Source organism: Geothermobacter hydrogeniphilus (assembly GCF_002898515.1).
GTDB lineage: Bacteria > Desulfobacterota > Desulfuromonadia > Desulfuromonadales > Geothermobacteraceae > Geothermobacter_A.
The window spans coordinates 1-57671 of sequence record NZ_PPFX01000017.1; the positions used below are offsets into that span (position 1 = coordinate 1).

53 protein-coding genes, 1 tRNA gene and 1 other RNA gene are annotated in these 57671 nt (G+C 59.4%); 19 read left to right on the forward strand and 36 right to left on the reverse strand.

Going from position 1 to position 57671, the window contains the following annotated elements:
* Positions 1-258: 258 nt before the first annotated feature.
* The 6 genes from C2E25_RS08660 to C2E25_RS08685 all read right to left on the reverse strand — a co-directional run bounded on the left by C2E25_RS08660 (position 259) and on the right by C2E25_RS08685 (position 4616).
* Entirely contained in the window at positions 259-477 is a 219-nt protein-coding gene (locus C2E25_RS08660; protein ID WP_085010322.1) for a hypothetical protein, read from the reverse strand.
* A 175-nt stretch (positions 478-652) separates the two neighbouring features.
* Positions 653-1450, reverse strand: coding sequence for a peptidoglycan editing factor PgeF (gene pgeF, locus C2E25_RS08665; RefSeq protein ID WP_332882152.1), 798 nt, complete (start codon positions 1448-1450; stop codon positions 653-655).
* 3 nt (positions 1451-1453) lie between these two features.
* Positions 1454-2467: an RluA family pseudouridine synthase gene (locus tag C2E25_RS08670; RefSeq protein WP_103115364.1), complete on the reverse strand. Its 1014-nt coding sequence runs from the start codon at positions 2465-2467 to the stop codon at positions 1454-1456.
* Positions 2468-2737, reverse strand: coding sequence for a hypothetical protein (locus C2E25_RS08675; RefSeq protein ID WP_085010320.1), 270 nt, complete (start codon positions 2735-2737; stop codon positions 2468-2470).
* Positions 2738-2940: 203 nt separating this feature from the next.
* Positions 2941-3675 (reverse strand): HAD family hydrolase, encoded by a 735-nt coding sequence (locus tag C2E25_RS08680; protein ID WP_103115365.1) that lies wholly within the window; start codon positions 3673-3675, stop codon positions 2941-2943.
* On the reverse strand, positions 3672-4616 hold the full coding sequence (locus tag C2E25_RS08685; protein WP_158247200.1) for a DMT family transporter: 945 nt from the start codon (positions 4614-4616) through the stop codon (positions 3672-3674). Before C2E25_RS08685 ends, C2E25_RS08680 begins: the two co-directional genes overlap by 4 nt.
* 181 nt (positions 4617-4797) lie before the next feature.
* Between C2E25_RS08685 and C2E25_RS08690 the strand changes: the two genes are divergently transcribed.
* The 15 genes from C2E25_RS08690 (at position 4798) to C2E25_RS08760 (ending at position 20976) form a co-directional block, all read left to right on the forward strand.
* The gene (locus C2E25_RS08690; RefSeq protein WP_158247201.1) at positions 4798-5298 is read left to right on the forward strand and encodes a DUF2059 domain-containing protein; all 501 of its coding nucleotides are present in this window, start codon (positions 4798-4800) and stop codon (positions 5296-5298) included.
* A 95-nt stretch (positions 5299-5393) separates the two neighbouring features.
* Positions 5394-5990 carry a helix-turn-helix domain-containing protein gene (locus tag C2E25_RS08695; protein ID WP_103115367.1) on the forward strand — a complete coding sequence of 199 codons (597 nt, stop codon included), beginning with the start codon at positions 5394-5396 and terminating at the stop codon, positions 5988-5990.
* 134 nt (positions 5991-6124) lie between these two features.
* The gene (gene elbB / locus C2E25_RS08700; RefSeq protein ID WP_103115368.1) at positions 6125-6787 is read left to right on the forward strand and encodes an isoprenoid biosynthesis glyoxalase ElbB; all 663 of its coding nucleotides are present in this window, start codon (positions 6125-6127) and stop codon (positions 6785-6787) included.
* A 43-nt stretch (positions 6788-6830) separates the two neighbouring features.
* Complete coding sequence (gene rd / locus C2E25_RS08705) at positions 6831-6989, forward strand: rubredoxin (protein WP_103115369.1); 159 nt, start codon at positions 6831-6833, stop codon at positions 6987-6989.
* Between the two features lie 157 nt (positions 6990-7146).
* On the forward strand, positions 7147-8022 hold the full coding sequence (lipA, locus tag C2E25_RS08710; RefSeq protein ID WP_103115370.1) for a lipoyl synthase: 876 nt from the start codon (positions 7147-7149) through the stop codon (positions 8020-8022).
* Positions 8009-8956, forward strand: a complete 948-nt coding sequence (gene trxB / locus C2E25_RS08715; protein ID WP_103115371.1) for a thioredoxin-disulfide reductase — start codon at positions 8009-8011, stop codon at positions 8954-8956. Before lipA ends, trxB begins: the two co-directional genes overlap by 14 nt.
* Complete coding sequence (locus C2E25_RS08720) at positions 8938-9267, forward strand: hypothetical protein (protein ID WP_103115372.1); 330 nt, start codon at positions 8938-8940, stop codon at positions 9265-9267. The genes trxB and C2E25_RS08720 overlap by 19 nt, the downstream gene beginning before the upstream one ends.
* 212 nt (positions 9268-9479) lie before the next feature.
* Positions 9480-11741 (forward strand): N-6 DNA methylase, encoded by a 2262-nt coding sequence (locus tag C2E25_RS08725; protein ID WP_199177391.1) that lies wholly within the window; start codon positions 9480-9482, stop codon positions 11739-11741.
* Positions 11731-13137, forward strand: coding sequence for a restriction endonuclease subunit S (locus C2E25_RS08730; RefSeq protein WP_103115373.1), 1407 nt, complete (start codon positions 11731-11733; stop codon positions 13135-13137). The genes C2E25_RS08725 and C2E25_RS08730 overlap by 11 nt, the downstream gene beginning before the upstream one ends.
* Positions 13138-13387: 250 nt before the next feature.
* Positions 13388-14029 carry a hypothetical protein gene (locus C2E25_RS08735; RefSeq protein WP_103115374.1) on the forward strand — a complete coding sequence of 214 codons (642 nt, stop codon included), beginning with the start codon at positions 13388-13390 and terminating at the stop codon, positions 14027-14029.
* Between the two features lie 222 nt (positions 14030-14251).
* Positions 14252-14863, forward strand: coding sequence for a DUF6088 family protein (locus C2E25_RS08740; RefSeq protein ID WP_103115375.1), 612 nt, complete (start codon positions 14252-14254; stop codon positions 14861-14863).
* 67 nt (positions 14864-14930) lie between these two features.
* The gene (locus C2E25_RS08745; RefSeq protein WP_103115376.1) at positions 14931-15881 is read left to right on the forward strand and encodes an Abi family protein; all 951 of its coding nucleotides are present in this window, start codon (positions 14931-14933) and stop codon (positions 15879-15881) included.
* Positions 15882-16099: 218 nt separating this feature from the next.
* A complete protein-coding gene (locus tag C2E25_RS08750) occupies positions 16100-16678 on the forward strand; it encodes a DUF6933 domain-containing protein (RefSeq protein WP_103115377.1) in 579 nt (192 codons plus the stop codon).
* On the forward strand, positions 16671-17696 hold the full coding sequence (locus tag C2E25_RS08755; protein ID WP_103115378.1) for a virulence RhuM family protein: 1026 nt from the start codon (positions 16671-16673) through the stop codon (positions 17694-17696). Before C2E25_RS08750 ends, C2E25_RS08755 begins: the two co-directional genes overlap by 8 nt.
* A 100-nt stretch (positions 17697-17796) precedes the next feature.
* The gene (locus tag C2E25_RS08760; protein WP_420094624.1) at positions 17797-20976 is read left to right on the forward strand and encodes a type I restriction endonuclease subunit R; all 3180 of its coding nucleotides are present in this window, start codon (positions 17797-17799) and stop codon (positions 20974-20976) included.
* Between the two features lie 197 nt (positions 20977-21173).
* Here the strand turns inward: C2E25_RS08760 and C2E25_RS08765 are convergent, their stop codons facing one another.
* Positions 21174-21563: a hypothetical protein gene (locus C2E25_RS08765; RefSeq protein WP_103115380.1), complete on the reverse strand. Its 390-nt coding sequence runs from the start codon at positions 21561-21563 to the stop codon at positions 21174-21176.
* Between the two features lie 72 nt (positions 21564-21635).
* Complete coding sequence (locus C2E25_RS08770; RefSeq protein ID WP_146032934.1) at positions 21636-21926, reverse strand: hypothetical protein; 291 nt, start codon at positions 21924-21926, stop codon at positions 21636-21638.
* Positions 21927-22169: 243 nt separating this feature from the next.
* Here C2E25_RS08770 and C2E25_RS08775 point away from each other — a divergent pair, with 243 nt between their 5' ends.
* Both C2E25_RS08775 and sucB read left to right on the forward strand, forming a co-directional pair.
* On the forward strand, positions 22170-24851 hold the full coding sequence (locus tag C2E25_RS08775; RefSeq protein WP_103115382.1) for a 2-oxoglutarate dehydrogenase E1 component: 2682 nt from the start codon (positions 22170-22172) through the stop codon (positions 24849-24851).
* Between the two features lie 23 nt (positions 24852-24874).
* Positions 24875-25987 (forward strand): dihydrolipoyllysine-residue succinyltransferase, encoded by a 1113-nt coding sequence (gene sucB / locus C2E25_RS08780; protein WP_103115383.1) that lies wholly within the window; start codon positions 24875-24877, stop codon positions 25985-25987.
* A gap of 162 nt (positions 25988-26149) precedes the next feature.
* Here the strand turns inward: sucB and C2E25_RS08785 are convergent, their stop codons facing one another.
* Both C2E25_RS08785 and C2E25_RS08790 read right to left on the reverse strand, forming a co-directional pair.
* Positions 26150-26995, reverse strand: coding sequence for a DsbA family protein (locus tag C2E25_RS08785; protein ID WP_103115384.1), 846 nt, complete (start codon positions 26993-26995; stop codon positions 26150-26152).
* Between the two features lie 203 nt (positions 26996-27198).
* The gene (locus C2E25_RS08790) at positions 27199-28320 is read right to left on the reverse strand and encodes a putative metal-binding motif-containing protein (protein ID WP_103115385.1); all 1122 of its coding nucleotides are present in this window, start codon (positions 28318-28320) and stop codon (positions 27199-27201) included.
* Between the two features lie 539 nt (positions 28321-28859).
* Between C2E25_RS08790 and C2E25_RS08795 the strand changes: the two genes are divergently transcribed.
* Together C2E25_RS08795 and C2E25_RS08800 are read left to right on the forward strand one after the other, a co-directional pair.
* A complete protein-coding gene (locus tag C2E25_RS08795; protein ID WP_103115386.1) occupies positions 28860-29507 on the forward strand; it encodes a GntR family transcriptional regulator in 648 nt (215 codons plus the stop codon).
* A gap of 11 nt (positions 29508-29518) precedes the next feature.
* Complete coding sequence (locus C2E25_RS08800) at positions 29519-30808, forward strand: pyridoxal phosphate-dependent aminotransferase (RefSeq protein WP_103115387.1); 1290 nt, start codon at positions 29519-29521, stop codon at positions 30806-30808.
* Positions 30809-31356: 548 nt separating this feature from the next.
* Here the strand turns inward: C2E25_RS08800 and C2E25_RS08805 are convergent.
* The 26 genes from C2E25_RS08805 to prfA form a co-directional block, all read right to left on the reverse strand.
* Positions 31357-31842 carry a universal stress protein gene (locus C2E25_RS08805; RefSeq protein WP_103115388.1) on the reverse strand — a complete coding sequence of 162 codons (486 nt, stop codon included), beginning with the start codon at positions 31840-31842 and terminating at the stop codon, positions 31357-31359.
* A 13-nt stretch (positions 31843-31855) separates the two neighbouring features.
* Positions 31856-33925 (reverse strand): TRAP transporter permease, encoded by a 2070-nt coding sequence (locus tag C2E25_RS08810; protein ID WP_103115389.1) that lies wholly within the window; start codon positions 33923-33925, stop codon positions 31856-31858.
* A gap of 99 nt (positions 33926-34024) precedes the next feature.
* Complete coding sequence (locus C2E25_RS08815) at positions 34025-35005, reverse strand: TAXI family TRAP transporter solute-binding subunit (protein WP_103115390.1); 981 nt, start codon at positions 35003-35005, stop codon at positions 34025-34027.
* A gap of 137 nt (positions 35006-35142) precedes the next feature.
* Positions 35143-36174 carry an LOG family protein gene (locus C2E25_RS08820; protein ID WP_103115391.1) on the reverse strand — a complete coding sequence of 344 codons (1032 nt, stop codon included), beginning with the start codon at positions 36172-36174 and terminating at the stop codon, positions 35143-35145.
* Between the two features lie 227 nt (positions 36175-36401).
* Positions 36402-36944, reverse strand: a complete 543-nt coding sequence (locus C2E25_RS08825; protein ID WP_103115392.1) for a hypothetical protein — start codon at positions 36942-36944, stop codon at positions 36402-36404.
* Between the two features lie 535 nt (positions 36945-37479).
* Positions 37480-37870: RNase P RNA component class A (gene rnpB, locus C2E25_RS08830), an RNA gene on the reverse strand.
* A 19-nt stretch (positions 37871-37889) separates the two neighbouring features.
* Positions 37890-38603 carry a zinc ribbon domain-containing protein gene (locus C2E25_RS08835; protein WP_146032935.1) on the reverse strand — a complete coding sequence of 238 codons (714 nt, stop codon included), beginning with the start codon at positions 38601-38603 and terminating at the stop codon, positions 37890-37892.
* A gap of 120 nt (positions 38604-38723) precedes the next feature.
* The gene (locus C2E25_RS08840; protein ID WP_103115394.1) at positions 38724-39854 is read right to left on the reverse strand and encodes a Nif3-like dinuclear metal center hexameric protein; all 1131 of its coding nucleotides are present in this window, start codon (positions 39852-39854) and stop codon (positions 38724-38726) included.
* Positions 39855-39949: 95 nt separating this feature from the next.
* Positions 39950-40025, reverse strand: a tRNA-Ile gene (locus tag C2E25_RS08845).
* A gap of 82 nt (positions 40026-40107) precedes the next feature.
* The gene (gene rpoD, locus C2E25_RS08850) at positions 40108-41868 is read right to left on the reverse strand and encodes an RNA polymerase sigma factor RpoD (RefSeq protein WP_103115395.1); all 1761 of its coding nucleotides are present in this window, start codon (positions 41866-41868) and stop codon (positions 40108-40110) included.
* Between the two features lie 49 nt (positions 41869-41917).
* The gene (dnaG, locus tag C2E25_RS08855; protein ID WP_103115396.1) at positions 41918-43759 is read right to left on the reverse strand and encodes a DNA primase; all 1842 of its coding nucleotides are present in this window, start codon (positions 43757-43759) and stop codon (positions 41918-41920) included.
* A complete protein-coding gene (locus tag C2E25_RS08860) occupies positions 43759-46113 on the reverse strand; it encodes an endonuclease MutS2 (protein WP_103115397.1) in 2355 nt (784 codons plus the stop codon). The genes dnaG and C2E25_RS08860 overlap by 1 nt, the downstream gene beginning before the upstream one ends.
* Positions 46114-46605: a CvpA family protein gene (locus C2E25_RS08865; RefSeq protein ID WP_103115398.1), complete on the reverse strand. Its 492-nt coding sequence runs from the start codon at positions 46603-46605 to the stop codon at positions 46114-46116.
* Between the two features lie 15 nt (positions 46606-46620).
* Positions 46621-47067 carry a GatB/YqeY domain-containing protein gene (locus C2E25_RS08870; RefSeq protein ID WP_103115399.1) on the reverse strand — a complete coding sequence of 149 codons (447 nt, stop codon included), beginning with the start codon at positions 47065-47067 and terminating at the stop codon, positions 46621-46623.
* A gap of 147 nt (positions 47068-47214) precedes the next feature.
* A complete protein-coding gene (hisIE, locus tag C2E25_RS08875) occupies positions 47215-47907 on the reverse strand; it encodes a bifunctional phosphoribosyl-AMP cyclohydrolase/phosphoribosyl-ATP diphosphatase HisIE (protein ID WP_103115400.1) in 693 nt (230 codons plus the stop codon).
* 243 nt (positions 47908-48150) lie between these two features.
* Entirely contained in the window at positions 48151-48918 is a 768-nt protein-coding gene (hisF, locus tag C2E25_RS08880; RefSeq protein WP_103115401.1) for an imidazole glycerol phosphate synthase subunit HisF, read from the reverse strand.
* 165 nt (positions 48919-49083) lie between these two features.
* A complete protein-coding gene (locus C2E25_RS08885) occupies positions 49084-49398 on the reverse strand; it encodes a type II toxin-antitoxin system RelE/ParE family toxin (protein ID WP_103115402.1) in 315 nt (104 codons plus the stop codon).
* Entirely contained in the window at positions 49386-49643 is a 258-nt protein-coding gene (locus tag C2E25_RS08890; protein ID WP_103115403.1) for a type II toxin-antitoxin system Phd/YefM family antitoxin, read from the reverse strand. Before C2E25_RS08890 ends, C2E25_RS08885 begins: the two co-directional genes overlap by 13 nt.
* A 128-nt stretch (positions 49644-49771) precedes the next feature.
* Entirely contained in the window at positions 49772-50500 is a 729-nt protein-coding gene (hisA, locus tag C2E25_RS08895) for a 1-(5-phosphoribosyl)-5-[(5-phosphoribosylamino)methylideneamino]imidazole-4-carboxamide isomerase (protein ID WP_103115404.1), read from the reverse strand.
* Between the two features lie 133 nt (positions 50501-50633).
* Positions 50634-51257 (reverse strand): imidazole glycerol phosphate synthase subunit HisH, encoded by a 624-nt coding sequence (hisH, locus tag C2E25_RS08900; protein WP_103115405.1) that lies wholly within the window; start codon positions 51255-51257, stop codon positions 50634-50636.
* Positions 51258-51409: 152 nt separating this feature from the next.
* Positions 51410-51997, reverse strand: a complete 588-nt coding sequence (gene hisB / locus C2E25_RS08905) for an imidazoleglycerol-phosphate dehydratase HisB (protein WP_103115406.1) — start codon at positions 51995-51997, stop codon at positions 51410-51412.
* A 222-nt stretch (positions 51998-52219) separates the two neighbouring features.
* Complete coding sequence (gene hisD, locus C2E25_RS08910) at positions 52220-53515, reverse strand: histidinol dehydrogenase (RefSeq protein ID WP_199177392.1); 1296 nt, start codon at positions 53513-53515, stop codon at positions 52220-52222.
* Positions 53516-53561: 46 nt separating this feature from the next.
* Positions 53562-54227: an ATP phosphoribosyltransferase gene (gene hisG, locus C2E25_RS08915; protein WP_103115408.1), complete on the reverse strand. Its 666-nt coding sequence runs from the start codon at positions 54225-54227 to the stop codon at positions 53562-53564.
* An 86-nt stretch (positions 54228-54313) separates the two neighbouring features.
* The gene (gene murA, locus C2E25_RS08920) at positions 54314-55570 is read right to left on the reverse strand and encodes a UDP-N-acetylglucosamine 1-carboxyvinyltransferase (RefSeq protein ID WP_103115409.1); all 1257 of its coding nucleotides are present in this window, start codon (positions 55568-55570) and stop codon (positions 54314-54316) included.
* Between the two features lie 63 nt (positions 55571-55633).
* The gene (gene prmC, locus C2E25_RS08925) at positions 55634-56497 is read right to left on the reverse strand and encodes a peptide chain release factor N(5)-glutamine methyltransferase (RefSeq protein ID WP_103115410.1); all 864 of its coding nucleotides are present in this window, start codon (positions 56495-56497) and stop codon (positions 55634-55636) included.
* Positions 56498-57565, reverse strand: a complete 1068-nt coding sequence (gene prfA / locus C2E25_RS08930; protein ID WP_103115426.1) for a peptide chain release factor 1 — start codon at positions 57563-57565, stop codon at positions 56498-56500.
* Positions 57566-57671 lie beyond the last annotated feature (106 nt).

Here is a 57671-nt window from a genome sequence, read left to right on the forward strand (position 1 = left end):
CACAACGACCGGAACAGCGCCAGTCAAGGCGCTACGCGCCATGCCTGGCGCACCATTGGAAAGCCCCACCTTCGATTGAAGATGGGGCCCCCCCTCCGGACTTCAAGAGCAACAAGAAAGAGATGTCGGGGTTCAAGATCCCTCCTTACCTCAACCCCCCTGTCTGCGTCATGCGATCCTGGACCACAACCCTCCCGCAAGCAGTTCGCTATACACTATAGCGCCGGCATCTCAAAAAAATCTCACATTCAGTTTTTTTCAAAGCAACATTTTGAAGGGACCGGGAACATTTTTTCCGTTCGGCATCATCTCGTCGCTGAACCCGACCGTCTCCATGCTGTAGAGCTTGTTCCGTTCACAATGGCCAACCAGGCCCCCCTTGCAGTAGGAATCGAAGAGTCCGCGCCAGGCGGCACTGTTCTTGGCCGCGAAGCGCTGGTAGAAACCACATTTACCGATATAGGGACAACTCTCCATGAGACCTCCGATCCGGCGATCCATTGGTGCCGGAGTTTGCATCCTTGATGCAACCTTTATACTCACGGGATCTCAAATTTTTCTTATATTTGAATGACGGACGACAAAAAAATAAAAAAATGACCGCCCCAAATCGGAGCGGTCATCTGAAAAATCATTTTGCCGGCTGTCGGCATCAGGGCAGTGAAATGAAACCGAGCTGGCGACCGGTCCTGCCGTTATCCCGTCGATGGGAAAAGAGCAGTTCCTTGTGGCAGCAGGTACATTCCTCGGCCAGATCGATATGCGTCCTGACAACCCCCGCCGTCAGCAACTGGCGACGGCAGGTCTCGCGCAGATCAAGCTTCCAGTGTCCCAGACGTGACTCCTCCGCCACCCCGGACCAGGGCAGACCGGCCTTGCGGAACTGGTCGCGAACCGGCCGGTCAACCTCATAGGCATGAGCCCCGATGCCGGGGCCGACAGCAGCCAAAAGGTCGTCAGGACGAACCCCGAACTGCTCCTGTAGAGCATCGACAGTGCGCTGAATGATCTGCGCGACAGCGCCGCGCCAACCGACATGAACCGCGGCTACCACGCCCTGAGCGGGGGCAGCCAGCAGCACCGGATAACAGTCGGCGACCAGCACCCCGATCATCATGCCGGGCTGGTTGCTGATGATCGCGTCACATTCAACCTGCTGAAAATGGCTCAGATCAGGATTGGGCTCGTCAACCACCAGGATGTTATTGCCATGGACCTGGCGCACAGTCAGCAACTGGTGAACCTCAAGACCGAAGGCCCGGACCAGGGTCGAACGGTTGCCCTCGACATTCGGGCGGGGATCCTCGGTGTTGAGCCCCAGGTTCAGCGAGTTGTAGGGGGCGCGGCTGATGCCGCCGTTGCGGGTGGTGAAGCCGGCCCGCAGGCTACCGGTGATCCACTCCGGTTCGAGATAACTGATTTTTCCGTTGCGTGCCATTTTCATCGGCATTCATCACTCCGCGTCGGCCGGGGTTCCCACCACCAGGCGCGACGGCTCCGAGAGTTGGTACTTCTCATCGAGATAATCAAGGATCTGCCCCAGATCCTCGGGCAGGGGACTGCGAAACTCCTGGTAATCACCGCTGGTCGGATGTTTGAAACCCAGCAGCCGGGCATGCAGCGCCTGGCGCTGCAGCCGCTGCAGCCGTTTGCGCAGTTCAAGATCGGCAACTGCGTTGGCACGGCGTTGCTGACCGTAAACCGGGTCGCCGACCAGGGGCAGGTTCAGCTCCGACATGTGGACCCGGATCTGGTGGGTGCGGCCGGTTTCAAGTGCCAGCTCAAGCCAGCTGAGTCGATCAAGATCGAAACGGCGCAGCACCTCCCAGCGGGTCACCGCCCGCCGCCCCTGGCGGCTACGGCTGCTCATCTTCTTGCGCTCGGTCGGATGACGACCAATCGCCTTGTCAACGATGCCTCGGGCCTGCTGAACCTGGCCATGGACCAGCGCCAGGTAACGGCGGCGGATACTGTGCTCCTTGAACTGTTCCGCCAGTGACTGATGGGCAAGGTCATTCTTGGTGGCGACCAGCACCCCCGAAGTGTCTTTGTCCAGACGATGAACGATGCCGGGCCGCAGTTCCCCGCCGATACCGGCCAGATCACGGCAATGATAGAGCAGGGCATTGACCAGGGTGCCGTCGGGGTGCCCGGGCGCCGGGTGTACCACCATGCCTGCCGGCTTGTCAATGACAATCAGATCGGAATCTTCGTAAAGAATGTTAAGTGGAATATCCTGTGGAATGGCGCTGATCGGTTCCGGTTTGAAGGGGGCCAGAAGTATTGTTTCACCACCCTTGAGACGGGTTCCGGCCTTGACCGGGATGCCGTCAAGCCGCACCCGCCCGTCATCGATCAGTTTTTTCAGCTGCGCCCGGGAATAATCCTCCAGCACCTCGGCAAGGAAGCGGTCCAGCCGCTGAGGCCCCTGCCCCGGAGCGACGTCCAGGCGGATAAGATCTGTCATTTACCAGATGGTGCTTTCGATTTTTCCGGCCTGGCGGATCATGACATCCACCATGGCCCGGTCGTAAAGATGGTCTCGTTCGGGCATATCGGCGGCAACGCGGCTGTGGAAATGCTCCCGCCCTTCCTGCAGTTCCTCTTCAAGCAGCTCGAAGATATTGTCGTTCTTGATCCCTTCCTTGACTTTCTCCTGGTTGTAAAGGGCGATATCCGAAATGATCGCCCGGGCCAGGCGAAACGCCAGATTGGGGTTATCTACCAAGCGAGCCATAGCACCTCCCGTAGCAGGTTGAAAAGGGGATTGCCGTACTGATCCGTATAAATTTTGGCATACTGACATTCTTCCCGGCGTGATGGAAATGCCGGAGCATGTCCACTGAAGCCCTGACCTATCCTGCAGATTACTTAAGCAACTGAAAAAAGTCAAAGTTTTCGGGTCCCCCCGAAACCGCCGGCTGGTTTGCGGGTCAAGGGTCAAACCATCTGCTGCAGGATTTCGATCAGTTGCTGATGATCTCCACGCCAGTCCGGGGCCGGCGCATCCTCTTTCCGGTCAATCAGCCAGGTGTCGACCAGCAGGGTGGCGATGCCGACCCTGCCGGCGGCAAGGTCATGACCGGTGTCATTGCCGATCATCAACGCCTGCTCCGGCCGCAGGTTGAAATGCCCCAGCAGATCCTCGAAATAGCCGGGGGCCGGTTTGCACAGGCACGAATTCTCCCAGTCACTGACCAGCGCGAAGGGATAATCATCCATCCCGCCCCAACGCAGCCGGGCGGCGACAATCTCCCGGGGGAACACCGGGTTGGTGGCGATCACCACCTCCCGCCCGGAGGCGAAGGCCGTGTCCAGCAGGGTGCGGATCTCCGGCAACGGCCTGACCAGCGGCCGCAGGCGTTCCAGGCCATCGTCACAGTAGGCTCCGAGAGCGCGTTCGAACTGTTGCGGACTGATGCCGCCGTGCGTTTCGAGCAGCCGCAGAAACTGCCGGCGATTGCTTCCGTCCCGCCGCCGCCGTTCCAGCAGCTGCAGAATGGCATTGCGGGCCAGCGCCCGGAAGGCGGGTAAATCGACCCGGTCTCCCAGATGGGCCGCCAGTCCGTCGAGATAGGTCGGGATGAACTGCCGCATCTCAACCTGCAGCAGGGTGCCGTCGAGGTCGAAAAAAAGGGCGCGAATCCGGTCCAGCCGGGAAACATCAAAGTTCATCGGGACGACCTCCCGGCCGATGGCGGCTGCCGATGAGCCTGAACCTGAAACAGGACCATGCCGACCGCCACCAGCAGCAGACCGACCAGGTGATAGGAATGCAGGCGTTCTCCAAGAAACAACATCGCCATGCCGGCGGCAAAAACCGGAATCAGGTTGATGAACAGACCGGCGCGGTTGGGCCCCAGCAGATCGATGCCACGGTTCCAGCAGAGATAGGCGGCGATCGAAGGGAACAGGGCGATATAGAGGATGCTGCCGACCACCGTCGGCGAAACAGCAGGCGCCGCCACCCGCCCTATCTCCCAGCAGAACAGCGGCACCAGCAACAGCGTCCCGAGACCGATGGTCACCGTCAGGTAGCTGAGCGGATGCACCTCGGGACGCCGCCGCAACAGTGCTGAATAGAGCGCATAACAGAAGACCGCGATCAGCATCAGCAGGTCACCGCGCAGCAGCTGCAGCCCCGCCAGCCGGGCAAGCTCGCCGTGCAGCACGATCCAGCCCGCACCGGCACTGCAGAGCAGCACCCCGCAGCCCTGCAGCAGTGAAATCCGTTCACCATAAAGCAGGAAGCAGCAAAGGATGATGGCGGCCGGCATGACGGTCTGCATCAGGGCGCAGTTGATGGCGGTGGTGGTCTGGGTGGCGGTGTAGAGCAGGGTGTTGAAGCTGGCGATGCCGAACAGCGAGGCCGGCAGCAGATGGCGCCAACCGGCCCGCAACGGCAGCCAGTCGCGGCGGACATGCTTCCAGGTAAAAGGGATCAGGAAAAGGAAGGCTCCGGACCAGCGCAGAAAGGCCATGGTGACCGGTGGAATCTGGTCGGCGACCCCACGCGCCAGCACCACGTTGCCGGCCCAGAAAAGCGGCGCCAGCACCAGCAGCAGGCAGGCCGTCAGGGAGAAAGGATGCGATCCGCGAGGCGGAGAAGATATCATCACAGATTCCATTCGGCTGTCTGCGGACAGCCGATACCGGCGCCGGCACCCGGTTGTGAACGGTGCGGCGTGAACAATTCGTTGAATCGGGTAAACTGTAAACAGAGAACCACAGCTTCTGCCTGCTGATATGCCGCATCCGGCGGATAATTGCAAGACTTTGGCACGAAAGGAACCGTCTATGCACCTCACCCGGACCCTGCTCCTCATACTGCTGTCCCTTGCCGTCGCCGGCCCGGTTTCCGCCGACCCGCTGACCCCGGCCAAGAGTGCCGGAATCCGCTACCTGATGCAGCTCACCGGCACCGACAACATGGAACCCGAACTGAGCGGACAGCTGAAAAGCCGGGCACGACAAGCCCTCAAAGCCGATGGCGACAAGATTTCCGAACGGGTCGAAGCCATCGTCGATTTCGAAGTCAGGCAACTGCTGGCGGAACGCCGTGACCTACTCGAAGACAAACTGATGCATATCTATGCCGACCACTTCAGCCATGATGAAATCAAGCAGCTCATCTCCTTCTACCGCAGTGACATCGGCAAAAAATCTCTTCGGGTCCTCCCTGCCATCAGGACCGAGAGTCGTGAAACCGGACGGCAGTGGGGAGAGACACTGGTCACGGAACTGGTCCGGAGAATCAATGCCAGAATGAGCGCCGGCGACCTCCGTCTGACCGAATAATGTTTGATTATTTGAAACATTAAACGAGGAAATTCTTGACTTGAATCCTTCCACAGGCTAAAAAACAGGTAAAACTTCAACAAGGTCGGTGAGTTATGAACAACATCCGGGAGGAAGTCAAGGAACTGCAGATCGGCCGCAAGGTCCGTCACCTGCGACAGCAGCGGCGCATGACCCTGCAGGACCTGGCGGATCAGACCGGCCTGTCCAAACCCCTGCTTTCACAGATCGAAAACGATCAGGTGATCCCCCCCCTGGCAACCCTGCTGCGCATTTCGAAAGCCTTCAAGGTCGGCATCGAGAATTTCTTTCAGGAAGAAGACAGCTGCGAAAAGTGCATCCTGGTGCGCTCAGGAGAAAGCCGCAAACTGATTCAGCGAGGGCTTTCCCGCGGCGGTTCGCCACCCTACATCTACCATTCCCTGGCCTACGGCAAACGTGATCGCAACATTGAACCGTTTCTGATGGAGTTCGAATCCCGCACCTGGAGCGACGATCTTCTGGTCCACCATGAAGGGCAGGAATTCCTCTACCTGCTTGAAGGCGAAGTCGAATTCCATTATGGCGACCGGGTCATAACCCTCGGCAGCGGGGATTCGATCTTTTATGATTCCAGCGAGCCGCACGGCTACGTGGCGCTCAGCGACGCCCCCCCGCGCGGCATCGTGGTTCTCTATTCGCGCGAATTCTGATGCACGGCAAATCCCGGTCGCCGACGCTTGACAAGAATGCGGCGTCATCTAGTCTTTCACGATAACAACACGCGATCGACCAACCATGGTCCGGTCGTCGTGAATCCCACCTGTCTGCAAAAGGAGGACCCATCATGGCTAAAGTCGGAGTTGTTCTATCCGGTTGCGGCGTCTATGACGGCAGCGAAATCCACGAAGCGGTCATCACCCTGCTGGCCCTCGACCGCCAGGGAGTCGAAGCGGTCTGCATGGCCCCCGACATCGACCAGATGCATGTCGTCAACCACCTGAGCGGCGAAGAAGCCGCCGGTGAAAGCCGCAATGTTCTGGTCGAGTCGGCCCGGATCGCCCGCGGCAATATCAGAGATATCGCCACCGTCAAGGCGGCCGACATCGACGCCCTGATTTTCCCCGGCGGATTCGGCGCGGCGAAAAATCTCTGTGACTTCGCCGTCAAGGGGGCTGACTGCGACGTCAACCCGGAAGTCGCCCGCCTGATCCGCGAAATCGTGGCGGCGAAAAAACCCCTCGCTGCGATCTGTATCGCCCCGGCCATGGTCGCCAAGGTGCTGGGCGGTGAACACCTCGCCACCCAACTGACCATCGGCAATGATGCCGATACCGCGGCGGCTGTCAACACCATGGGTGTCACCCATGTCGACTGTCCCTGCAGCAGTTTCGTCATCGACCGGGAAAACAAGATCGTCTCGACACCAGCCTACATGCTGGCCGGCGGTATTGCTGAAGCGGCCGAAGGGATCGAAAAAACCGTCAAGGCCCTGGTTGAGCTGCTCTGACAAAACTTGAATCCGGACATCCACTCGAACAGGAGATCCACCCATGGACAAGTACCGCTGCGTTATCTGTGATTACATCTACGATCCCGCCGAAGGCGACCCCGGCAACGGCATCGCTCCCGGCACCGCCTTTGAAGACCTTCCCGACGACTGGGTCTGCCCGCTGTGCGGCGCCGACAAGTCCAATTTCGAAAAGGTCTGATACCAGCAACCGACCCCGCGGGAGACATCTCCTTGCGCAATTCACGGTTCCGACTGTCCGCAAACGCCCCGCCCGACCCGGCGGGGCGTTTGCGGACAACAGCACCCTCCGGGTACAATAACCACAGACTCACCCCTCTCACTGACGGCAGGAACAGATGAACAAACCACCACGCAAACCGGACTGGCTCAAGGTCCGTCTGCCTTCCGGCCCCAACTACGTCCGCATCGACCGCTACCACCGCCAGCAGGGGCTACACTCGGTCTGCCGCAGCGCCGCTTGTCCCAACCAGGGAGAATGCTGGAACCAGGGGACCGCGACCTTCATGATTCTTGGCGATCACTGCACCCGCGGCTGCCGCTTCTGCAACGTCCAGGGGGGACAGCCGCTGCCGCTCAACCCCGAAGAACCGGCCAGGGTGGCAACCGCGATCGCCGAGCTGCAGCTGCGTCATGCCGTCATCACCTCGGTCACCCGGGACGACCTCGATGACGGTGGCGCCGCCCAGTTCGCCGAACTGACCGCGGAGATACGTAAACGGAGCCCCAACTGCATCATTGAGCTGCTGATTCCCGACCTCGGCGGCGACCCGGCAGCTCTGCAGACGATCCTCGACGCCGCGCCGGATATCCTCGGCCACAATATCGAAACGGTCCCACGCCTCTATCCGCTGGTCCGGGCCGAAGCCGATTACCAACGTTCCCTGCAGCTGCTGCGGGACAGTGCCTGCCTGGCACCGCAGATTCCGACCAAGTCGGGGCTGATGCTGGGGCTGGGAGAAACGGTGGCGGAAGTCGAACAGGTGATGCGGGACCTGCTCGCCGCCGGCTGCCGGCTGCTGACCCTCGGCCAGTACCTGCAGCCGACCCGCGAACACCAGCCGGTGGACCGCTATGTTCCCCCGGAAGAGTTTGCGTCCTTCCGCGATTTCGGGCGGAAACTCGGCTTCCACCATGTCGAGGCGGGACCGCTGGTCCGTTCGTCCTACCATGCCGCAGAACAGTTCCAGGAGGCCGACCATGGGAGCCAGTGAACATTGCCGCACCATCATCCTCGGCACCGGACCGGCCGGCCTGACCGCCGCCATCTACGCCGCCCGCGCCCAACTGGCACCACTGGTGATCACCGGAGCCCAGCCGGGCGGCCAGCTCACCGGAACTACCGAAATCGAAAACTTCCCCGGCTTTCCCGACGGCATCGACGGCACCGAGCTGATGGATCGCATGCGCCGCCAGGCGGAGCGCTTCGGCGCCTGTTTCTTTGATGGCGATGCCGAGCGGGTCGACCTCGGCAACCGCCCGTTCCGCATCTTTTTCGCCGACCGCTCGGCGACCTGCGACAGCCTGATCATCGCCACCGGAGCAACCCCTCGGCAACTCGGACTGCCGGGAGAGCTGGAACTCTACGGGCGGGGCGTCTCGGTCTGCGCGACCTGTGACGGTTTCTTCTACCGCGACAAGGAGGTGGCCATCGTCGGCGGTGGCGACACCGCCATGGAAGAGGCGATTTTCCTGACCCGGTTCGCCCGCAAGGTCACCGTCATCCACCGGCGTAACAGCCTGCGCGCGTCACCACCGATGCAGCAGCGGGCGCTGGAAAACGACAAGATCGAATTCCTCTGGAATGCCGCGGTCAGTGAAATTCTCACCGACCCGGCCGGAGTCACCGGCATCCGACTGCGCGACACCACAAACGGCGAGGAGTCGCAACTCGACTGCGACGGCCTGTTCGTCGCCATCGGCCATGACCCCAACACCGGCCTGTTCAAAGGCCAACTCGACCTGAACGAAGAAGGGTTTATCGTCACCAGCAAGGAATGCCAGACCAGCATCCCCGGCGTTTTCGCCGCCGGCGACGTCCAGGACGCCCACTTCCGCCAAGCGATCACCGCCGCCGGCACTGGCTGCAAGGCGGCCATGCAGGCGGAGCGCTACCTGGAGGAGGAGCAATGCCCCCCGGCAGCGTAAAAATTTTCGATCGGGTTTCCGCCGTCGAGGCCATCAAACGGCTCAGCGAGGATGACCTGCTGTTTCTCAACCGCCTGATCGTCGAACGGCTCAAGCTGATCTCTCAGGCGAAAAGCACCAGTCTGATGGCCGGGTTCAGTATCGGCGACCAAGTCGGCTTTCAGGACAACGACGGGCGGGAAATCCAGGGACGGGTGCTGCGCCTCAACAAGAAAACTGTCAGCATTGCCGCAGATGACGGCCACCGCTGGAACGTGGCACCGGCCCTGCTGCGGTTGGTGAAATCGGTGGGTGAGGATGTGACGTTCTGACGCTCTTGATCCCCTATGAAAACGCAGACAACAGGGGGGAGCCCTGATTCACCATCCTGAAAACAGTTGGAAAAATTCTAATTATTTCTCTATGATGTCTCATTGTCGATAATTTGAACTCTTGGGGGAGGGGTTTCGTTTATGGAAACAAGCCGCAGATAACCGCGTTCGGGAATTTGCGGCTTTTTGTTTGAATGATCGCTGGAGGAACAATGTCCGATCAGAAGTTTTTGCAGGATTTGGAAAAGAAACTCTGGAATGCCGCCGACAAGCTGCGCTCCACCCTCGATGCCGCGCAGTACAAACATGCCGTGCTCGGTCTGCTGTTTGTGAAGTACGTCTCCGATGCCTTCGATATCCGGCGTGAGGAATTGATCGCCCAGTTTCAGGACCCGGAGCACGAATATTATCTCGACCGGGCCGATTTTGACTCGGACGCGGAATACCAGGCCGAAATCGACGTAGAGCTGGAGGTGCGTGATTACTACACCGAGAAGAACGTCTTCTGGGTGCCGCAGCTGGCCCGCTGGCAGACCCTGCAGAACAACGCCAAGCTGCCACCCGGCACCGAAATCGAGATTCAGAACGGCAAGACCCACAGCTACACCATCCGCAGCGTCGGGCGGCTGATCGACGATGCGCTGGAGGCGATCGAGAAGGACAACCCCAAGCTCAAGGGGGTGCTCAACAAGCAGTACGGTCGCCTGCAGATCGACCAGGCCAAGCTCGGCGAGCTGATCGACCTGATCGCCACCATCCCCTTTGTGCATGATTCACTGCAGGCCAAGGACATTCTCGGTCACGTCTACGAATACTTCCTCGGCCAGTTCGCCCTCGCCGAAGGGAAGAAGGGCGGGCAGTTCTACACCCCCAAGTCGATCGTCACCCTGATCGTCGAAATGCTGCAGCCTTTTGCCGGACGGGTCTACGACCCGGCCATGGGGTCGGGCGGCTTCTTTGTACAGAGCGAACGTTTCATCAAGGAGCACGGCGGCAAGCTGGGCAACGTCTCCATCTACGGCCAGGAATACAACCACACCACCTGGCAGCTCGCCGCCATGAACATGGTCATCCGCGGCCTCGACTTCAACTTCGGCAAGGAGCCGGCCAACACCTTCACCAACGACCAGCACCCCGACCTGCGCGCCGACTACATCATGGCCAATCCCCCCTTCAACATGAAGGAGTGGGATACCGGCGTCAGCGACGACGACCCGCGCTGGCAGTACGGCCGCCCGCCCAGCAGCAACGCCAACTTCGCCTGGCTGCAGCACATGCTCTACCACCTGGCCCCCAACGGCTCCATGGGCCTGCTGCTCGCCAACGGTTCAATGAGCTCCAACACCAAGAATGAAGGGGAGATCCGCAAGGCGCTGATCGAGAACGATCTGGTCGAGTGCATGGTGGCCCTGCCGGGGCAGCTCTTCACCAATACCCAGATTCCGGCCTGTATCTGGTTTTTGAGCCGGGATAAGAGCGGCTCGAAAACCAGACCCTCACCCCCGGCCCCTCTCCCAGAGGGCGAGGGGAGGATTGTCGCCTCACCCCCGACCCCTCTCCCAGGGGGAGAAGGGGGTTATCATTACCGGGGTGGATTTGATTTTTCGGGGTTGGTGGCAGAAGCGCGGACTTTGCGGCAGAAGGAGACTCCGGCGGAAAAGATCTTATGGGAATTGTTGCGCAACCGGAAGTTTATGGATCTCAAGTTTCGCCGCCAGCATCAGATCGGTGACTATATCGCTGATTTTTACTGCCACGACAAAAAGCTGGTTGTTGAACTGGATGGAGAAGTCCACACAACGGATCAACAACGAAAAAAAGATCACAAGCGCGATGCTTACCTGACCGCAATCGGCATTCAGGTCTTAAGATTCCAAAACCAGGAACTGCTCAACAATCCGAAAACTGTTCTCAACAAAATAGCGGAAACCATCACCTCTCCCCCTGGGAGAGGCCGGGAGAGGGTGAACAGACTTCGCGACCGAAGGGGCGAAGTCCTGTTCATAGACGCCCGCAACCTTGGTTACATGAAAGACCGTGTGCTGCGCGACTTCAAGCCGGAGGATATCGCCAAGATCGCCGATACCTTCCACGCCTGGCAAACACTCCCCTCGCCCTCCGAGAGAGGGATCAGGAGTGAGGAGACAACCCTCCCCTCTCCCTCCGAGAGAGGGGCCGGAGGTGAGGAGATAACCCTCCCCTCTCCCCCTGGGAGAGGGGCCGGGGGTGAGGGTACGAAGTATGAGGACATCCCCGGATTCTGCAAGTCGGCCGACCTCGATGAGATCAAAAAGCACGACTTTGTGCTGACACCGGGGCGCTATGTCGGTGCGCCGGAAGAGGAGGATGACGGCGAGCCCTTTGCCGAGAAGATGGCGCGGTTGACGGCGCAGTTGCAGGAGCAGTTTGCGCGCAGTAGCGAGTTGGAAGAGCAGATCAAGCGGAATTTGGCGGGGCTTGGGTATGAGTGCTGATTGGCCAGTCTATAAAGTGGCCGATCTCGAAGCTGCCAAAAAACTGCTTGTGCAGGATGGCAACCATGGAGAATATCGGCCTCGGAAAAATGAATTTGTTGAAAATGGGACGGCGTTTATAAGGGCGGCTGACCTTGGCTATGGTGCAGTCAAATTTGATGCTGCCGAAAAGATAAACGAAGTTGCTTTCAAGCGCATTCGGAAAGGGGTAGGGGCAGATTTTGATACCATCCTGTCAACAAAGGGAACTGTCGGGAAAATTGCCTTTGTCCCTGAAGGGAGCCCTCGGTTCGTTTGCTCTCCGCAGACCAGCTTCTGGCGATCTCTTGACCATGATTTCATAGATCCCAAATTTCTTTATTACGAGTTGCAGTCAAAGCATTTTCTGAATCAGATTTCGTCAAGGAAAGGCGAAACTGACATGGCTGACTACCTTAGTTTGACAAGTCAGCGCAGTTTAAATATCAGGGTTCCAGACTTATGTGAACAACGAGATATTGCTAGAATTTTGGGGGCACTTGACGAAAAAATCGAACTCAACCGCCAAATCAACCAAACCCTCGAACAGATCGCCCAGGCCATTTTTAAAAGCTGGTTTGTCGATTTCGGACCGGTCAAAGCCAAAATCGAAGCCAAAGCTTCAGGCCGCGACCCCGAGCGCGCCGCCATGTGCGCCATCAGCGGCAAATCTGAGGCCGAACTCGATCAGCTGACAGAAGAACAACGCCAACAACTCTCCGCCACCGCCGCCCTGTTTCCCGATGAGCTGGTGGAGTCGGAGTTGGGGTTGGTGCCGGAGGGGTGGGAGGTGTCTACCTTTGGAACTATCGCAAAAAACATTCGCGCTGGCGTTGATCCAACAAGCGAGTTACCAGAAACACCATATGTCGGGCTGGAACACATAGAGAGGAAACATATCTACCTTACAGCATGGGGACGAGCAGAACAGGTTGACAGCAATAAGTCGAGGTTTTCTACTGGGGACATTTTGTTTGGGAAATTAAGGCCTTACTTTCATAAAGTTAGCTATATGCCTTTTAGTGGCATTTGTTCAACGGACATTTTAGTAGTGCGGGCAATGTCCACTGAGTGGCAAGGCTATGTTCAGTACCAGCTTTTTAATGAGCGATTTGTTGAGTATTCGAACGTAAGAAGTACTGGGACCAGAATGCCGAGAGCAAACTGGAAAGACATGGCTCAATATCCAATGGCAAAACCCTCTTCAGACCTGGCGGCAATATATAATAAAACTGTTATTAATTTTAATGACTTGGCTGCATTGATGGTTCAAGAAACAAATAATCTTGCTACCCTACGCGATACCCTCCTTCCCAAACTTCTGTCAGGTGAGATCCGCATCCCTGAAGCGGAAAAGCTGATGGAGGCGACCGTATGACCGTATGACTAGTAGCCCTGAAGGGTGGGTATTGCCCACCACAAAATACCGTGACTTGGTTAATTCCGGCAAATAATTTGGCGGGTAATGTCCACCATTTCGCAACAACTAAATATAGGTCTGGTGGGCGATCCCACCCTACGCTGGTGCCGCTGTGGTGTTTGAGCACAGCCCCAATGGGCGGATTGAGTGGAAGGGGTGTCAACAGGACACTCAAAGTGTTGCAGAAGCACAAGGAAGCAGAGGTAGCATGATCGTAAAAAGTGACTTAACAGACATTTTGCTCAGCGCGACTTTAAAAGCTAATCGCAAATACGAAAAAATCAGCCGGGGTGCTTGGTTATGCGACTATGGCGTGGAAGGCTTTATGGCAACATTTCTTGCCCTGGAGGTCGCAGAAGTTCTTCAAAGCTGGTACACAACCGGGCATGTCACGCTTGAAGAGCCGGTCTACTCTTTCAACAACTACGCAGAAGCATTCCCCAAACGAGGGCCAAAAAAGACAACCCTACGCGAAGGAGGACGGGTCGATCTTGCCCTGTGGAAAGAGGGCAAAGGTGGTGATCACCTGATTGGTGCCATCGAAGCCAAGCGTGGCTGGAATCCCGATGAAGCCAGGAAAGATATTTCAAGACTTCGCGACCTGCAAAATTACTTTGGAAAAATCCGAGACGGTCAATTGCAATATACGGCTTTTGTCACCTTCCTCTATTCTGGAGATGATCCTGATGGTGGGCACATGGAAGATCTATACACTCGAATAGAAAAGTGGGTTGATGACCATCGGGAAGAGTTCGGTTTATTGCGGGTCAATTTTTCTCCTCGCTGCCATTTGCTGGAAATTGAAGATGAGATTTTCAGAGGTTCTTCAGTTGTCATTGAAGTTGTTTAGGGCGGGCAGAGGCCCAGGAACATAATACTGATTTCATGGCACTGGCGGCGTATTTGACAACTCAAGGCTCCGTCGATTCCACCGAAGCCTTGAGTCGACCGGGCATCCCCAGTCCCTGATGAGGGGAATGGCTCTTAAGAGAGTTTTTGTCAACTCAAAAAATCATATGTAAATTTCAGAAAAAATGATATTTTTTTCTGAAAAATTTACAGGCAAAAAAATATGCAATCAACTGAAAATAAAATACTTTCCAGAATATATGGCCGTGGAAGGGGATGGGCCTTTTCTGCAAAGGACTTCAGTGCCGAGTTTGGAAGCACCAATATCGACAAGGCATTATCCGAACTGACCAGGCAGGGCAAAATCCGCCGTATCTGCCGGGGGATGTACGACTACCCGAAACAGAGCAAACTGCTCGGCCAGCAACTGAGCCCCGATCACGACCAGGTGGCGCGAGCCTTTGCGCGTAAATTCAACTGGCGGATTCTTCCTTCGGGGGACGCGGCACTGAACCTACTCGGCCTCTCTACCCAGGTACCGGGAAGGTTCTTCTACCTGTCCGACGGGCCGAACCGCAAGTATTCGATACTGGGTTACCAGCTGGAATTTAAAAAGACCGCGCTTAAAGAGATCGGCTTCAAGCACCGCGAGAGCGGGCTGATCGTTCAGGCGCTGAAATCACTCGGTAAAGAACGGATCACCCCCGAGGTGATCGAAAAAATTCGCCAGCAGATCGAGCCGGAGAAGTACGGGAAGATTCTGAAAGAGACCAGAACCGTCACCGGCTGGGTTTACGATGCCATGAAGCAGATTTTCCGGGAGGGAGACGTATGATCGTTACCCTTGCTCAATCAGAAACAATCTCCATAGGTGAATGCGAGCATCAAATAGAGGCTTGTCCATGACGGCTCAAGTCAAGCCATGGAAATCGATGGATGAGCAGCTGGAGATCCTGCGGTCGAGAGGGCTGGAAATCGAAGATGCTGACCGGGCCAAACGCTATCTGACACGCCTGGGTTATTACCGCCTGAGTGGTTACTGGTATCCGTTTCGACAGTTTATAGAGGGTGATAGTAGCAACCCTGCAGAAATGCGCAGCGACGATTTTGTGGAAGGGAGCCGATTCAGTGATTTGATACAGCTTTATGTCTTCGACAAGAAGCTGCGCCTGTTAGCGCTGGACGCTCTGGAACGTATCGAAATGGCCCTGCGGGTCGATGTGGCCCATCTGTTGGGAGAAAGTGATGCGCTCGCCCATGAGAACCCGGATTGTTTTCATGGGAATTTTAGCAAAAGACCAAACCACAGAAGCGGAAAAACCGATCATCAATTCTGGCTGGAGAAATACCGGCAGCAGGTTCATCGCGCACGCCATATGCCCCTGGTCTCTCATCATTTGGGAAAATATGAATGCCTCCCCATCTGGGTTGCGATAGAGGTTTGGGATTTTGGTATGTTGTCCAGCCTCTATGCAGGGATGAAACACAATGACAAAATGAGAATCGCCCGGAAATATGGTGTGGCTGACGGGAACGCATTTGCCAAATACCTGAGAAGTTTGAACTTTATTCGGAATGTTTCGGCACACCATGCACGGTTGTGGAATGTGAACGTTGTTGATCGCTCGCCATTACCTCAGGGGCAGCACTGGCAGCAGCTGAACAACGCTCGCCCGTTTTTCTACTTTTGCCTGATGCAGATGTTCCTGCGGGTGATCTGTCCAACGTCAACCTGGGGTGAGCGACTGAATGCGCTGATTGAAGAGGAGTTCCCTACAGTCGAAAATGGGGCTATCAAGGGTGGGGACTTTGGGCTTACCGAGGATTGGCGAACGTGGGAACTCTGGGCATAAAAAAAAGAAAACCGACGCGTACGCAGATAAAATCCACGAAGAGGCGCCGGGCGTGTTGAGTGCAATTATAGGCGTTCTGTGGATTGTGTCAATTGAATATTGCAGAAATGGGGCCGAACTGTGGTGGTGCGTGCGTGCGTAGAGGGTATTCCGCTCCCCAAGTTCCTCTCCGGGCAACTCCGTATCCCCGATACCGAAAAGCTGGTGGAAGATGCCGTATGATCCGTCTGCACTGCACCAAAAAACTGCTGGCCAAGTTGCCATTAACGGAAGACGGTCGTTTACGCAGCCGACAGAATGAACCCGCTGTTACCGGTGACGACGAAAGTCCGCTGTGCGGCTGGCACGCCAACCTGCTCCTGCTACAGCGCCGCCAGTGTGTGCTGTTCGTCCACGACACCACCCGCTTTCCGGTCTTTATCCCGGCGCTCAAAAAAGCTGATTTTGCCGAACTGGACTGGCACTTTCGTGATGGTTTCATGAACACCCTGCTCAAGGTCGGTGCCGAAACGCAACACATGGATGCCGCGGAAAAGCTGCTGGCTCCGCTGGTCTGCGACAACAACTGCAACCGCTCGGTACAGGGAACCCTGAATCAGATGGGGCAGGAACTGGATTTTATGCTCGATTACGATCAAACCTCCGTTACAGAGCTAGCCCCCTACCAGACCGGTGCCTGGCTGGCTGAGCGCCCCTGCACCGTTAAAGGAACGCGTGACTGTATCTGGCCGGGACAAGCGATGTTAAGGCTGCTGGAAAGGACTTACACCGGTCAAGAAGGAGACTGCCATGTCTGAACCGGAATCCCCCTCCGGCGAGTTCATCCTCTACACCACCGAGGACGGCCGCACGCGCGTTGAGTGTCGTTTCGAAGATGAGTCCCTCTGGCTGTCGCAAGCGTTGATGGCCGAATTGTTCGAGACAACGCCGCAGAATATTACCCTGCATCTGAAAGCACTTTACAAGGATGGTGAATTGAGCGAGGAGGCAACTTGTAAGGATTTCTTACAAGTTCGCCAGGAGGGAAGCCGGAAAGTACGGCGAACACTGAAGCACTACAACCTCGAAGCGATTCTGGCCGTCGGTTTTCGCGTGCGTTCGCCCCGTGGCACCCAGTTTCGCCGTTGGGCCAACACCCGATTGCGCGAATATCTGGTCAAGGGCTTCACCATGGATGACGAGCGGCTGAAAAATCCCCCCGTCCCCGGGGCAAGCCCGGTGCCCGACTATTTCGATGAACTGCTCGAACGCATCCGCGACATCCGCGCCAGTGAGCGGCGCATGTACCTGCGAGTGCGCGAAATCTTCAGTCTGGCGGCCGACTATGATCCGACAACCAAAGAGACAACTCAATTCTTTCGTATCATCCAGAACAAACTGCACTATGCCGCCACCGGCCAGACTGCGGCCGAACTGATCGCCAGTCGCGCCGATGCCGCAAAGCCCAATATGGGCCTGACAGTCTGGAAGGGGGAGATCGTACGCAAAGGCGACGTGACCGTGGCCAAGAACTATCTGCACACGGATGAAATCGACGAATTGAACCGCATCGTGGTGATGTGGCTCGACTATGCAGAGGATCAGGCGCGGCGTCGTAAGCAGGTTTTCCTGCGGGACTGGCAGGAGAAACTCGACCAGTTTCTGCAATTCAACGAGCGTAAAGTTCTGCCAGACGCGGGGCGTGTCAGCAAAACGAGTGCCGATAAAAAAGCGGCGCTGGAGTATGAAAAATTTGCCGCACGACGCAGAGAGGCACGTGAAGACAAGGGAGCGGAAGAGACCATCCGACAATTGGAGGCGTTGTCGAAGGAGTAGCCACCGAAGCCTTGAGTCGACCGGGTGTTCTCAGTTCTGGACCGAACAGCCGGTTGCAGCAGGGCGAAAAATAACCCGATATTTTGAGGCCATAATGACAATCAGCGAAGACCAACTCGAACAACTCTGCCTCGACTGGTTCAAAGCCGGCGGTTACGAGTATGCCTATGGTCCCGATATTGCCTATGATGGTGACACCCCGGAGCGCAGCGACTACCAACAGGTCGTCCTACTCGGTCGTCTGATCTCATCGCTGCAGAAGATCAACCCCCACATCTCCCGCGAAACCCTCGAAGAAGCCGCCCTGGCCATCAGCAAACCCGAATCCCCGGTCCTCATCCACAACAACCGCGCCTTCCACAAGCTCCTTCTCGAAGGGGTGCCGGTTGAATATGCTCAGCACGCTTCGCACCCTCACCCCAGCCCTCTCCCAGGGGGAGAGGGGGAGGAGCGAGTGTTTGATCATGTGCAACTGATTGATTTTCAGAATGTCGAGAATAACCAGTTTCTGGTAGTCAACCAATTCACCGTACAGGGCACCAAGCAACTGCGCCGCCCCGATATCGTCGTCTTCATCAATGGCCTGCCGATCGCGGTGATCGAACTGAAGAATCCCGCCGATGAAAATGCCGATGTGTGGGATGCCTACAACCAGCTGCAGACTTATAAGGACGAAATTGCCGACCTGTTTGTTTTTAACGAAGCGCTGGTGGTCTCCGATGGGCTGACGGCGCGGGTCGGTTCGCTGACCGCCAACAAAGAGCGCTTTCTCCCCTGGCGCACCATCAGAAACGAAGACGACAAGCCGCTGCTCGAATACGAGCTGGAAAAGGTCGTCAAGGGCTTTTTCGACCGCGATCTGCTGCTCGACTACCTGCGCTACTTCGTGCTCTTCGAACAGGATGGCGAGGTTCTGATCAAGAAGATCGCCGGCTATCACCAGTTTCATGCGGTGCGTGAGGCGGTACGGGTGACGCTGGTCGCCGCGACCCCGGTTGCCAGGGAGATGATCGCCGAACCGCGCGCCACCTGGGGGCGCGAGGTGACACCGGGATGCCGCAAGGCAGGGGTGGTGTGGCACACGCAGGGATCGGGCAAGAGCATCACCATGTGCTGCTACGCCGGAAAACTGCTGCAGCAACCGGAGATGAACAATCCCACCCTGGTGGTGGTGACCGACCGCAATGATCTCGACGGCCAGCTCTACAGCACCTTCTGCAACGCCCGGGAGCTGCTCAAGCAGACCCCGCAACAGGCCGACAGCCGCGAAGATCTGCGCGATCTGCTCGCCGCGCGTCAGTCGGGCGGCATCATCTTTACCACGGTGCAGAAGTTCTCACTCCTAAACGGTGAAGAGCAGCACCCGACCCTGAGTGCGCGTGCCAATATCGTCGTTATCAGCGATGAGGCGCATCGCAGCCAGTACGGCTTCAAGGCCCGGCTCGACACCAGGACCGGCCAATACATCTACGGCTACGCCAAGCACATGCGCGATGCGATCCCCAATGCCTCGTTCATCGGTTTTACCGGCACGCCGATCTCCCGGGAGGACAGGGACACCCGCGCGGTGTTCGGCGACTATGTCAGCATCTACGATATTCAGGATGCGGTCGATGATGGGGCGACGGTGCCGATCTACTTTGAATCACGTCTGGCCAAGCTCGACATCAACCGCGCCGCCATCGAGGAGCTCAACGATGAGGTCGAGGAGGTCATCGAGGATGAGGAGGATGTCTCCCTGCGCGAACGCACCAAGAGCAAGTGGGCGGCGCTGGAGAAGCTGGTAGGCGCCGAACCGCGTCTGAAACAGGTGGCCGAGGATCTGGTGCAGCATTTCGAGGCGCGCACTGCGGTGGTGGACGGCAAGGGGATGATCGTCTGTATGAGCCGCGAAATCTGCGCACTGCTCTACAACGAGATCGTCAAACTCAGACCCGAGTGGCATGACGCCAATCCGGAGAAGGGCGCGATCAAGATCGTCATGACCGGCTCTGCTGCCGATCGCCCCTTATTGCAGCCGCATATCTACAACAAGCAAACCAAGAAGCGCCTGGAGCGCCGTTTCAAGGATGCCAAAGATGATCTAAAACTGGTGATCGTGCGTGACATGTGGCTGACCGGCTTCGACTGCCCGAGCTGCCACACCATGTATGTCGACAAGCCGATGCGCGGGCATAACCTGATGCAGGCCATTGCCCGCGTCAACCGAGTCTTCAAGGACAAGCCGGGCGGGCTGGTGGTGGATTACATCGGTATCGCCAACGAGCTGAAGCAGGCGCTCAAGGTCTATGTCAGCGCGCAGGGGAAGGGAGAGCCGACCCTGAAGGCCGAGGAAGCCCTGGCGATCCTTCTCGAAAAGCTCGATGTCGTAAGGGGGATGTTCCACGGCTTTGATTACAGCGACTACCAGACCCGCGCGCATGAGATCCTGGTGCTGGCTGCCAACCATATCCTCGGCGTCGAGGATGGTAAGAAGCGCTTCCTCGATTCCATGGCGGCGATTACACGCGCGTTCTCGCTGTGCGGCACCCTGGATGAGGCGGAGCCGCTGCGCAAGGAGATCGCCTTCTTCTCTGCGATTCGCGCGGCGATCGTCAAGCACACCACCGTTGACAGCAAGCTGACCGAAGAACAGAAGAATAGTGCGCTCAAGCAGATCCTCGATAATGCGGTAATCGCCGAAGGGGTTGCGGATATCTTTGCCCTGGCCGGGCTCGAGAAGCCGAATATCGCGCTGCTCTCCGATGAGTTCCTCGATGATGTGCGCAATATGAAGAGTCGCAATCTGGCGCTGGAACTGCTGGAGAAGCTGCTGCGCGACTCCATCAAGGCGCGGACGCGCAACAACGTGGTCCTGGAGCAGAAGTTCAGCGAGCGACTGCTGGCGACCTTGAACCGCTACCATGCCCGCGCCATTGAAACGGCTCAGGTGATCGAAGAGCTTATTCAAATGGCCAAGGATTTTCAGGAATCACTCAAACGTGATGAGGCCCTGGGTCTCAACCCTGATGAAATTGCCTTTTACGACGCCCTGGCCAATAACGAAAGCGCCGTGCGTGAACTGGGTGATGAGACACTGAAAAAGATCGCGGTCGAAATTACCGAAAAACTGCGCAACAGCACCTCGGTTGACTGGCAGGTACGGGAGAGTGTGCGGGCGAAACTGCGGAATCTGGTCAGAAGAACCTTGCGGCGCTGGAAGTATCCGCCGGACAAAACCCCGGAAGCCGTAGAGCTGGTGCTGAAACAGGCCGAAGTGCTTTGTGAGGGGTGGAGTTGACGCCCCCCCGCCCCCGCACAAACGACTCAAGACGGGCGCGTATCGGCCACCCCCAACACCACCGTTCCGAGGCGGTCGAGACGTGCGTAGCTGCAAGGCGCCTCACGCGCCGAGGAATGAGGCGTAGCGGCAGCTACGTCGGAATGACGAGGAGCGGGAGCAACGCAGCAGATGCGTGCGTATCGACCGCCCTCGCTCTACACCCCGATGCCGGTGTCGGCTGGGTGGATGGTGGGCAGCAGACGGTTCTGGCGGGTCGCCAGGCTGATGCAGAGCCGCGCCACCAGATCATGCATGATGATGGTGTGGGTGTTGTCGATCCGTTCGAAATAATCCTTGATCTGTCGTTTCTGCGAGAGATCCCCGCTCAGATCGACCAGGATGTCGATCTGTTCGCCGAGGCTGAGCAGTTCCATCGGGTCGAGGGTCGTCATCAGGCCGTTTTTACGGGCCATTTCCAGCCCCGGCGCATCCTCCTCAAGATCACAGACCCCGATCACCTCGATGTAATCGTAGCCGAGCATTTCCCTGAGAAAAGCATGTCCGGTCCGTCCGGCACCAAGCAGCGCCACCCTGACTGATTCCATACGCACCTCCCCATCCACAGCACCACTAAATCAGCATAGCAGAAAACGGGAAGATGGGAAGACGGGGAGAAATCAGATCGACAGATAACTGAGCAGCTCCAGTGCGGCGATCAACAACAGACCTTCAACCACTCTTTTCGGCAGGTCGCGCCGATGACAAAGCCCCCGCCGCCGGGTTGGGCGCCCCAGGTGATTGCGCACGAACCCACGAACCCAGAAAGGAATATCTCCCCGGCGGACAAAGAGATCAAGACAGCATTCCAGTTCAGCCTGACCGGGAGAATGACCATACCACTGACGGTAGGCCAGCACAAACAACTCACGATCACTGCAGCCAAGCCGTCCGGCTACGTGATGAATCAATCCGGCTTCCTGTTTCCGCTTCTTTTCCCGCCCCATAGACAACCCTCAAATTTCCGGGGCCCCTGCTGCCCCCCTCGTTCTACTCTTCGACCGAACGCTTCCGGTCATTAAGGGGGAGTCCGGACTCACACCAGCGGTCAAACCGGGGGCAGGGTATCGACGACGTTGCATGCCCTGCGCCGCTTGGTATACTCATCTGGAAATTCAATATGTTACCCTCATCCAGAAACAGGCCCGAATGACATGACCCTCAACGCCAACGCCAGTCCCGAATGGCTGGAGAATCAATTTCGTCTCTGGCAGGAGGACCCACACGCCGTTCCGGATGACCTCCGCTCCTTTTTCCGCGGCTTCGAGCTGGCGCGTCAGACCGCCGCCACCGAACTGGACGCTGAACGTGCCCTGAAGCAGTCGGCGGTCGACTCGCTGATCTATCGTTATCGCGACCTCGGCCACCTGCAGGCCTGCACTGATCCGCTCAATCCCTGTCCACCGCCTCACCCGGCGCTGGCACTGGAGGCATTCGACCTCGGGGAAGAGGATCTCGACACCTGTTTCCATCCAAGACGTTTTCTCCGCCAGAAGGCAACTCTGCGCGAAATTCTCGACCTGCTGCAGGAAACCTACTGCCGCAACATCGGGGTCGAATTCATGCATATCCAGAACCCGGATGAACGCGAGTGGCTGAAAGAACGGATGGAGAGTGTCCGCAACCGTCCCCGGCTTGGCGATGACCGGAAACTTCGCATCCTGCGCAAGCTGCAGGAAGCCTCACTGTTCGAACTCTTTCTGCACCGCAAGTTCGTCGGTCAGAAACGTTTTTCCCTCGAAGGGGGCGAAGTGATGATCCCGCTGCTCGAATGTATCGCCGAGCACGCGGCGGATCTGCAGATGAAGGATATCGTTCTCGGCATGGCCCACCGCGGACGCCTCAACGTGCTGGCCAATATCTTCGGCAAACCGCTCGCCAACATGTTCGCCGAATTCACCGACAACCTCGAACTCGCTTTTGTCGGCGAGGGGGATGTCAAGTACCACAAGGGTTTTTCCTGCGACCGCCAGTTCCCCGGCGGAGAAACGATTCACCTTTCCATTGCCTCAAATCCGAGCCACCTCGAAGCGGTCAATCCGGTCGTGGAGGGCAAATGCCGTGCCCGGCACAGCAACTACGGCCCCGGTGGACGGCGCAAGGTGCTGCCGATCCTGATCCATGGTGATGCCGCCTTCGCCGGTCAGGGGATGGTGCCGGAGACCCTCAACCTCTCCCAGCTCGACGGCTACCATACCGGCGGCACCCTGCATATCGTCCTCAACAACCAGATCGGCTTCACCACCTCGCCGGCTCACGCCCGCTCGACCCTGTATGCCACCGATGTCGCCAAGATGCTGATGGTGCCGATCTTTCACGTGCATGGCGAGGACCCGGAGGCCGCGGCCTTCGTCGCTGAACTGGCCCTCGACTACCGGCAGTGTTTCGGCAGGGACGCGGTGATCGAAATCATCTGTTATCGGCGCCAGGGACATAATGAAGGGGACGAGCCCTTCTTCACCCAGCCGCTGATGTACGAGAAGATCCGCCGGCGTCCACCGGTCCACGAAGTTTATGCCGCCCGACTGGTCAGCGAAGGGATCGATCCGCAGCGGATTGAACAACAGGCGGCGGAAATCAACCTGCGTCTGGAAGAAGCCCTGCAGGGGGAGGTTGTCGACCAGGCCCCCGGTTACCAGGGAAAATGGAGCAACATCCAGCGGGACTACACGCCGGCCGACATCACCACCGGAACCCCGGTACAGACCCTGCAGAAACTGGCACGCAAGATAACCACCCTGCCCCGGACGTTCACCCCGCACCCGAAGATCGCCCGGCTGCTGGAAAACCGTCGTAAAATGGTCCTCGACGATTCCGGGCTCGACTGGGGCACCGCCGAGGCGCTGGCCTTCGCCACCCTGCTCAGCGAAGGCGTGCCGATCCGCCTCTCCGGCCAGGACTGCCGCCGCGGAACCTTCAATCACCGTCACGCGGTACTGGTCGACAGCAGGAATGGCCAACTCTACGTGCCGCTGGCCTTCCTCTCCTCAACCCAGGCACCGATCCAGGTCTACAACAGTATGCTGTCAGAGAACGCGGTACTCGGCTTCGAATACGGCTATTCTCTTGAAATGCCCGAAGGTCTGACCATCTGGGAAGCACAGTTCGGTGACTTCGCCAACGGTGCCCAGGTCATCATCGACCAGTTCATCAGCAGCAGCGGCTCGAAATGGGACCGCACCAGCGGCCTGGTCATGTACCTGCCGCACGGCTACGAGGGTCAGGGGGCCGAGCACTCCAGCGCCCGCATCGAACGCTATCTGCTGCTCTGTGCCGACAACAACCTGCAGCTCGTCAATCCGAGTACCCCGGCCCAGCTGTTTCACCTGCTGCGACGACAGATGAAGGTCCCCTGGCGACGGCCGCTGATCATCTTTTCGCCCAAAAGCCTGTTGCGCCATCCCGTCTGCCGCTCGAAACTGGATGATCTGTCCAAGGCACGCTTCTGCGAAGTTCTGACCGATAATATTTCCGCCTCAGCTGTCCAGACCGTGCTGATCTGCAGCGGCAAAATCTATTTCGAACTGCTGGAGAAAAAATGGGCCGACCAGCGGGAGGATGTCGCCCTGGTCCGCATCGAGCAGCTCTACCCGCTGCGCGAAGAGGCTCTGCGACAGGCGTTCGACTGCTATCCCAGGGCCAGAGCCTACGCCTGGGTCCAGGAGGAGCCGGCCAATGGCGGCGCCTGGAGCTACATCCGTCCGCATCTGGCCGAACTGCTGGGGACCGACCCGGTCTACGTCGGCCGTCCGGCCATGGCGGCCACGGCGGTCGGCAGTCACCGACAACACAATCAGGAACAAAAGAAACTGATCAGCCTGGCATTCAGCCTGTAAGATCACTGAAGGAGTGGAGACGCATGGAAATCCTGGTTCCCGAAGTGGGTGAATCGATTTTTGAGGCAACCATCGCCAAGTGGCATGTCGCCGAGGGCAGCCGGGTCAGCAAGGATGACCTGCTCTGCGAACTGGAAACCGACAAAATCTCCCTGGAACTGCATGCCGAGGATTCCGGCACCATCCATCTCAACGTGGAGGAAGGAGAAACGGTCAAAATCGGTACGGTGATCGCCACCCTGATCGACTCCAAAAACGTGGCGGAAGCACCCAAACCGACACCGAGACCTGAGAGCGTCGCACCGCAGGCTGAACCGGCTGCGGTTCCAGCCGCTCCCCGGAAACTGGCCGCCGTACCGACACCCGCCGCACCACCACCGCAACCCGCTGTCGCCGGCACGCCGGAGACTGTTGATCTGCCGCACCCGGCCGACGATGACCGCGTCCGCCGAGTGCCGATGAGCCCCATTCGCAGGAAAATAGCCGCCCACCTGCTGGCCGCCCGCCAGCAGACCGCGATGCTGACCACCTTCAACGAAGCCGATATGAGTCGGCTGATGGCCCTGCGCGGCGAGTACAAGGACGCCTTCCAACAGAAATTCGGCATCAAACTGGGGATGATGTCCTTCTTCGTGCGCGCCGTCGTCGCCGCCCTGAAGGCGGTTCCGGAGGTCAACGCCCGCATCGATGGCGACGATATCGTCTACCATGATTTCTATGACATGGGCATTGCCGTCGGCGGAAAAAAGGGACTGGTGGTCCCGGTCCTGCGTGATGCCGACCGGCTGTCGAGCGCCGAGATCGAAACGGCGATTGCCGAATTCAGTCGAAAAGTACAGACCAACAAGCTGACCCTGGCCGATCTCGAAGGCGGCACCTTCACCATCAGCAACGGCGGGGTCTACGGTTCGATGCTCAGCACCCCGATCATCAACCCGCCGCAGACCGGCGTACTCGGCATGCACAACATCATCCAGCGACCGGTCGCCATCGACGGCAAAGTCGAAATCCGGCCGATGATGTACCTGGCGCTCAGCTATGACCATCGGGTCATTGACGGCAGGCAGGCGGTCACCTTCCTCAAAACGGTCAAGGAGTTCATCGAACAGGTCGATGTTTCACTGCTGGACCTCTGAGTGAGGGATTCCGCAGCCCCACAAACCAAAACTCCCCACCACCGTGGCGAGGAGTTTTGGCTCAGATCAAGGCGCAGCCCGATGAGCGCGGAGGCGTAGCGGCAGCTACGTCGCACAAGTGAAGAGGGGTGCAACGCCGAGCTGGGTCAAAAGAACCGCCCCTTACGGCGATTTCTTCAGTCGGGCCAGCTCCTGCTCTATCATTTGCTGAAATCCTCGTTCGCTGCGGTCCCGCAGCAGGCGACCGTTGATGAAAACCGTCGGGGTGCCACGCACCCCGAGGGCACTGCCCTGCTCCTGGTCCCGACTGATAGCCGCCTGAATCGCGGCATCCTTGCGATCCTTGTTGAAACGTTTCATATCCAGGCCGATCTGCCTGGCAAGATCGTCGATTTTCTGCTCATTAAGTTGATTGTAGTTGGCAAAAAGCTGATCGTGCATCTCCCAGAATTTTCCCTGACGACCTGCGGCTTCGGCGGCAATGGCCGCGGCACGCGCATAACGATGCATACTCAAAGGAAAGTTCTTCAAAACCATCCGGACATTCTGCGGATTGTTGGCCTGCACCTTTTTCAGCGTCGGCGCCAGGCGGGCACAGTAAGGACATTGAAAATCGTCGAAAACGATGATGGTGACCGGCGCATCGAGATTGCCGCGCACCGGTGAATCGGTCGTGTCGATCTGCTGAATGACATCCAGCGACAGGTACTCAACACGCTGTTTCCCCTTGCGATACAGCAGCACCAGGCCGTCACTCTGGGGGGTAATTCCGGCAACATCGCTGCCAATCTCGACCGAGCCGATCTGGCGGCCGTCAATCGAATAGAGATAAAGCTTCTCTGCGCCGAGCACAAAATAACTGCGACCGCCGGGGCTGATCACAACCTGCCTGGCCGCCTCAGGAAGATCAATCGCGCGAACCGTTCTCCCCTCCACCTCGGCCCGAACCGCACCGACCGGCAGACAGAGCAGAAACAACAGCAAAAGCAACATTATTCTGGATGACATGAAACCTTCCTTTCCTTCGGGTCGAGGGTGGACAGCGTGAGTTGTCCAGCGGGAACACTTTGTGCCGTTTGCCGGTAACGAACTCACTGAGTCAGGGAAATATTATCAGCTTCGGGCAATGAGTTCGAAAAAAAACAGCCGGAGAAGCAGATGGGCTTCTCCGACTGAGTGGATGTCTCTGGACTTACTTCAGCAACTCCGGATCAATCATCATGTTGCTTCTTCCTCTTGTCTTTGCCACGGTCATCTCCATGGTCGTCGTCAGACGGATCGTCCTCATCGTGGTCACCACGCCCCTTGACGGTTACATCCTGTTCCGCCTGACAGCCGGCATCACTTTGCGCGCTGATCCGCGCCGGGGCTTCATCAAGCTCGATGCGGGCCTTCCATTCATCTCCTTTCACCGGAACACCGGAGGCCAGCAGGCTGCCGGTTTCGGCATCGAAGATCTGCACACTGCCGCCGACGGTCGCTTTGCCCTTGACATCGAGCCGTCCCTTTTTGAAATCATAACTGGCTTTCTTGACCATGAAGGCACCACCCCCCGGACAGGCCGCGCAGATGTCATCCTGCAGTCCGTTGCAGTTTTCATCGATGCCGTTGCCGCACAGATCTTTCATCCCCGGATTGATCAGCGGTTCGGCATCATCACAATCAGAACCGCCGCAGGCGGCATCGGTAAAACCGTCGGCGTCGGCATCGGGACAGGAACTGACACAGCCCTCGTCAACCTGACCGTCACAGTCGTTGTCGATGTTGTCACCACAGACTTCAGCGGTCCCCGGATTGATCGCGGCATCCTGGTCATCGCAGTCCTGCGGCCCGCAACCGGCAGTGCCGTCCACGTTGAAGCCATCATTGTCGGCATCGGTACACTGCGCCGGACAACCGACCGCAGCCGGGTCCTGGCTGTCGATCAGACCGTTGCAGTTATTGTCGATCCCGTCGCTGCAGTTCTCCGCCGCCCCGGGATTGATGGCCGCATTGCTGTCATCGCAGTCGGCCATGGTACCGCAGGCCTGCCCCTCGACATAGAAACCGTCCTTGTCAAGGTCGGTACAGGTCGGCCCGGTATTGCACTGTGGCTCGCTGCCGCAGAAGAAACAGAGGTCATTGGCCTTGTAGGCCGATTTCGCCGGGGTCGGGTCCGACTTGCTGCCGGTGGTATGACAAAGGGTACAATCACCGGTGAAAGGCTGGGTCTGACTGCAGAAGGTATTGACATCCTTGCCGAAGGATGAAAAAGCCAGGGCACTGCCCGCCCAGACAAGTCCCGTGAACAAAATAAGTGCTGCAGTCATCAGTTTCCCGGTTTGATGGTTCATGAGTGTCTCCTTGCGTTTCGCCGGTCAGGTCTGTGACCACCGACATGAAAATGAGGGGGAATGGTGAGAAAACCGAGGATCGGGTCTCAATCATTGGGAATGATTCTAGACCGGGAAACGTGATGCCGCCGAGGGTATTCAACGCACAAAAAAGACGGCTGATGGACATCGCCGGCTGCACAGAACAACTCCGGCAACTTCGTTTCCGCACAGTTGCCCATCCGGGTCGAAGGATGACTCCTGCAAGCCGGGTTTCATAACTTATCCCTGAATCAGTGAGTCCCTTGGCGGCGAATAGCGCAAGTCATTGACCTGCCTGAGCTTCCCAAAAATCACCAGCGAACCTATGGGTGCGCTTCAGATTTTTGGAAATCCCATTCAGGCCAAGCACTTGCACTCTCCATCCAACAGGAACCCACTGATTCAGGTTTATGAATTCAGCTGTGTGACGCCCATTTGTTCGCTTGCGGTTCATTTTCAACTTGCATATTTTTCACCCGCCCCTAAAATGTCGACATTCGACATTCAGAGGAGGCAGAATGGGAATTCCCAAGACGACCTACAAGGATTACGTGATCAGGCATATCTATGACGGCATCATGAATGACCGCTACCCGGCCGGCGAGAAGATTCTCGAACAGGAGCTCTCGCTTGAACTCGGCATCAGCCGTGCGCCGGTCCGCGAGGCACTGCGGGAACTGGTCGGCGAGGGCCTGCTCAGCCACCAGGCCCAGCGGGGTCACTTCGTCACCCTGCTCACCAGCAGCGAAATCGTCGACGCCTACCAGACCCGTGGTGTCATCGAAGGCTATGCCGCCGCCCTGGCCGCTCCTGCCCTGGCGACAAACGACCTGCAGCAACTGCGGCAACTCTGCAAGCGCATGGAAAATCATGCCGCCAGGCAGCAGCACCGTGAACTGATCGAACGGGGAGAAGAGTTTCACGGCCTGATCCTCGCTCACTGCCCCAATCGTGAACTTTACCATTTCGGGGATCGACTCAGCCGCAAACTGCACATCCTCTTCTGCCGCCACTGGGGGACCCTTTACCGGCCGGAAGAGGTCGCCGCCCGGCACCGCAATATCGTCGACTGCCTGCAGCGGCAGGATCCAGCTCTCATTGAACAGGCCATCAGAGACCACTACTTTGAAACCGGGCGCAAAATCGCCGCGCTACCGACCCATTGAAAGGAACCGACATGTCAACCAACAGTGTTCACGAGGTCCATCTCAACCTCAATGTCCGCGGGCTGCCCCTCTCGGCGACCCTTGAGATCAACGAACTCTCCAACCGCCTGCTCAAGGAAGGGCGACGAGTCTACAAACTCGGACTCGGCCAGTCCCCCTTCCCGGTCCCGCAGCCGGTCGTCGAGGAACTGCGCGCCAATGCCCACCAGAAGGACTACCTGCCGGTACGGGGTCTGGTGGCCCTGCAGGAGGCGGTGGTCGATTACTTCGAGCGGACCCAGTCCCTCGTCTACCGCCCCGAGCATGTGCTGGTCGGCCCCGGGTCAAAGGAGCTGATGTTCATCCTGCAGCTGGTCTACTACGGCGATCTGGTCATACCGACTCCGAGCTGGGTTTCCTACGCTCCCCAGGCCCACATCGTCGGCCACCAGGTGTGCTGGGTGCCGACCCGCGAGGACAACAACTGGCTGCTGACCCCGGCGGAACTGGAACGGCTCTGCGCCAAGGATCCGACCAAACCGCGCATCGTCATCCTCAACTACCCCAACAATCCGACCGGCTACAGCTACAGCGACCAACAGCTGCGGGAACTGGCCGCTGTCGCCCGCAAGCACCGCATCATCCTGCTTTCCGACGAAATCTACGGCGAGCTGCAGTTCGACGGCGGGCACACCTCCATCGCCCGCTACTACCCCGAAGGAACCATCATCAGCAGCGGCCTGAGCAAGTGGTGCGGGGCCGGCGGCTGGCGGCTGGGAACCTTCATCTTTCCCAAGGAACTCGACTGGCTGCTCGAAGGCATGGCCGCCGTCGCCAGTGAAACCTTCACCGCCACCAGCGCCCCGATCCAGTACGCCGCGATCCGGGCTTTCAACGGCGGCACCCGCATCGAACGCTACCTGTGGCAGTCACGCCGCATCCTGGCGACGCTTGGGGACTACATCCACCAGCGCCTGGTCAGGATGGGGCTGCAACTGGCTCCGCCGCAGGGCGGCTTCTACCTCTTCCCCAATTTCGAACCGCTGCGGGAAAAACTGGCCACCAGGGGAATCAGCACCAGCCCGGAACTCTGCACCCGACTGCTGGATGAAACCGGAGTGGCAATCCTCCCCGGAACCGCCTTCGGCCGCCCCGAGGAGGAATTGACCGTGCGCCTCGCCTACGTCGACTTCGACGGCGCCCGCACCCTGGCCGCTGCCGAACAGGTCCCGGGGGGCAAGGACCTCGACGAGGCCTTCCTGCGCCAGAACTGCGAAAAGATTGTTACCGCGTTTGATCTGATTGAGGAGTGGCTGGGGTAAAAACGTGGGGCGGAAGCAGATGGGCGGATATCGGCCGCCCCAGCACAAACGGTTCGAGGCGGTCGAGATTCATGCAGCTGCAAGGCACCAGAGGATTGAAGGCTGAGGGTAACGCAGCAGATGCGTGCGTATCGACCACCCTCGCAGAAAAACCGCGGGGTCGCGGCCCCGCTCGCCGCCTTCCTCTTTTGCTGGCCCAAAAGAGGAAGCAGAAAAGGGCCATCGCCTGCGGCGGGCATGGTCATTACACCCTGCCAACCATGCTGATAACGGAACCCGCGGCGCTCTCGTTGCCACGCCCGGCAGTGGTACGTGAACCTGTCTACGCGGGGTGGCAGACAAACGGGCTACACAGAGGAACCATTAAAACCAAAAGGCGCAATGCCGTAGTCGTTTCTCTTCAGCAACACTGCTGCAAGGCGGTCGAGATTCGTGCAGATGCAAGGCGCCCGAGGTCTGAAACCACAGGCGTAGCGGCAGCTACGTCGAGGATTGAAGACCGAGGGTAACGCAGCAGATGTGCGGATATCGGCCGCCCTGCTACCCTGCTACTTAATAGGGACGACCAGGATGGGTCGCCTCGTTTTCCTCAACACCTTCTCCGCGACACTGCCGAGAAAGGTATGTGACACCAGACCCTTGCCGTGCGTGCCGCAGATGATCAGATCGGGGTCGAGCCGGTCGGCGACCGAGAGGATGGTCGCCGCCGGTCGTCCGTAATGGACCTCGATACCGGCGATCCGCTGCAGATCCTCGGGATGATCCTGCAACTCGTCAGCGGCAAACTTCTCCAGCCGCTGGCGGATGGTCTCGATCAGCGTCTCCCGGTTGGCCTGCTCCAGCTTCACGAAGGTTTCCTCCCCCATCACCGCCGCGACATAGTTCTCCATCGCCGGATCCATAGCCGGCATGACGTGCAGGATATGGATGACGGCATCGTAGCTGCGTGCCAGGCTCACGGCATGGCGAAAAGCGTGGGCCGAGTTATCCGACAGGTCGGTAGCATACAGCAGGGTGTGATAACCAGGAATCATCAGACGTCTCCTTTCAGGCCACGACCGTAGACCGCCGCTGACGCAGTTTCTGCCAGGCGATGACCAGGCCGAGGACGATCAATCCGGGAATATAGGCGATGTAGTGGTTTTCGATGCCGAGCAGTTCACCGAAAAAGTCAGGCCGGAACATCATCGCCGCAACCAGCAGCAACAACGGCACATCCCACCAGCGGTTGCGCCAGGCGAACCAACCCTGGGTCGCGCCGGCGAAGGCGAAGGCCCCCAGGCAGGTCATGACGAAGATCAGGATCGCCAGCCCCCAGCTGTTGATGTTCCACAACAGCAGGTCATGATTGAAAATGAACATGAACGGCAGGATCGCTGTGCGGATATCGTACATGAAGCCCTGTAGCCCGGTCGGGATCGGTTCCGACCGGGCGATGGCACTCGCCGCATAGGCCGCCAGTCCGACCGGGGGAGTATCATCGGCGAGAATGCCGAAATAGAAACAGAACAGGTGCGCCGCGATCAGGGGCACCACGAACCCCTGGTCGCCTGCAATGGTGACAATGACCGGAGCGGTGAGACTGGCCATCACGATGTAGGTGGCGGTGGTCGGCAGCCCCATGCCGAGCAGCAGGCTGGCAAAGGCGGTGATACCGAGCATGGCATAGATATTCCCCCGGCTCAGGGTATCGATAACATCGGTAATCAGTCCCCCCAGGCCCATGGTCACCACACCGACGATAATCCCGGCCGCCGCCGTCGCCACCGCCACGCTGACCATGTTACGCGCCCCGGCCACCAGCCCCTGGTAGATCTCCGACAACCCCCGCCGGAATCCTTCGGCGACCGTCCCTTCACCGCGCATCTTTGCCCGCACCACATGCTGTAAGGCCATGATCAGCATCAGCACCACAGTCGCGCGGAAAGCAGCCAGGTCCGGGGAATGACGGGGGATGATCAGTTCGTAGAGCAGCACCAGCAGCGGCACCAGGTAATGCAGACCGTTGACCAGGGTGTGGAAGAAACGGGGCAGGTCGGCCTTGGGCAGCCCGCGCAGACCGAGCTTGTTGGCCTCGATATGGGTCAGAAAGAAGAGTGTCGCGTAGGAGGCGAAAGCCGGTATGGCGGCCGCCTTGCAGACTTCAAGATAGGGGATATTGACATACTCGGCGATGATGAAGGCCGCCGCCCCCATGATCGGCGGCATGATCTGTCCGTCGGTACTCGCCGCGACCTCGATGGCCGCCGCCTTCTTGGCCGGATACCCGACCTTCTTCATCAACGGAATGGTAAAGGTACCGGTGGTGACGACGTTGGCGATTGAGGACCCCGAAACCAGCCCGGTCAACCCGGAACTCATCACCGCCGCCTTGGCCGGTCCGCCCTTGTAACGACCCAGCAGGCTCATCGCCAGATCGATGAAGAACTTGCCGCCGCCGGCCTTCTCCAACATCGCCCCGAAGAGGACGAAAAGAAAAACAATGCGGGCCGAAACATCGAGCGGAATACCGTAAATTCCCTCGGTGGTCAGAGATATCTGGGTGATGTACCGGTTGATGCTGACCCCCTTGAAGGACAGGAAATCAGGCATATAGGGGCCGAAGAAAGCATAGAGGGAAAAGAAAATGGCGATGATCGGCAAGGCGGGGCCGATGGCGCGCCGCGTCGCCTCAAGCAGAAACAGCACCAGCAGGATGCCGAACAGCAGATCACGCGGAATCGGCGCCCCGATGCGGGTTGCCAGGTCTTCATAATCGACGGCGATATAAAGGGCCGCGGTGACGGCCAGCAGAGCCAGAACAAGATCGGCCCAGGGGATTTTCTGTTTTTCCCCCAACCAGCGCAGACCGGGAATCGTTACCGGGCGCCTGAGGGTCGGATAGGCCATGAAGACGATGGCGAAAGCGAAAGCGAGATGAATCGCCCGGGTATAGGTGGAATCGATCAGCAGCCAGCTGGCCAGGGAGAGCTGAAACAGCGACCAGCAGAGGGCAACCGCCGGCAACAGACAACGTGTCCAGTCACGCGGCCGGCGCAGACCATACTCCTCTTCCTCCAGCAAACGACGGGCTTCATCACTGCCCGCTGATTCCGGTTGCGGCATCGGTTTGGACATTACAGCCTCCGCTGGGTCAGGAATGACTGAACCCCGAGAGAACGAAGCGGCAGGAGCCGGCCGGCTCCTGCCGAAAAGTGATTTTACCGAAGCAGACGTCTATTTGAGCAGACCGACCTCCTTGTAATATCTCAACGCCCCCGGATGAATCGGCGCCGAAAGACCCTGCAGCATGCTTTCCTTGGTCAGGACCGCATAGGCGGGATGCAGTTTCTTGAATTCCTCGAAGTTCTCGAACACTTCCCTGGTGATCGCATAGACCACGTCGTCAGGAACATCAGCACTGGTGCAGAGAGTCGCTTTGACACCGAAGGTCGGAACATTTTCCTTGTTCGTCACCCCGGGATACTGACCGACCGGGATGAAGGAGGGCGCATAATAGGGGAACTGGGCCACCAACTTGTCGACAATCGGCTTCGGCACCTCGACAAAGTTGACCTTGCGGGCGCCGGCAACGGCTTCCTTGACCGAACCATTGGGATGGCCGACGGTGTAGAAGAAGGCGTCGATACGACCGTCCTGCAGCATACCGGCCGACTCGGCGGCCTTGAGTCCCTCGGCCTTCAGGTCCTTCTTGTAATCGATGGCGGCGGCATTGAGCAGGTCGATGGCATTACCACGCTGACCGGAACCGGGGTTGCCGATATTGACCACCTTGCCCCTCAGGTCGGCCACGGTCCTGATGTGCTTGTCGGCGGCGGCGACAATGGTCACCGACTCGGGATGGATGGAAAAGACCGCCCGCAGTTTCTTGAATGGTTTGCCTTCCCAGTCGGCGGTGCCGTTGTAGGCCTGGTACTGACGGTCGGACTGGACAATGCCGAACTCTAGGTCGCCGCTCTTGATGGCGTTGATGTTGAAGACCGAACCGCCGGTCGATTCGACGGTGGCCCGCAGGTTGTAGAGCTTGCGCTTCTTGTTGACCATCTTGGCGATGGCGCCGCCGGTCGGATAGTAGACCCCGGTGACCCCCCCGGTGCCGATGGTGACGTAACGCACCCTGGCCGCCGACGACGTCAGCGGAATAAAGCTGAGAGTCACCAGCAGGGACAGACAGGCAATCCAGAAACGTTTTTTCATTGTTCGCACCTCCTTTTTCGCGGTGAGTTGACCATGAAGTCCTGTAGCGGACAAATCAGGCATAGAGCTGAAATCACACAGATTCCAACTATAGCAGGGGTCATCTGGCTTGCAACACGGCCACCGGTAAAGAGGCATCAAAAAGAATTCAGCCGCCGGATAAAGGCCTTGAGCAGACCGAAATTGCGATTGTTGAATTCGAACGTCAGGCGCGGCAGGGCCAGCAGGTCGGGCTGGTCCTGTTCCTTGGCAAGCGGTCCGGTGAGACGAAAATGACTTCCCGGAGCAAGAATCTGGTGAAATTCATCCGTCAGTATCCGCAGATGATCGGTGTCAAGCGGCTTGTTGAGGCGAATCACCAGGATCTTGCCGACAAAACGCATCGAATGGTAAACGCGATAGAACTCATCGATGTACGCCACCGCCTCGGCCGGATCGCGGGTGATGGAGAAGAGACTGAAATCCTCCCCCGAAATCAGTCCCTTCTTGAGCAGGGTATCACGGGTGAACTGAAACCACTGCTCCCAGTAATCCCCCTGGTCATCATCGATCATCACCAGCGGGATCGGCGGATTCTTGCCGGTCTGGATCAGGGTCATGATCTCCATCGCCTCGTCCATGGTACCGAATCCGCCGGGGAAAAGTGCCACGGCATGCGCTTCCTTGAGAAACGCGACCTTGCGATTGAAGAAGTACTTGTAGACGATGACCCGGTCGTTGTTGCCGCCCATGACCGGGTTGGTCTCCTGCTCAAAGGGAAGGCGGATATTGACCGCGAACGAGTTGTCCGCCCCCGCCCCTTCGTTGCCGGCCTGCATGATGCCGCCGCCGCCGCCGGTGATGACCATGTAATCGTGTTCGGCGAGCATCCGGGAGAAGTCAACGCACTTGCGGTAGATCGGCTCCTCAGGTGCGGTGCGCGCCGAGCCGAAGATGGTCACCTTCTTTCGCCCCCGGTAGGGCCCGAAGACCTTGTTGGTATAGCGCATCTCCTTCATGGTGGTACGCATCAGTTTCAGGTCGGCCAGGTAGTCGGTATCCTGCCCGGCCTTCAACGCGCTGAGAATCATTTCCCGAATAATCTTGGGATGATGGACCCCGACACGGTTCACCAGGTCCTCAATCATCTCGTCAATTTCACCATTGCTTCGATTGAAGTGAAGTTCCATACCTATCCCTTCTGCAGGCCGGGAATACTCCCGGAAAAGAAGCGCAATTATAGCATAAACCTGAATCAGTAGCTCATACCGGATGAAGAGTGCAAGTGCTTGGCCTGAATGCGGTTTTCAAAAAGCTGAGGCGCACCCATAGGTTCGCCGGTGATTTTTGGAAAGTGCAGGCAGGTCAATGACTTGTGCTATTCGCCGGAAATGAGTTCACTGATTCAGGTTAGTCGTTAACGACGATCCAGAAAGTTTCGTGACGCCAGGCGATCAGCTGCAATCCAGATGCCGCGCAGGCTGGAGCCGGCATAACGCCGGTCGTATTCAAGATAGAGCGCCCGCAGCTCTTTTTCGAGGTGATAAAATTCCTCCCGCTGAGCCGCATCAAGACGCTCTTCGACCGCTTCACAGAGGAACGTGACACAATTGAAGGGCCGTCGCTGCGGCGACCAGAGACAGCCGCCCGGACCAAGCAGGGGGCAGGTGGAGGAAAAATCGGGCTGGGGAACAGGGTCATTGCGCAACAGGAAGGCCAACAGGTTTGCCAGGGTGACGTGATGGAGCCCCCTGGCGCAGCAGGCGCCGAGGCAGTCGCGGCAGAGTTCCGACCCGCCTACGCTCAGGAAAAAATCATGCATCCGCCCCTGCAGACGTTCGATCCGGTCGATCCGGGCCTCCAGCCAGCGTCGTTCGGCATCAGGCAGCGCGGCGACTTCGGTCGTCAGGCGGGCGAGGATGGTCTGCCAGCTGTGCTCAAGGGAGTGAGGGGACGTCATGAGGGAAGGTTCCAATATTTCCAACCGTATTACGCAGAAACAACGCAGCGGCTGCGTGCGTATCGGCCGCCCTCGCAGAAAACCCGCGGGGTCGCGGCCCCGCCCGCCGCCTTCCTCTTTTGCTGGCCCAAAAGAGGAAGCAGAAAAGGGCCATCGCCGGCGGCGGGCATGGACACTGCCCCTTGCCAACCATGCTGATGACGAAACCCGCGGCGCTCTCGTAGCACCGCCCGGCAGTGGTGGTACGTGAACCTGTCTACGCGGGGAGGCAAACTAGCGGGCTGCGCAGGAAAACCATGAAAACCCGAAAGAATACAACCCATATTCCCCGGCATTTCAGCCCCCGCACCACCGTTGAGAGGCGGATGCGTATCGGCCGCCCCAGCAGAAACGGTTCGAGGCGGTCGAGACGTGCCCGAATGCAAGGCGCCTTCCGACTGAAGGAGTGAGGTGTAGCGGCAGCTACTCCGCAACGACTGAAGGCGGAAGCAACGCCGCAGGCGGGTGCGTATCGGCCGCCCTCGCGACAAAAAAGTGGCCGAAGAGGGCCATAAGCCGGGTCCTGTCCCCCACCGCGGTTACCCCCAGCGGGGTGGTGATCATTCATCTAGGACCGCCGTTGCCGACGGCCTCAAGCAGCCTACCCGGGAGTCTCGGACGGGCCGCCCTCAAACACTCCCCTATTCGGCCTTGCTCCGGATGGGGTTTACCGAGCATCCGACGTCACCGCCGGACCTGGTGAGCTCTTACCTCACCCTTTCACCCTTACCACGTCTACGCCGAAGCGTTTCAGCGGCGGTCTTCTCTCTGTGGCACTTTCCCTGGGGTCACCCCCGGTTCCCGTTAGGAACCATCCTGCCCTGCGGAGCCCGGACTTTCCTCCCGCCCGCCATGACAGCGGGCCGGCGATCACCTGTCCCTCTTCGACCACGATCCAGGCTGTCCCTAGCCCTGTTCGGTCTGCACGTAGATCAGCCGATTGCAGTGCGGGCAATATTGCGGCTTATCCAGTTTGAAAAGACTGTTGTAAAGCTGTGGCGGCAGCTGCATATTGCAACCGGTACAAGCACCGTTGCGCGCCTCGACCACCGCCATCCCGCCGCGCCGCGAGATCAGGGTCTGGTAGCGCTTGCGCACTCCGGCCGGGATCCGTTCCAGCAGGCTCTCCTTCCTGCCGTTCATTTCAGCGACACTGGAGGAGAAGCCGGCCATTTCCTGGTCGACCTCGGCCTGCCGGGCCTCGACGGTCGCGGCCAGAGAGGCGAGCTCCTGCTCTTTTTCGGCACGGTCACTGCCGAGAGACTCAAGCTGCCGATCGACCTCGGCCAACTGCGCCTGCAGATCCCGAATCATCGCCTTGGCGGTGTCAATTTCCTTCAGCACCGCGACATACTCTTTCTGGGTCTTGATGTCGGGCAGGCGGGCGTCGGAACGCTCGATATTCCGCTCTTCCTGGGCGATGGCGTCATTCAACTCGCGACGACGGGTCTGAAAACCTTCCATCTCGTCGGCCAAACCGTCAACCATCTCCTGGACCCGGGCCATTTCCAGACGCTGTCCGGAAATGGCGCTTTCGAGCTGCCGGCGCTTTTCATCCAGCTTAATCAACTGCTGGTCAAGGCTCTGCAGCTCCCGCAATACAACTAGCTTCTCTTGCAAGGTTCAAACCTCCGCACTTCGGGTTCGGCCCGAATCGGCGGACACGCGACATGGCCGTCCAGACAGGACATGGCCACGGGAAAATGCCCGCAAACCCGGGGTGGACAAAAAAACAGGGGATCAGATCACCTGAAAAGGTTCCTTCTCCCCCGACATCGAAACAAACTCAACCGGCCATTGCCGTTGTTCCGCGATTGCTGACAACGCAGCCCGCAGGTCATCCACGGCCGGCTGTTCAGTACCGAAATGTCCGGCATCGAGCAACCCGAGACCCAGCTGCTCGGCACTGCGGGCCTCATGGTACTTGATATCGCCGGTCACCAGAACATCTGCCCCCCGACGCGCTGCTTCATGAATCAGAAAGGCGCCGCTGCCGCCGCAGACGGCCACTTTTTCGACCGGTTGTCGCGGATCTCCGACCAGCCGCAGATGATCGAGAGCCAGGGCATCCTTCACCTGACGGGCGAAGGTTTCAAGACTGATTTCGGCTGATAACCGACCGATGCGGCCGAGACCGATATCCTCCCGCCGGTTCTGCAGCGGAAAAAGGTCGTAGGCAACGTCCTCATAGGGATGTGCCTTGATCAGCCGGTTGATGACCCGCCCGCTGAGTTCAGCCGGTACGGCCACTTCCAGGCGCCACTCCGGGGTCCGTTCCCGTTCACCGGGGCGGCCGATAAACGGGGTGCAATCAGGACCGGCGCGAAAACTTCCCTCTCCGGAAACCCGAAAAGAACAGCAGTCATAAGCCCCGATCCGCCCGGCGCCGGCGGCAAACAGGGCCTCAGCGACGGCATCCTGATGGCCGTCCGGGATGAAAACCACCAGTTTCAGCAACTCGCCTTCCCGTCCGCCCAGCAACGGCTGCGTCCCGTTCAACCCGAGTCTGTCCGCCAGCCAGTCGTTGAGGCCGGGACAGGCGCGATCAAGGTTGGTGTGAGCACAGAGGACGGCAACTTCGGCGCGAATCGCGGCAAAGACTGAACGCCCCGGTTCGTCACCCGGACTGACCCGTTTCAACGGCTTGAACAACAGCGGATGATGGGCGATCAGGGCCTGGGCGTCAGCAGCGACGGCCCGTTGCACGGCCGCTTCATTGACATCCAGGCAGATCAGAACCCGGTGTACTTCAGACCCCGGATCTCCGACCTGCAGGCCGACATTGTCCCAGTCCTCAGCCAGCGCCGGGGGGTACAATCCGTTCAGGGCGCCGAGCAGATCATGAATGCGTATGGTGCGTTCTTTGGCCATGGCAAAGAAAAAGAGTGCAACTCTAGGGTTGCACTCTTTTTGACTCTTTCAAGAGAAGGTATGCAGATATGAGGTGGTGACTCATGTTCTCCCTGTGGTGGGCCCACCAGGACTCGAACCTGGGACCAACCGGTTATGAGCCGGTGGCTCTACCAACTGAGCTATAGGCCCGCTATTACAAACGCGAAGAGGGTAGTTTATTCAGAACGCCGAAGGCTGTCAAGAGCAGAGCGTTTTTTTCATCACCGGACCCTCAGCGTTCCGGAACCTCGACAAAACTCTTCAGACGCTTGGCCCGGCTCGGATGACGCAACTTGCGCAGGGCCTTGGCCTCGATCTGCCGGATACGTTCACGGGTGACCTGAAAATCCTGGCCGACCTCCTCCAGGGTGTGATCCGACTTTTCACCGATACCGAAACGCATCCGCAGCACCTTTTCCTCACGCGGGGTCAGGGTGGCCAGCACCTTGGCGGTCGAATCGCTGAGATTGCCCTTGATCACCGCCTCCAGCGGGGAAACCACCGCTTTGTCTTCGATGAAATCACCGAGAGAGGAATCTTCCTCTTCACCGATCGGGGTTTCGAGACTGATCGGCTCCTTGGCGATCTTGAGGACCCGGCGCACCTTCTCCAGCGGCAGCTCCATGCGCTCGGCGATCTCCTCCGGAGTCGGCTCGCGACCCATCTCCTGGACCAGCTGACGACTGGTGCGGATCAGCTTGTTGATGGTCTCGATCATGTGTACCGGGATGCGGATGGTGCGAGCCTGATCGGCGATGGCGCGGGTGATCGCCTGACGGATCCACCAGGTGGCATAAGTCGAAAACTTGTAGCCGCGCTGATATTCGAACTTGTCGACCGCCTTCATCAGGCCGATATTACCTTCCTGGATCAGGTCGAGGAACTGCAGTCCGCGGTTGGTGTATTTCTTGGCGATGGAAACCACCAGCCGCAGGTTGGCTTCAACCAGCTCGGTCTTGGCCTGTTTGGCCTTCCATTCGCCCTTCTGCACCTCTTTCAACGACTCGACCAACTCCTCGGGAGCGAACCCCGACTCCTCCTGCACCTTCTTGAATTTCCGCTGGGCCCCCTTGAGGCGCTTCTCGACCACCAGCAGGGTATCGATCGGCACCTTCAATTCCTCGGCGATGGCACGCGCCTCATCATCATTTTTGCGCATCCTGCGCAACAGGGTCTTGATTTCACGATGCGGGCGGCCGAGCTCCTTTTCACAGGCGGAGACTTCGGACAATCCCTTCTTGACCTGTTTGCCCAGCTCCTTGAGCCGATCGACGATCTTGGCCACCTGGTGGTCCTTGAGCCGCACCTGGCGCAGCAGATCGGCAATCCGCTCACCCAGCTCGCGGGATTCTTCTTCCAGCCGCTCCTTCTCTTCCTTCGGCAACTTCGGGGTCGCCAGGCGCTCCCGTTTTTCGCGCAGGCTGGGGTTCAGTTCGGCGATTTCCGCAATCAGCGTCTGCACCCTCTCCTGCTGCCGGGCGGCCGCTTCACTGCCTTCTTCCTCGTCATATTCCTTGGTGATTTCAGCCACGCCGATCTGCCCCTTGTTGAGCCGCTCTCCAAGGGCAATCACCTCGCGGAAGGCGATCGGGGTTTTCAGAATCACCCGCGTCACCAGGGCTTCGCCCTCTTCGATGCGCTTGGCGATTTCCACCTCGCCCTCGCGGGTCAACAACGAAACCTGCCCCATTTCCCGCAGGTACATACGCACCGGGTCACTGGTGCGCCCCATGGTGCCGGCCTCGAACTCTTCTTCCTCGTCATCCCGGGACGGGGTATCGAGTTCCGCCTCCTTGCGATTGGTGGCCTTCGTTTCGGAATCGACAACTTCAATATCCATCTCTCCGAACAGGGTCATGACACTGTCGAGCCGTTCCGATCCAACCATGTCCGAAGGCAGGATATCGTTGACCTCATCGTAGGTCAGGTAGCCTTTTTCCTTGCCGAGATCGATCAGTTGCTGAACTTCATCCATCGAGGTTTTCTTCGACATGCCTCGTATTCTCCTCGTCGCGACCACAGGTCGCTTTTATGAATTAAGATTATCGGTCCGCCCCCTTGAGACGCTGACCGAGTTCCGTCATTTTCCTGTTCAATGCGACAAGGTCGTCGCGCGGACCGGAACGCTCAACCTGGGCGATCCGCTGTTTGAGCTTCTTCATTTCCTTTTTGATCGCGCTATCTTCAATCCCTTTGCGACAGTTGGCGAAAATGGCCTCCAGGTCATCACCGAGAGCATCCGGGTTTTCCTTAAGGATACCCGACAAAACCTCCTTTTGCTGTCCATCAAGCTCAGTCGACTCCAGCAAATCCGCCGGGTCGGCTTCGGGATGACGACCGAAAACGCGGACCAGGGCTGAGATATCAGGATGCAGCAACTCCTCCGGGTTCACGAGTTGCTCCAGCTGCGGCAGAAACTCCCGGTTCACCAGCAGCAGATGCAACAGCATCCGTTCGGCCTTGGTCGGTCCTTCCCGGTGCGACGGTCCAGGGAGGCCGGGCCCCTCGGGCAATGGCCCCGAAGGAGATGGCTCAACCGGGAACGTCTCCGGAAGAGGCGGCGCCATCTGTGCCGCCATCACGGGACGTGACCGCTGCAGTTCGCCGAGCTTGCGCTGCAGCAGGTCTTCCGCCAGGCCGGTGCGACCGGCCAGCTGCTTCAGGTAGAGGCTACGCTCAATCTCTCCCGGCAGCAGGCCGATGCGCTGCAGAATCTCGTCCACCCCCCTGGCCTGTTCGGAGACCCCGCTGCCGGCAACCAGCAGGCGATCCATGTACCATTCCAGAACCGGCCGGGCCCGGGCCAGGCAGTTGTCAAACGCCTCGCGACCGGCACCGGCAAGAAAGGAATCGGGATCCTCGCCGGGAGCCAGATTGACGATCTGGACCTCCAGCCCTTCCGGCAGGGCGACCTCCATCGCCCGCAGGGCCGCCGTCTGCCCGGCCTGATCCTGGTCAAAGAGCAGCACCAGCTTCTGCGCGTAACGCTTCAGCAGCCGGGCATGGTCCAAGGTCAATGCCGTGCCGCAGGTGGCGACGGCCTGGGTGATTCCCGCCCGGTGCATGGCCAGCACGTCGAAATACCCCTCGACCACGATCGCCATGTCGCTGCGCCGCATCGCTTCCTTGGCGCGGTAAAGCCCGTAGAGAACCCGGCTTTTATGATAAATCGGCGACTCGGGCGAATTGATATACTTCGCGCCGCCTCCGCTCAATATCCGACCGCCGAAAGCGACCACCTGGCCGTAGTGATCGAAGATCGGAAAAATCAGCCGCCCGCGGAACAGGTCGTAGTCCCCGCGACCCTGCTTGCCGGGACGAACCAGTCCCAACCGCCTCGCCGGATCGATATCGAGCCCCTTCTCCCGCAGGTGAGTCAGCAGCGCATCCCAACGGTCCGGGGCATAGCCGAGCTGGAACGCCTGCGCCATCTTCTGCCCGTAGCCGCGCGTATTCAGGTACTGCTGGGCAGCGCCGCCAACCGATTTCTGCAGCAGCATCTGCTGATAGAACCCGCAGGCCACCTCGTTGAGACGACGCAGTTTCTCGTTCTCGCGACGAGCGGCCTCCTGCTCCGGCGAGAGGCGTTCCTCGGCAATTTCGATACCGGCCTCACCCGCCAGTCGGCGAACGGCATCCTTGAAACCGAGGCCCTCGATCTTCATCAGGAAGGTGATGGCATTACCCCCCTCGCCGCAACCGAAACAATGAAAAATCTGCCGGGCGCTGTTGACATTGAACGAGGGCGATTTCTCACTGTGAAACGGGCAAAGCCCGAAGTTGTTGACACCGCTGCGCTTCAGTGCGACATAACGCGCGACCAGCTCGACGATATCGACCCGGTCGCGCACCCGCTCAACGATCTCTTCGGGGATACGCCCCATCAATTCTCCAGCTCCACCACGGTCACATTGTCCCCCCCCCGGCTGAGATCAGCGGCATGAAACGCCGTCACCGCACGATGCCCGGCCAGCAGCTCACGCACCGCCCGTCGCAGCACACCTTCACCGCTGCCGTGGACCACCTCGACCTGGCGCTGCCGGTTGAGCAGGGCATCGTCGAGAAAACGCTCCAGGCGCGGCAGGGCCTCGTCGACCCGGCTGCCGACCAGCAGCAGCTTCGGCTGAAATCCTTCGCGCACCCGGACGCCGCGGATACGCGCCGCGCGCTTTCCCGGGTAACGCGGCCGGGATTCGAATTCGAGATCGGCCAGGCAACAGCGCAGACGTTTACCGGCCAGCAACAGATCAACCTGCTCACCGTCAACCCTGACCACTTCCCCCTCGCTGCCCAGGCGACGCAACCGTACCAGTTCTCCCGGTTCAAGGGCGCGACACAGCCGCGCACCGGCCACCGGCGCCGACCGCGGGGACTCGGCCGCCACATCGCGCACGGCCCGGGCCAGTTCGGCCTGGCGCGGAGTTGACAGCCCGCCTCCCTTTGCCTCCTCGAACAGCTGCCGCAGCCGGGTTTCGGCATCACGCACCAGTTTTCGCGCCTGGCGACGGGCCTTGTCGAGCAAATCGCGCCGCTGCTGTTCAAACTCGTGCAGCAAGGCGCAACGACGTTCCCGCTCCTGTCCGGCCAGGCGCTTCAGACGCTCGGCCTCGGCGGCATCTTCGGCGGCCTGCTGCCGCAAGCGGTTCAACTCTTCCAGCAGTTGCTGCCCGGAACGGTCGCCGGGGGCAAGATAGCTCTCGGCCCGCTGCAGCAATTCATCCGGGAGGCCCATACGCCGGGCGATGGTAAAAGCGCCGCTGGCCCCGGGGACCCCGTAGTGCAGCCGGTAGGTCGGCTCCAGTGTCTCCGGGTCGAACTCCACCGCGGCATTGACCACCTCCTCGGTCAGCTGGGCATATCCCTTGACCAGGTTGAGATGGGTGGTCACCACCGTTTTCGACCGCCGGACGCGCAACTCTTCGAGCAGGGCCATGGCCAGCGCCCCACCCTCGACCGGGTCGGTTCCGGTCCCGACTTCGTCGAGCAGTACCAGGCTGTTCTCATCCGCCTGCCGCAGCACCTCCCGCACCTGGCGCAGATGCCCGGAAAAGGTCGACAGATTGGCGGCAATGTCCTGTTCGTCGCCGATATCCGCCAGCACCTTGCCGAACAGGCAGGTGCGGCTGTCGGGATGACAAGGGATATGCAATCCCGAGGCGAGCATCAACTGCAACAGGCCGAGGGTCTTGAGGGCGACGGTTTTGCCGCCGGTATTCGGTCCACTGATGACCAGCACCCGCGCCTCGGCGCCCAGCCGCAGATCAATCGGTACGGCAACCCGGTTGTTGACCGCGCCGTCGCCATCGAACAACAGCAGCGGATGGCGTGCCTGGCGCAGGTCGAATTCGGGCTCCGCCGTCAACCGTGGCGCGCAGCCACCATAGTCCCGCGAAAGACGTCCCGCGGCGCAACGCAGGTCGAGACACCCGAGAACCTGCTGGTTGGCCAGCAGTTCTGGAATCGCCCGCCGCACCGCCGCGCTTAACCGCAGCAGGATCCGTCGCACCTCCCGCTGCTCCTCGTGCAGCAGGTGGCAGAGTTCGTTGTTCGCCTCAAGAGTCGCGGCCGGCTCGACATAGAGAGTCTGGCCACTGCCCGATTCATCATGAACAAATCCGCGCAACAGGCCGCGCCGGTCAGCCCGCACCGGCAGAACGTAACGATCGCCGCGCTCGGTGATCAGGCGATCCTGAAACGCCGGCGCCAGCTGCTCGTCCGCCAGCAGTGCTTCGAGGCGCTGGCGAATCCGGCCGCGCAGAGTGCGAATCCGGCCGCGCAGTTCTGCCAGTTCAAACGAAGCGCCGTCGAGCACCTCTCCCCGCGGGCCGATACTCTCCCCCAGCGCCTCACGCAACCCGACCAGAGGCTGCAACTGCTCCGCCCTGGCCGTCAGCAGGGGCGCGTGAGAGGAGCGCTGAAAATAAGCCCGGCATTCTCCGGCGCAACAGATGGCCCGATGGACCTCCGCCAGAGCTTCGATATCGAGCCAGGCGTCTTCGACCTCAACCCGGCGCAGGACTTCGCGCAGATCGGCGACGCCGCCGAGGGGAGCCTCACCCTGTTCGCCCAACAGGCGACGGGCTTCATCAACTTCCGCCAGTGTGGCGAAAATCTCTTCCCTACCGGACAGCGGTTCCAACGCCAGGGCCGCCAAACGGCCGGGCTCGGTCCGGGTGCGCATCGCCAGCAGCTCGCGAACGCGTTGGTATTCGAGAACCCGCAGGCTATGTCCGGCCATTCAACGCCCGCCGTGCAGCAGACTGCGACTGCCGTTCATCGCCGACTTGCCGAGGGTGACCAGCGGCGGCGCCAATTGCGACCGACGCAGCACCGGGGTCAGTCCGCCCGGCAGGGGCCGTAGAGAGAGGGCGAAGAGGACAATCGCCAGCAGCAGCACGCCCTGGGCCAGGCCGAAAAAACCTCCGGCGACCCGATTCAACCCACCGAGAAAAACCAGCTTGACGAAACGCGACAACAGGAAACCGATTGCCCCAAACAAGACGATGCTGGAGAGAAACAGGGCCAGGAAAGCCAGCACCACGCAGACCTGAGCAGGCCAGTCGCAGGCCTTCATCAGCACTTCGCCGAGCGGCCCCTGGTAACGGAAAGCGAGAAAACCTCCCACCACCAGGCCGAGCAGCGAGCAGACTTCCTTGAGCAGTCCGCGCAACGCCCCCTTGAGAAGAAAGGCGGCCATCACCCCCAGGATCGCGATATCGAAGCTGTTCATGCCCTGAAGTCGGCCCTAACCCGCCAACCGGGCCTTGACCATGTCGCTGACCAGCTTGCCGTCCGCGCGCCCCTTGGTCCTGGCCGTCAATTCCTTCATCACCCGTCCCATGTCCTTCATTCCCGTCGCGCCGAGCGCAGTGATCGTCTCTTCGACCATGGCCCGGAGATCCGCCTCTTCCAACTGCGCCGGGAGGAACTCCTGCAGCACCAGAAGTTCAGCCTCTTCCTTTTCAGCCAACTCCAGACGGTCACCGTCACGGAAAGCGGATGCGGCTTCACGGCGCTGCTTGGCCAGGGTCGCAATGACGCTGATCACCGCCTCGTCATCAAGCGGTCTGCCGATTTCAATCTCCCTGTTCTTGATCGCCGTACGGACCCCGCGAATGGTCGCAAGGCGCAACGAATCCCTGGCTTTCATAGCGGTCTTCATCGCATCGAGCAATTGATCCTGCAGACTCATGAGGACAAGCTCCTTCCCTGAGAAGGGGAAATGCAAACAGGGCGACCGGACAGGCCGGCGCCCAGAGCAAGCGAATTTTATATGATAAGGTGATGAAATTTATTTTTCAAGGGATAGAAGATTATTTCAACCTAACACAGCCGACATTTATTTGCCGCGAGAGGCCTTCTCTTCAATCCCGGAAAGACCGAACCGCCGACGCAGTTCGGCATAAATCCTTTCCGGCGGCAGGTCGTAATAACCGAGCAGCACCAGCACATGGAAGAAGAGATCGGCAACCTCGTAGATCACCTCGTCCCTGTCGCCCCCCTTGCCGGCCACAGCGGTCTCGGTCGCCTCTTCGCCGATCTTGCCGAGGATCTTGTCGAGCCCCTTGTCGAACAGCGACTTGACATAGGATTTTTCCCCGTCGGCCAGCTGTCTGCGTTCCTGAATAATATTGTAGAGCGCCTCAAGAATGTCATTGCGGGCATAGAGGGAGGCGGCATCGACCACCTTCCCGCTCGTCTCGACAGTCCGGCCGTCCCATTTGCGATAAAAGCAGCTGCGCTGGCCGGTGTGACAGGCGGCGCCCTGCTGCTCGACTTTGATCAGCAAACAGTCGTTGTCACAATCGAAGCGAATTTCTTTGACCAGCTGGACATGCCCTGAGGATTCGCCCTTCAGCCACTGCTTCCGGCGTGAACGTGAATAGTAGTGGACCTTGCCGGTAGCCAGGGTCTGTTCCACCGCCTCGGCGTTCATCCAGGCCATCATCAGCACCTCGCTGTTGTCGGCATCCTGGGTGATCGCCGGGATCAGGCCGTTGTCGTCGAATTTCAGTTGTTCGATCAGGGACATGTGAAAAGCCTTGAGGTTATTGCCACCAAGGCGCCAAGATTGCCAAGAAAACCTTTTTCAACGGAGAGGCACTGAGATGGAGAGGGCGCGGAGAAAGGCATAAGCTCTTTTTGGGGTTTTAAAATCCAAAAGATTTTCTCTCCGGCTCTGCTCCTCTCCGCCTCTCCGTTAAAATGCCTGTGAACTTCTTGGTGCTCTTGGCGGCTTGGTGGCTGATAAACTTCTCTGTAGTGAATTCCTCTTTTAAATCCGCGCCGGCACGCCGTGCTGTTTCAGGTACTGCTTGCACTCGGCGATGGTGTATTCCTTGAAGTGGAAAATCGACGCCGCCAGCGCAGCCGAGGCGCCGCCTTCGACCAGTCCCTCACGGATATGTTCGAGGTTGCCGACCCCGCCCGAGGCGATCACCGGAATCTCGACGGCGTCACTGACCGCGCGGGTCAGCTCGATATCATAACCATCTTTGGTGCCGTCACAGTCCATCGAGGTCAGCAGGATCTCGCCGCTGCCGCAGGCTTCCATCTTCCGCGCCCACGCGATGACGTCGATGCCGGTCGACTTGCGGCCGCCGTGAGTGTAGACCTCCCAGCGCCGCGGATCGGACCCCTCCACCCGGCGGGCATCGATCGCCACCACGATACACTGGCTGCCGAAGCGTTTCGCGGCCTCCCTGACAAACTCGGGATTGAAGACCGCCGCAGTGTTGATCGACACCTTGTCGGCTCCGGCGTTGAGCATCCTACGCACGTCGTCGCAGGTACGGATACCGCCACCGACGGTGAGCGGCATAAACACCCGCTCGGCGGTGCGCCGCACCACGTCGACGATGGTATCGCGATTGTCGCTCGAAGCGGTGATATCGAGAAACGTCAGTTCATCGGCGCCCTGCGCGTCATAGGCCTCGGCCGCCTCGACCGGATCACCGGCGTCGCGCAAACCGACGAACCGGACTCCCTTGACGACCCGGCCGTCCTTGACGTCGAGGCAGGGAATGATGCGTTTGGTCAGCATAGAAAACTTCCTGAAATCGGCTAAGGGCGAATGGCCAAGGGCCGAGGGGAAACCCGGTTTTTCCTTTCACCCTTAGCCCTTTGCCTTTTGCCGCTGTTAAAAATCGAAATCGGCCTCACGCCCGTTCGCTTCGCTCTCTCAAGTCCGCAGAGGACGCACAGCAAATCAGTTGGTTTTTCTTTCGTTTGCCAGCAGGAACTTTCGCAGGTCCTGCTCCTGGCGCATGACGTGGAGGATAAAGACCTGTTCTCCTTCGATCCGATAGAAGATGCGGCAAGGAGACACGACAACTTCGCGGTAGTTCAAGCCTTTCAGCTCCGACGGAAATCGGCCCGACTCCGGGTAGTTTTCCAGTCGCGCAACCTTATCGAACACAGCCTGAACCAGGCTCTTCGACGCTGGCAGGTTGTCGAGGGCGATATAGTCGGCAATCTCTTCCAGTTCGTCCAACGCCGGATCGGTCCAGACTATTTCAGCCATTTGTGCATCTTCTCGCGCGCTTCACCGTGACTGAGTGTGCGCCCTTCGAGAATCGCTCGTTCTCCTTTTGCGATCCCCTCCAGAATCTGCATGCGCCGCTGCATCAACTCGTAATCGGCAACATCAACCAGGTAGGCCGACGGCCGGCCGTGCTCGGTAATCAGCACCGGTTCCTTCGACTCATGCAGATCGGCCAGAATCTTCGTCGCTTGCCGTTTCAGATTGGTAACCAGTTCAACTTTCATCATCTGCTCCGTTGCGAGAGAAAAGTGTCACTATTGTATCACCAGTCTTTAAAACAAGCTACAATGAACACACCGCACACGCTGCTGAGACTCTGGCCGGGAGTCTACAATGCCAGACAACCTTTCTGTCAGCGCCCCCTGGTCAGTGCCACCGCCTCGCGCAGGTCAAGCGCCCCGGAGTAGATCGCCTTGCCGGTGATCACCCCGGTGACCCCTGAGGACTCGATCGCCATCAGCCGGCGGATGTCGTCGAGGGAGGAGAGCCCGCCGGAAGCGATGACCGGGATGCTGATCGACTCGGCGAGATTCTTGGTCGCCTCGATGTTCGGGCCCTGCATCATGCCGTCACGGGCGATGTCGGTATAGATGATTGCGGTCACGCCGAAGCCCTCCATCTCCCTGGCCATCTCGGTCGCCTGCTTCCCGGTCACGTCGGCCCAGCCGCGCACCGCCACCAGGCCGTCCCTGGCGTCGATGCCGACCACGATCCGGCCGGGAAACTTTCTGCAGGCCTCGGCGACCAGCGCCGGATTTTCCTTGGCGACGGTGCCGAGAATAACCCGGTCGATGCCGAGTTCAAGATAGGCCTCGATGGTCTCCAGGTCACGGATGCCGCCGCCCAGCTCACTGGGAATATCGATCGCCTCGACAATCGCCCGGATCGCCGCTTTATTTTTCGGCACGCCGGCAAAAGCGCCGTCGAGGTCGACGATATGCAGCAGCTCACCGCCCTGCTCCTGCCACTGCCGCGCCTGGGCAGCCGGGTCGTCGCTGTAGACGGTGTCCTTCTCCATCAGCCCCTGTTCCAGACGGACGCATTTGCCTTCTTTCAAATCAATCGCGGGTAGGATGATCATTGAAAAACCTTTGAAAATCCACCACGAAGGCACGAAGGACACGAAGAAAAGCCAGGGGTTAACCCTAAAAAGCCTTTATTCTATTCTTCTGATTCTCTTCGTGCCCTTCGCGGCTTCGTGGTTGCTTCTGTTTTTACAGTTCGCCGAAGTTTTTGAAAATCTTCAGCCCCACCGCCTGGCTCTTCTCGGGATGGAACTGGGTCGCCATAATGTTGTCATGCAGGATCGAGGCGCAGAACTCGATCTCGCCGTAACGACAGCCGGCGGCGACATCGTCGTCATTGGCGGCCCGGCAATAGTATGAATGGACAAAATAGACGAAACTTTCGTTTTCCACCCCGGTAAAGAGCGGCGACGGTTTCTTCAGCAGCAGGTTGTTCCAGCCCATGTGCGGAACCTTGAGGCGCTCGCCGTTCTCGACCATTCCCGAAGGGAAACGCACCACCCGACCGGGGATCAGTCCCAGTCCCCGGTGGCGGCCGAACTCCTCGCTCTCATCGAACAGCATCTGCATGCCGACACAGATGCCGAGCAGCGGCTTGCCGCTTTCCACATGGGCAAGAAGAGGCGCGACGAAGCCGCCCTTTTTCAGGTTGGCGATACAGTCGGCGAAAGCGCCGACACCCGGCAGCACCAGCTTGTCGGCACTGGCGATATCCGCCGGATCGGCACTGACTCTGGCCGCGAAGCCGAGCGACTCAAAGGCTTTCTCGACACTGCGCAGGTTGCCCATTTCATAGTCAATAATATTAATCATTTTGCTAGTTTCATGTAACAAACTGTCCATGGCTAAGTAAAAATTGCGTCCAGCAAGGCGTAGACGGGAACCGGGGGCGAAGACATACACCAGTATGTCGAGTTCTCGTTTCCCGGCTGCAACACAGCGGGACGGAACTTTTTACGACGCCATTATTCCAGCTTGCCCTTGCTCGACAGCACCCCGTCGATGCGCGGATCAAGCCCGCAGGCCTCGTCGAGAGCGCGGGCGAAAGACTTGAAGATCGCCTCGATGATGTGATGCAGGTTGTCGCCGTAGGCGAGGTTGACATGGACATTGACCCCGCCGTGGTTGCAGAAGGCGGTGAAAAATTCCTCGACCAGTTCGGTCTCGAAATTGCCGACCTGCGCCTTGGGAATATCGACGTTGAAAACCAGGTGCGGCCGACCGGAAAAGTCGAGAATCACCGAGGCCAGCGACTCGTGCATCGGCATGGTGCCGCGTCCGTAGCGACGGATGCCGGTCTTGTCGCCGAGCGCCTGCTTGAAGGCCTCGCCGAGAGCGATGCCGACATCCTCCACCGTGTGGTGGGCGTCGATCTCCAGGTCGCCATGGGCCGCCACCCGCAGGTCAAAAAAACCGTGGCGGGCAATCTGCACCAGCATATGGTCGAAGAACGGCACCCCCGTGTCGACGGCATGCTCACCGCGGCCGTCGAGGGTCAGCTCGATGCGGATTTCGGTTTCATTGGTCTTGCGGTTGATAGTTGCCTTGCGCATGGGTGTCTCCCGGGATCAACAGGACAAAATCGTTTTTGCCGCCAAGGCGCCAAGCGCGCCAAAAAAACCTTTTTAACGGAGAGCCGCTGAGCGGGAGAGGGCACAGAGAAAATCAAAGGCTGTTTTGGGTTTTAAAATCCAAAAGATTTTCTTTCTGTTTCCGTCCCTCTCCGTCTCTCCGTTAAATGATTTTTTGACCTTCTTGGCGGCCTGCGATTCCAGTCAGTCTTTGTTCTTCAGTCGTTTGCTCACCGACTTCGCGTGTGCCTCCAGGCCTTCCAGCATGGCGATCCGTTCGATGGCGCCGCCGAGGCGTTCGAGCCCCGCCCGCGAAAAGGAGACGATACTCGACTTCTTGACGTAGTCATCGAGCGAGAGCGGCGAGAAAAAGCGCGCCGTGCCCCCGGTCGGCAGGGTGTGGTTGGGCCCGGCCAGGTAGTCGCCGGCCGCTTCCGGGGTGTGGTGACCCATGAAGATGGCCCCGGCGTGGCGGATCCGCGGCAGCAGGCCGAAGGGATCGGCGACCGCCAGTTCCAGGTGCTCCGGCGCGATGCGATTGGAAAATGCCGCCGCCTCATCGAGGTCGCGGGCAACGATGATCGCCCCGTAATTATCGATTGAGCAGCGGGCGATGGTCTCGCGCGTCAGTTCGGAAAGCTGACGATCGACCTCGGCCGCGACCGCCGCCGCCATCTCCCGGCAGGTGGTCACCAGCACCGCCGAGGCGAGTTCGTCATGTTCCGCCTGGCTGAGCAGATCGGCGGCGATATGCGCGGCTTCGCCGCTGCCGTCGTTGATCACCAGGATTTCACTCGGTCCGGCGATCATATCGATATCGACCTGGCCGAAAACCAGCTTCTTGGCGGTCGCGACATAGATATTGCCCGGGCCGGTGATCTTGTCGACCCGCGGCACACTCTCGGTGCCGTACGCCAACGCGGCTACCGCCTGGGCGCCGCCAACCCGGAAGATGCGATCGACACCGGCGATTCGCGCCGCCGCCAGGACGTGCGGATTGGCCACCCCGTCCGGCATCGGCACGGTCATGATCACCTCACCGACCCCGGCCACCTTCGCCGGCACGGCATTCATCAGCACCGAGGAGGGATAGGCGGCCTTGCCGCCCGGCACGTAAATGCCGACCCGGTCCAGGGGGCGCACCAGCTGGCCGACCAGCAGATCCTCCTCGTCGGTCGAAAGCCAGGTCTCCTGCTTCTGCTTGCGGTGGTAGACGGCGATCCGTTCCGCGGCCAGCTTCAGGTCGGCGTAGGCCTGCGGATCGACCGCCGCGCAGGCGGCCTCGATTTCATCCTCGCTCACCTCAACGTTGCCGGCGTCGAGCTGCAGACGGTCGAAGCGGGCGGTCAGTTCGAAAAGCGCGGCATCGCCTTCCCGACGAACATCGGCAATGATCTGCTTGACCGTCTGTTCAATCCCCGCGGGGATTTCCTCGGCCCGCTGTTCGATCTTGCGGAAAGCCTCGTCAAACCCCGCATCGGCAAATTTTAAAATCCGCATCATTGACTCGCTCCTGAAGTGTCTTTCCCAGAGCCGCACACCCGGTTTATGGCGATATCCGCACCTCGTCGGCGATGACCGCCTCAAGATCGGCGATGATCCGGCTGATGCGGCGATGCTTGGTTTTCAGACCGGCGCGGTTGACAATCAGCCGGGTGGTAATCTCGGCGATGGTTTCGACCTCGACCATGTTGTTGGCCTTGAGGGTGCCGCCGGTCGAGACCAGGTCGACGATCCGCTCGGCAAGCCCGACCAGCGGCGCCAGCTCAATCGAACCGTAGAGCTTGATCAGTTCCACCTGAATGCCTTTGGCGGCAAAATAACGTTCGGTGATATTGGGATACTTGGTCGCCACCCGGATATGCGACCAGTTGGAGGGGTCATCTTCGCCACGCAGCGCTTTCGGTTCGGCAACCACCATCCGACAATAGCCGAATTTCAGATCGAGCGGCTCGTAAAGATCCTTGCCCTGCTCCAGCAGGGTGTCCTTGCCGACCACCCCGAGGTCCGCGCAGCCGTACTCGACATAGGTCGGCACATCGGTGGCCCGCACCGCCATGAAACGGAATTTCTGCTGCGGATTTTCGAAGACCAGCTTGCGGGTCCCCTTTTCATTCATCTCCGGGCAGGTGATACCGATCCGGCCGAACAACTCCATCGAGTCCTGCATGATCCGCCCCTTGGGAAGGGCGAAGGTGATCCAGTCGCTCATGATTCTCAAATCCTGTCAACGAACATGAAGTGTTCAATCTAACTTGAAATCAGCCTGTTTGGCAAACGGGACAACGGGCAGGTCCATCAAGACTCCTTGACCCGGCGGATCTCCGCCCCCAACCCGGCCAACTTCTCCTCAATCCGTTCGTAACCCCGGTCAAGGTGGTAGATGCGGGAAATACGGGTGGTGTTCTCGGCTGCCAGACCGGCAACGATCAGCGAAGCGCTGGCGCGCAGGTCGGTCGCCATCACCGGGGCCCCGCACAGGCCGTCCATCCCCCTGACGGTCGCGGCATGGCCGTCGACACTGATGTCCGCCCCCATGCGCTGCAGTTCGCAGACATGCATGAAACGATTCTCGAAGACATTCTCGCTGATCACGCTGGTACCGTCGGCCAGGCACATCAGGGCCATGAACTGGGCCTGCATATCGGTCGGAAAACCGGGATGCGGACTGGTCTTGATCGAAACCGCCCGCAGCCGTTCGGGGCCGCGAACCCGCAGGCCGTCCGCCTCGGCAACAATTTCAACACCAGCCTCGCGCAACTTGGCGAGCAACGCCTCAAGATGTTCGGCACGAGCGCCATGAACCAGCACATCACCACCGGTGACCGCCGCGGCGGCGAGAAAGGTTCCGGCCTCGATGCGGTCGGGCATGGTGCAATGCTCGTAGGGAGCAAGGTCATCCGCCCCCTGAATATGAATGGTATCACTGCCGGCGCCTTCGATCCGGGCCCCCATCTTGACCAGGGCCTCGGCCAGATCGATGATCTCCGGCTCCCGGGCGGCATTTTCAAGCACCGTTTCGCCTTCAGCCAGAGCGGCGGCCATCAACAGATTCTCGGTTCCGGTCACTGTCGGGATATCAAGATAGATGCGCGCCCCCTTGAGCCGTTCGGCGCGCGCCTCGACATAGCCGTGATCAAGGGTGATTTCAGCACCCATCGCCTCCAGCCCTTTCAGGTGCAGATTGATCGGCCGGGCACCGATGGCACAGCCGCCGGGAAGACTCACCCGCGCGTGACCGAAGCGGGCGGTCAGCGGGCCCAGGGCGAGAACCGAGGCACGCATGGTCTTGACCAGCTCATAGGGCGCCTCAACCGACACCAAGCCGCGGGTGTCGATCCGCAGGGCAGAACCCTCCCGCTCGACTTCGGCGCCGAAAATTTCCAGTAATTTGCCGACGGTGGCGATATCGCGCAACTGTGGAACGTTGCCGAGCCGGCTTTCGCCGGAAGCCAGCAAGGTGGCAAACAGCAGCGGCAGGGCGGCATTCTTGGCGCCACTGACATCGATTTCACCTCGCAGCGGTCGCCCACCCTTGATTTCGATCTGGTCCATAGGATTAAAGCGGGTGTCGGGCTCCAGGCACTGGGCGCCGGGCTTTCTTCACCCCGATTCCTTCTATGCTGAGTGCTGATGTTTTTTCCGCCCGCCGACGACGCGTGGAATACCGGCATAGTCGTCACGGACAAAGAGTTCATCCAGCCCGGCCGCGGCGAACAGGCCCCGAACCGCTTCGGCCTGGCCGATGCCGATTTCGACCAGCAGCCAGCCGCCATCCGCCAGGCAATCGGTCTGGCCGGCCAACGCGCGGTAGGCGTCGAGTCCGTCAGGACCGCCGTCGAGCGCCTCAACCGGTTCGAAATCCCTGACCTCGGGCATCAATGCGGACAGATCCGCGCGCGGGATATAGGGTGGATTGCTGACGATCATCCGCCACGGCCCCGACGGCAGATCCCGCAGGTCACCCGGCAGCCACTCGATTCGCTCCGCCAGACCGGTCGACTCGGCATTGCGGGCCGCCAGCTGCAGAGCCGCGCCCGAACGATCGAGACCGGTCAGCCGCAGCATCGGCTTCTCACCGGCCAGCGCCAGGGCGATGCAACCGCTGCCGGTACCGACATCGAGCACCGCGGCGTCGCTGTCGGGGAGGCGCTTCAGGGCCTCTTCAACCAGAATCTCGGTATCGGCCCGCGGTACCAGCGCCTCCGGACCGACCTGAAGATCGAGGGTCCAAAAGCCGGCATGGCCGACAATGTGCTGCAACGGTTCACGCTGAGCCCGGCGCCGCACCCGCTCGCGATAGGCCGCCAACTCGCTCTGCTGCAGGGGACGATCGAAATTCAGGTAGAGACCGACCCGGTCGAGGTCGAGAAGATCGCACAACAGCAGTTCGGCATCGAGGCGACCATTCTCGACGCCCTTGGATTTAAGATGCGCGGCCGTCCACTGCAGGACCTTGAGAAGCGTCCAGGGTTCTGTCAATCACCCCTCCTGACCAGCCAGCAGTTCGGCCTGGCGGTGCGTTACCAGGGACTCGATCACCTCACCAAGATCTCCCTGCATGATCTGCTCAAGCTTGTAGAGGGTCAACCCGATCCGGTGGTCGGTGCAGCGCCCCTGGGGGAAATTATAGGTTCGGATGCGCTCACTGCGATCACCGCTGCCGACCTGCGACTTGCGGTCAGCCGCCTGCCGGGCCTGTTGCTCGGCCTGCATCTGGTCGTAAAGGCGGGCCTTCAGGACCTTCATTGCCCGCGCCTTGTTCTTATGCTGGGATTTTTCGTCCTGGCAGGAAACCACCAGCCCGCTGGGAACGTGGGTCAGGCGAACCGCGGATTCTGTCTTGTTGACATGCTGACCGCCGGCGCCGGAAGCACGAAACAGGTCGATGCGCAGATCGGCGGGATTGATCTCGATATCGACGTCCTCGGCTTCAGGAAGTACCGCCACGGTGCAGGCGGAGGTGTGAATACGTCCCTGGGCCTCGGTCTCCGGCACCCGTTGCACCCGGTGGGTACCACTCTCAAAGCGGAGGCGGGAATAGACCTTGTCACCGCTGACCAGAGCCACGACTTCCTTGAAGCCGCCGGCATCGGACTCGGAGGCGCTGAGCAGTTCAACCTTCCAGCCGACCTTCTCGGCGTACCGGCTGTACATCCGGAACAGGTCGCCGGCAAACAGGGCCGCCTCGTCACCGCCGGTCCCGGCACGGATCTCGAGAATGACGTTCTTCTCGTCATTGGGGTCGCGCGGCAAGAGCAGCAGCTTCAGCCGTTCGGCCAACGCGGACATTTCGTTCTCCAACGCGGGGATTTCCTCCCGCGCCATCTCGCGCATGTCCGGATCACTGTCCCTGAGCAGCTCACGGTTGCCTTCAAGCTCTTCGCCGACCTTCTTGTAGCGGCCGTAGATGCTGACGATTTCGGACAGGTCGGCGTGTTCCCGGCTCAGGGCCAGGTAACGTTGCCGATCGTTGACAACGGCGGGGTCGGCCAGCAGACCTTCGACCTCACGGAAACGGTCTTCGACTTCATCCAGTTTATGAAACATCGCGGGTCCGTCTTCTCGCCTCAGCAGGGTGTTGAAAAAGTCGCGTTCCCCGGGCCGAGCAAAAATGTCCAGATGCAAGGTGTCCGCAACCCTGCGGAATAAGGCG

Bases quoted from the DNA above. Each gene is read 5' to 3' on its own strand.
- C2E25_RS08745 (WP_103115376.1), top strand. From the start codon at position 14,931: ATGACGGCTCAAGTCAAGCCATGGAAATCGATGGATGAGCAGCTGGAG.
- dnaG (WP_103115396.1), bottom strand. From the start codon at position 43,759: ATGGGGCGTATCCCCGAAGAGATCGTTGAGCGGGTGCGCGACCGGGTC.
- C2E25_RS08790 (WP_103115385.1), bottom strand. From the start codon at position 28,320: ATGAACCATCAAACCGGGAAACTGATGACTGCAGCACTTATTTTGTTC.
- elbB (WP_103115368.1), top strand. From the start codon at position 6,125: ATGGCTAAAGTCGGAGTTGTTCTATCCGGTTGCGGCGTCTATGACGGC.
- C2E25_RS08870 (WP_103115399.1), bottom strand. From the start codon at position 47,067: ATGAGTCTGCAGGATCAATTGCTCGATGCGATGAAGACCGCTATGAAA.
- hisF (WP_103115401.1), bottom strand. From the start codon at position 48,918: ATGCTGACCAAACGCATCATTCCCTGCCTCGACGTCAAGGACGGCCGG.
- prfA (WP_103115426.1), bottom strand. From the start codon at position 57,565: ATGTTTCATAAACTGGATGAAGTCGAAGACCGTTTCCGTGAGGTCGAA.
- C2E25_RS08820 (WP_103115391.1), bottom strand. From the start codon at position 36,174: ATGGAACTTCACTTCAATCGAAGCAATGGTGAAATTGACGAGATGATT.
- C2E25_RS08740 (WP_103115375.1), top strand. From the start codon at position 14,252: ATGCAATCAACTGAAAATAAAATACTTTCCAGAATATATGGCCGTGGA.
- hisD (WP_199177392.1), bottom strand. From the start codon at position 53,515: ATGCGGATTTTAAAATTTGCCGATGCGGGGTTTGACGAGGCTTTCCGC.
- sucB (WP_103115383.1), top strand. From the start codon at position 24,875: ATGGAAATCCTGGTTCCCGAAGTGGGTGAATCGATTTTTGAGGCAACC.
- C2E25_RS08795 (WP_103115386.1), top strand. From the start codon at position 28,860: ATGGGAATTCCCAAGACGACCTACAAGGATTACGTGATCAGGCATATC.
- C2E25_RS08840 (WP_103115394.1), bottom strand. From the start codon at position 39,854: ATGGCCAAAGAACGCACCATACGCATTCATGATCTGCTCGGCGCCCTG.
- C2E25_RS08860 (WP_103115397.1), bottom strand. From the start codon at position 46,113: ATGGCCGGACATAGCCTGCGGGTTCTCGAATACCAACGCGTTCGCGAG.
- C2E25_RS08805 (WP_103115388.1), bottom strand. From the start codon at position 31,842: ATGATTCCTGGTTATCACACCCTGCTGTATGCTACCGACCTGTCGGAT.
- hisG (WP_103115408.1), bottom strand. From the start codon at position 54,227: ATGAGCGACTGGATCACCTTCGCCCTTCCCAAGGGGCGGATCATGCAG.
- pgeF (WP_332882152.1), bottom strand. From the start codon at position 1,450: ATGCCGATGAAAATGGCACGCAACGGAAAAATCAGTTATCTCGAACCG.
- C2E25_RS08735 (WP_103115374.1), top strand. From the start codon at position 13,388: ATGATCGTAAAAAGTGACTTAACAGACATTTTGCTCAGCGCGACTTTA.
- C2E25_RS08695 (WP_103115367.1), top strand. From the start codon at position 5,394: ATGAACAACATCCGGGAGGAAGTCAAGGAACTGCAGATCGGCCGCAAG.
- rd (WP_103115369.1), top strand. From the start codon at position 6,831: ATGGACAAGTACCGCTGCGTTATCTGTGATTACATCTACGATCCCGCC.
- C2E25_RS08680 (WP_103115365.1), bottom strand. From the start codon at position 3,675: ATGAACTTTGATGTTTCCCGGCTGGACCGGATTCGCGCCCTTTTTTTC.
- hisB (WP_103115406.1), bottom strand. From the start codon at position 51,997: ATGCGCAAGGCAACTATCAACCGCAAGACCAATGAAACCGAAATCCGC.
- C2E25_RS08685 (WP_158247200.1), bottom strand. From the start codon at position 4,616: ATGATATCTTCTCCGCCTCGCGGATCGCATCCTTTCTCCCTGACGGCC.
- C2E25_RS08730 (WP_103115373.1), top strand. From the start codon at position 11,731: ATGAGTGCTGATTGGCCAGTCTATAAAGTGGCCGATCTCGAAGCTGCC.
- C2E25_RS08815 (WP_103115390.1), bottom strand. From the start codon at position 35,005: ATGAAAAAACGTTTCTGGATTGCCTGTCTGTCCCTGCTGGTGACTCTC.
- hisA (WP_103115404.1), bottom strand. From the start codon at position 50,500: ATGATCATCCTACCCGCGATTGATTTGAAAGAAGGCAAATGCGTCCGT.
- C2E25_RS08885 (WP_103115402.1), bottom strand. From the start codon at position 49,398: ATGGCTGAAATAGTCTGGACCGATCCGGCGTTGGACGAACTGGAAGAG.
- C2E25_RS08690 (WP_158247201.1), top strand. From the start codon at position 4,798: ATGCACCTCACCCGGACCCTGCTCCTCATACTGCTGTCCCTTGCCGTC.
- C2E25_RS08800 (WP_103115387.1), top strand. From the start codon at position 29,519: ATGTCAACCAACAGTGTTCACGAGGTCCATCTCAACCTCAATGTCCGC.
- C2E25_RS08890 (WP_103115403.1), bottom strand. From the start codon at position 49,643: ATGAAAGTTGAACTGGTTACCAATCTGAAACGGCAAGCGACGAAGATT.
- C2E25_RS08660 (WP_085010322.1), bottom strand. From the start codon at position 477: ATGGAGAGTTGTCCCTATATCGGTAAATGTGGTTTCTACCAGCGCTTC.
- lipA (WP_103115370.1), top strand. From the start codon at position 7,147: ATGAACAAACCACCACGCAAACCGGACTGGCTCAAGGTCCGTCTGCCT.
- hisH (WP_103115405.1), bottom strand. From the start codon at position 51,257: ATGATTAATATTATTGACTATGAAATGGGCAACCTGCGCAGTGTCGAG.
- C2E25_RS08765 (WP_103115380.1), bottom strand. From the start codon at position 21,563: ATGGAATCAGTCAGGGTGGCGCTGCTTGGTGCCGGACGGACCGGACAT.
- C2E25_RS08865 (WP_103115398.1), bottom strand. From the start codon at position 46,605: ATGAACAGCTTCGATATCGCGATCCTGGGGGTGATGGCCGCCTTTCTT.
- C2E25_RS08670 (WP_103115364.1), bottom strand. From the start codon at position 2,467: ATGACAGATCTTATCCGCCTGGACGTCGCTCCGGGGCAGGGGCCTCAG.
- rpoD (WP_103115395.1), bottom strand. From the start codon at position 41,868: ATGTCGAAGAAAACCTCGATGGATGAAGTTCAGCAACTGATCGATCTC.
- murA (WP_103115409.1), bottom strand. From the start codon at position 55,570: ATGGACCAGATCGAAATCAAGGGTGGGCGACCGCTGCGAGGTGAAATC.
- trxB (WP_103115371.1), top strand. From the start codon at position 8,009: ATGGGAGCCAGTGAACATTGCCGCACCATCATCCTCGGCACCGGACCG.
- C2E25_RS08785 (WP_103115384.1), bottom strand. From the start codon at position 26,995: ATGTCATCCAGAATAATGTTGCTTTTGCTGTTGTTTCTGCTCTGTCTG.
- C2E25_RS08750 (WP_103115377.1), top strand. From the start codon at position 16,100: ATGATCCGTCTGCACTGCACCAAAAAACTGCTGGCCAAGTTGCCATTA.
- C2E25_RS08675 (WP_085010320.1), bottom strand. From the start codon at position 2,737: ATGGCTCGCTTGGTAGATAACCCCAATCTGGCGTTTCGCCTGGCCCGG.
- C2E25_RS08720 (WP_103115372.1), top strand. From the start codon at position 8,938: ATGCCCCCCGGCAGCGTAAAAATTTTCGATCGGGTTTCCGCCGTCGAG.
- hisIE (WP_103115400.1), bottom strand. From the start codon at position 47,907: ATGTCCCTGATCGAACAACTGAAATTCGACGACAACGGCCTGATCCCG.
- C2E25_RS08825 (WP_103115392.1), bottom strand. From the start codon at position 36,944: ATGACGTCCCCTCACTCCCTTGAGCACAGCTGGCAGACCATCCTCGCC.
- C2E25_RS08755 (WP_103115378.1), top strand. From the start codon at position 16,671: ATGTCTGAACCGGAATCCCCCTCCGGCGAGTTCATCCTCTACACCACC.
- C2E25_RS08775 (WP_103115382.1), top strand. From the start codon at position 22,170: ATGACCCTCAACGCCAACGCCAGTCCCGAATGGCTGGAGAATCAATTT.
- C2E25_RS08810 (WP_103115389.1), bottom strand. From the start codon at position 33,925: ATGTCCAAACCGATGCCGCAACCGGAATCAGCGGGCAGTGATGAAGCC.
- C2E25_RS08725 (WP_199177391.1), top strand. From the start codon at position 9,480: ATGTCCGATCAGAAGTTTTTGCAGGATTTGGAAAAGAAACTCTGGAAT.